54 protein-coding genes, 3 pseudogenes and 1 riboswitch (2 of these 58 cut by a window edge) are annotated in these 55,587 nt (G+C 59.8%); of the genes and pseudogenes, 27 read left to right on the top strand and 30 right to left on the bottom strand.

Going from position 1 to position 55,587, the window contains the following annotated elements; all coding sequences use genetic code 11:
- On the top strand, positions 1-1,055 hold the 3' portion of the coding sequence (locus IPI80_RS12015) for an ATP-binding protein (protein ID WP_413860429.1). It extends 265 nt beyond the left edge of the window; the window shows 1,055 of its 1,320 coding nt (coding positions 266-1,320); the start codon falls outside the window, past its left edge; it ends in the stop codon at positions 1,053-1,055.
- A gap of 47 nt (positions 1,056-1,102) precedes the next feature.
- Here the strand turns inward: IPI80_RS12015 and IPI80_RS12010 are convergent, their stop codons facing one another.
- The 10 genes from IPI80_RS12010 to IPI80_RS11965 all read right to left on the bottom strand — a co-directional run bounded on the left by IPI80_RS12010 (position 1,103) and on the right by IPI80_RS11965 (position 8,830).
- Entirely contained in the window at positions 1,103-1,393 is a 291-nt protein-coding gene (locus IPI80_RS12010; protein WP_413860341.1) for an antibiotic biosynthesis monooxygenase family protein, read from the bottom strand.
- 84 nt (positions 1,394-1,477) lie between these two features.
- Positions 1,478-1,957, bottom strand: coding sequence for a hypothetical protein (locus tag IPI80_RS12005; RefSeq protein WP_413860339.1), 480 nt, complete (start codon positions 1,955-1,957; stop codon positions 1,478-1,480).
- Between the two features lie 122 nt (positions 1,958-2,079).
- Positions 2,080-2,553: a Spy/CpxP family protein refolding chaperone gene (locus IPI80_RS12000; RefSeq protein ID WP_413860337.1), complete on the bottom strand. Its 474-nt coding sequence runs from the start codon at positions 2,551-2,553 to the stop codon at positions 2,080-2,082.
- Positions 2,550-3,002: an anti-sigma factor family protein gene (locus IPI80_RS11995; protein WP_413860335.1), complete on the bottom strand. Its 453-nt coding sequence runs from the start codon at positions 3,000-3,002 to the stop codon at positions 2,550-2,552. Before IPI80_RS11995 ends, IPI80_RS12000 begins: the two co-directional genes overlap by 4 nt.
- 14 nt (positions 3,003-3,016) lie before the next feature.
- On the bottom strand, positions 3,017-3,571 hold the full coding sequence (locus IPI80_RS11990) for a sigma-70 family RNA polymerase sigma factor (RefSeq protein WP_413860333.1): 555 nt from the start codon (positions 3,569-3,571) through the stop codon (positions 3,017-3,019).
- Positions 3,572-4,112: 541 nt separating this feature from the next.
- On the bottom strand, positions 4,113-6,515 hold the full coding sequence (locus tag IPI80_RS11985; RefSeq protein WP_413860331.1) for an ATP-dependent DNA helicase: 2,403 nt from the start codon (positions 6,513-6,515) through the stop codon (positions 4,113-4,115).
- The gene (locus IPI80_RS11980; protein WP_413860329.1) at positions 6,508-7,317 is read right to left on the bottom strand and encodes a hypothetical protein; all 810 of its coding nucleotides are present in this window, start codon (positions 7,315-7,317) and stop codon (positions 6,508-6,510) included. The genes IPI80_RS11985 and IPI80_RS11980 overlap by 8 nt, the downstream gene beginning before the upstream one ends.
- A gap of 68 nt (positions 7,318-7,385) precedes the next feature.
- Positions 7,386-7,475, bottom strand: a complete 90-nt coding sequence (locus IPI80_RS11975; protein ID WP_413860327.1) for a DUF4113 domain-containing protein — start codon at positions 7,473-7,475, stop codon at positions 7,386-7,388.
- Positions 7,476-7,811: 336 nt separating this feature from the next.
- Complete coding sequence (locus tag IPI80_RS11970; protein WP_413860325.1) at positions 7,812-8,303, bottom strand: low molecular weight protein-tyrosine-phosphatase; 492 nt, start codon at positions 8,301-8,303, stop codon at positions 7,812-7,814.
- On the bottom strand, positions 8,300-8,830 hold the full coding sequence (locus IPI80_RS11965) for an SOS response-associated peptidase family protein (RefSeq protein WP_413860323.1): 531 nt from the start codon (positions 8,828-8,830) through the stop codon (positions 8,300-8,302). The genes IPI80_RS11970 and IPI80_RS11965 overlap by 4 nt, the downstream gene beginning before the upstream one ends.
- A 227-nt stretch (positions 8,831-9,057) precedes the next feature.
- On the opposite strand from IPI80_RS11965, the gene IPI80_RS11960 reads away from it, so the two are divergent.
- Positions 9,058-9,249 carry a hypothetical protein gene (locus IPI80_RS11960; RefSeq protein ID WP_413860321.1) on the top strand — a complete coding sequence of 64 codons (192 nt, stop codon included), beginning with the start codon at positions 9,058-9,060 and terminating at the stop codon, positions 9,247-9,249.
- Positions 9,250-9,268: 19 nt separating this feature from the next.
- Positions 9,269-9,472, top strand: coding sequence for a hypothetical protein (locus tag IPI80_RS11955; RefSeq protein ID WP_413860319.1), 204 nt, complete (start codon positions 9,269-9,271; stop codon positions 9,470-9,472).
- On the opposite strand, the gene IPI80_RS11950 is transcribed toward IPI80_RS11955, so the two are convergent.
- The 3 genes from IPI80_RS11950 to IPI80_RS11940 all read right to left on the bottom strand — a co-directional run bounded on the left by IPI80_RS11950 (position 9,423) and on the right by IPI80_RS11940 (position 10,784).
- Positions 9,423-9,911: a recombinase family protein gene (locus IPI80_RS11950; protein WP_413860427.1), complete on the bottom strand. Its 489-nt coding sequence runs from the start codon at positions 9,909-9,911 to the stop codon at positions 9,423-9,425. The genes IPI80_RS11955 and IPI80_RS11950 overlap by 50 nt on opposite strands.
- Before the next feature lie 313 nt (positions 9,912-10,224).
- On the bottom strand, positions 10,225-10,560 hold the full coding sequence (locus IPI80_RS11945; RefSeq protein ID WP_413860317.1) for a cell division protein ZapA: 336 nt from the start codon (positions 10,558-10,560) through the stop codon (positions 10,225-10,227).
- Complete coding sequence (locus IPI80_RS11940; protein ID WP_413860315.1) at positions 10,557-10,784, bottom strand: DUF904 domain-containing protein; 228 nt, start codon at positions 10,782-10,784, stop codon at positions 10,557-10,559. Before IPI80_RS11940 ends, IPI80_RS11945 begins: the two co-directional genes overlap by 4 nt.
- Positions 10,785-10,819: 35 nt before the next feature.
- Positions 10,820-11,057, top strand: a riboswitch (cobalamin riboswitch).
- 74 nt (positions 11,058-11,131) lie between these two features.
- Here IPI80_RS11940 and IPI80_RS11935 point away from each other — a divergent pair.
- The 13 genes and pseudogenes from IPI80_RS11935 (at position 11,132) to IPI80_RS11875 (ending at position 23,482) form a co-directional block, all read left to right on the top strand.
- The gene (locus tag IPI80_RS11935; RefSeq protein ID WP_413860313.1) at positions 11,132-13,003 is read left to right on the top strand and encodes a TonB-dependent receptor domain-containing protein; all 1,872 of its coding nucleotides are present in this window, start codon (positions 11,132-11,134) and stop codon (positions 13,001-13,003) included.
- Complete coding sequence (locus IPI80_RS11930; RefSeq protein WP_413860311.1) at positions 13,004-13,801, top strand: cobalamin-binding protein; 798 nt, start codon at positions 13,004-13,006, stop codon at positions 13,799-13,801.
- Positions 13,798-14,475 carry a bifunctional adenosylcobinamide kinase/adenosylcobinamide-phosphate guanylyltransferase gene (locus IPI80_RS11925; protein WP_413860309.1) on the top strand — a complete coding sequence of 226 codons (678 nt, stop codon included), beginning with the start codon at positions 13,798-13,800 and terminating at the stop codon, positions 14,473-14,475. Before IPI80_RS11930 ends, IPI80_RS11925 begins: the two co-directional genes overlap by 4 nt.
- Positions 14,472-15,383 (top strand): ABC transporter substrate-binding protein, encoded by a 912-nt coding sequence (locus IPI80_RS11920; RefSeq protein ID WP_413860307.1) that lies wholly within the window; start codon positions 14,472-14,474, stop codon positions 15,381-15,383. Before IPI80_RS11925 ends, IPI80_RS11920 begins: the two co-directional genes overlap by 4 nt.
- Positions 15,380-16,381 (top strand): FecCD family ABC transporter permease, encoded by a 1,002-nt coding sequence (locus IPI80_RS11915; RefSeq protein ID WP_413860305.1) that lies wholly within the window; start codon positions 15,380-15,382, stop codon positions 16,379-16,381. The genes IPI80_RS11920 and IPI80_RS11915 overlap by 4 nt, the downstream gene beginning before the upstream one ends.
- On the top strand, positions 16,381-17,145 hold the full coding sequence (locus IPI80_RS11910; protein ID WP_413860303.1) for an ABC transporter ATP-binding protein: 765 nt from the start codon (positions 16,381-16,383) through the stop codon (positions 17,143-17,145). Before IPI80_RS11915 ends, IPI80_RS11910 begins: the two co-directional genes overlap by 1 nt.
- Positions 17,146-17,159: 14 nt before the next feature.
- Positions 17,160-17,729, top strand: coding sequence for a cob(I)yrinic acid a,c-diamide adenosyltransferase (cobO, locus tag IPI80_RS11905; RefSeq protein WP_413860301.1), 570 nt, complete (start codon positions 17,160-17,162; stop codon positions 17,727-17,729).
- 10 nt (positions 17,730-17,739) lie between these two features.
- Positions 17,740-18,741 (top strand): adenosylcobinamide-phosphate synthase CbiB, encoded by a 1,002-nt coding sequence (gene cbiB / locus IPI80_RS11900; RefSeq protein WP_413860425.1) that lies wholly within the window; start codon positions 17,740-17,742, stop codon positions 18,739-18,741.
- Complete coding sequence (locus IPI80_RS11895) at positions 18,738-19,862, top strand: aminotransferase class I/II-fold pyridoxal phosphate-dependent enzyme (RefSeq protein WP_413860299.1); 1,125 nt, start codon at positions 18,738-18,740, stop codon at positions 19,860-19,862. The genes cbiB and IPI80_RS11895 overlap by 4 nt, the downstream gene beginning before the upstream one ends.
- Positions 19,859-21,108: pseudogene (locus tag IPI80_RS11890) on the top strand (cobyric acid synthase); the annotation flags it as partial. The gene IPI80_RS11895 and the pseudogene IPI80_RS11890, both read left to right, overlap by 4 nt.
- 114 nt (positions 21,109-21,222) lie before the next feature.
- Positions 21,223-21,540: pseudogene (locus IPI80_RS11885) on the top strand (cobyric acid synthase CobQ); the annotation flags it as partial.
- Positions 21,541-21,556: 16 nt separating this feature from the next.
- Positions 21,557-22,636, top strand: a complete 1,080-nt coding sequence (gene cobT / locus IPI80_RS11880) for a nicotinate-nucleotide--dimethylbenzimidazole phosphoribosyltransferase (protein WP_413860297.1) — start codon at positions 21,557-21,559, stop codon at positions 22,634-22,636.
- A 3-nt stretch (positions 22,637-22,639) separates the two neighbouring features.
- Positions 22,640-23,482: an adenosylcobinamide-GDP ribazoletransferase gene (locus IPI80_RS11875; RefSeq protein ID WP_413860295.1), complete on the top strand. Its 843-nt coding sequence runs from the start codon at positions 22,640-22,642 to the stop codon at positions 23,480-23,482.
- Positions 23,483-23,570: 88 nt separating this feature from the next.
- Here the strand turns inward: IPI80_RS11875 and IPI80_RS11870 are convergent, their stop codons facing one another.
- Positions 23,571-24,275, bottom strand: a complete 705-nt coding sequence (locus tag IPI80_RS11870; protein WP_413860293.1) for a carbonic anhydrase — start codon at positions 24,273-24,275, stop codon at positions 23,571-23,573.
- A gap of 118 nt (positions 24,276-24,393) precedes the next feature.
- Between IPI80_RS11870 and IPI80_RS11865 the strand changes: the two genes are divergently transcribed.
- The gene (locus IPI80_RS11865) at positions 24,394-24,978 is read left to right on the top strand and encodes a histidine phosphatase family protein (protein WP_413860291.1); all 585 of its coding nucleotides are present in this window, start codon (positions 24,394-24,396) and stop codon (positions 24,976-24,978) included.
- Here the strand turns inward: IPI80_RS11865 and IPI80_RS11860 are convergent, their stop codons facing one another.
- Positions 24,979-27,021, bottom strand: coding sequence for a prolyl oligopeptidase family serine peptidase (locus IPI80_RS11860; RefSeq protein WP_413860289.1), 2,043 nt, complete (start codon positions 27,019-27,021; stop codon positions 24,979-24,981). It lies immediately after the preceding gene.
- A 185-nt stretch (positions 27,022-27,206) separates the two neighbouring features.
- On the opposite strand from IPI80_RS11860, the gene IPI80_RS11855 reads away from it, so the two are divergent.
- A complete protein-coding gene (locus tag IPI80_RS11855) occupies positions 27,207-28,913 on the top strand; it encodes a PAS-domain containing protein (protein WP_413860287.1) in 1,707 nt (568 codons plus the stop codon).
- 16 nt (positions 28,914-28,929) lie between these two features.
- On the opposite strand, the gene IPI80_RS11850 is transcribed toward IPI80_RS11855, so the two are convergent.
- From IPI80_RS11850 to nth, 3 genes are read right to left on the bottom strand one after another with little or no spacing between them, the layout of a single operon-like run.
- A complete protein-coding gene (locus IPI80_RS11850) occupies positions 28,930-29,736 on the bottom strand; it encodes a Yip1 family protein (RefSeq protein ID WP_413860285.1) in 807 nt (268 codons plus the stop codon).
- Between the two features lie 29 nt (positions 29,737-29,765).
- The gene (locus IPI80_RS11845; RefSeq protein WP_413860283.1) at positions 29,766-31,097 is read right to left on the bottom strand and encodes a TAXI family TRAP transporter solute-binding subunit; all 1,332 of its coding nucleotides are present in this window, start codon (positions 31,095-31,097) and stop codon (positions 29,766-29,768) included.
- 40 nt (positions 31,098-31,137) lie between these two features.
- Positions 31,138-31,782: an endonuclease III gene (gene nth / locus IPI80_RS11840; protein WP_413860281.1), complete on the bottom strand. Its 645-nt coding sequence runs from the start codon at positions 31,780-31,782 to the stop codon at positions 31,138-31,140.
- A 668-nt stretch (positions 31,783-32,450) separates the two neighbouring features.
- Here nth and IPI80_RS11835 point away from each other — a divergent pair.
- The 5 genes from IPI80_RS11835 (at position 32,451) to IPI80_RS11815 (ending at position 36,170) form a co-directional block, all read left to right on the top strand.
- Positions 32,451-32,861, top strand: coding sequence for a hypothetical protein (locus IPI80_RS11835; protein ID WP_413860279.1), 411 nt, complete (start codon positions 32,451-32,453; stop codon positions 32,859-32,861).
- On the top strand, positions 32,746-33,255 hold the full coding sequence (locus tag IPI80_RS11830) for a tyrosine-type recombinase/integrase (protein WP_413860277.1): 510 nt from the start codon (positions 32,746-32,748) through the stop codon (positions 33,253-33,255). The genes IPI80_RS11835 and IPI80_RS11830 overlap by 116 nt, the downstream gene beginning before the upstream one ends.
- A gap of 132 nt (positions 33,256-33,387) precedes the next feature.
- Positions 33,388-34,392, top strand: coding sequence for a transposase zinc-binding domain-containing protein (locus tag IPI80_RS11825; RefSeq protein ID WP_413860423.1), 1,005 nt, complete (start codon positions 33,388-33,390; stop codon positions 34,390-34,392).
- 20 nt (positions 34,393-34,412) lie between these two features.
- The gene (locus IPI80_RS11820) at positions 34,413-35,171 is read left to right on the top strand and encodes a DUF4062 domain-containing protein (RefSeq protein ID WP_413860275.1); all 759 of its coding nucleotides are present in this window, start codon (positions 34,413-34,415) and stop codon (positions 35,169-35,171) included.
- Positions 35,172-35,321: 150 nt separating this feature from the next.
- Positions 35,322-36,170, top strand: a complete 849-nt coding sequence (locus IPI80_RS11815) for an HNH endonuclease (RefSeq protein ID WP_413860273.1) — start codon at positions 35,322-35,324, stop codon at positions 36,168-36,170.
- A gap of 307 nt (positions 36,171-36,477) precedes the next feature.
- Here the strand turns inward: IPI80_RS11815 and IPI80_RS11810 are convergent, their stop codons facing one another.
- Positions 36,478-37,560, bottom strand: coding sequence for an IS110 family transposase (locus IPI80_RS11810; RefSeq protein ID WP_413860271.1), 1,083 nt, complete (start codon positions 37,558-37,560; stop codon positions 36,478-36,480).
- Between the two features lie 144 nt (positions 37,561-37,704).
- Here IPI80_RS11810 and IPI80_RS11805 point away from each other — a divergent pair, with 144 nt between their 5' ends.
- Entirely contained in the window at positions 37,705-38,379 is a 675-nt protein-coding gene (locus IPI80_RS11805; RefSeq protein WP_413860269.1) for a hypothetical protein, read from the top strand.
- Between the two features lie 209 nt (positions 38,380-38,588).
- Here the strand turns inward: IPI80_RS11805 and IPI80_RS11800 are convergent, their stop codons facing one another.
- Positions 38,589-43,349: an NAD-glutamate dehydrogenase gene (locus IPI80_RS11800; protein WP_413860267.1), complete on the bottom strand. Its 4,761-nt coding sequence runs from the start codon at positions 43,347-43,349 to the stop codon at positions 38,589-38,591.
- A gap of 154 nt (positions 43,350-43,503) precedes the next feature.
- Between IPI80_RS11800 and IPI80_RS11795 the strand changes: the two genes are divergently transcribed.
- Genes IPI80_RS11795 through IPI80_RS11785 form a run of 3 tightly spaced genes read left to right on the top strand, consistent with a single transcriptional unit; the run spans position 43,504 to position 47,019 of the window.
- Positions 43,504-44,706 carry a PLP-dependent aminotransferase family protein gene (locus tag IPI80_RS11795; protein WP_413860265.1) on the top strand — a complete coding sequence of 401 codons (1,203 nt, stop codon included), beginning with the start codon at positions 43,504-43,506 and terminating at the stop codon, positions 44,704-44,706.
- Positions 44,703-45,821: a glycosyltransferase family 2 protein gene (locus IPI80_RS11790; protein ID WP_413860263.1), complete on the top strand. Its 1,119-nt coding sequence runs from the start codon at positions 44,703-44,705 to the stop codon at positions 45,819-45,821. The genes IPI80_RS11795 and IPI80_RS11790 overlap by 4 nt, the downstream gene beginning before the upstream one ends.
- A gap of 40 nt (positions 45,822-45,861) precedes the next feature.
- Positions 45,862-47,019, top strand: a complete 1,158-nt coding sequence (locus IPI80_RS11785) for an NAD(P)/FAD-dependent oxidoreductase (RefSeq protein WP_413860261.1) — start codon at positions 45,862-45,864, stop codon at positions 47,017-47,019.
- Between the two features lie 19 nt (positions 47,020-47,038).
- Here IPI80_RS11785 and IPI80_RS11780 read toward each other — a convergent pair whose 3' ends face one another.
- From IPI80_RS11780 to IPI80_RS11735, 10 genes and pseudogenes are all read right to left on the bottom strand, one after another.
- Entirely contained in the window at positions 47,039-47,446 is a 408-nt protein-coding gene (locus IPI80_RS11780; RefSeq protein ID WP_413860259.1) for a hypothetical protein, read from the bottom strand.
- Positions 47,447-47,506: 60 nt separating this feature from the next.
- Positions 47,507-48,218: pseudogene (locus IPI80_RS11775) on the bottom strand (ABC transporter ATP-binding protein).
- Between the two features lies 1 nt (position 48,219).
- A complete protein-coding gene (locus tag IPI80_RS11770) occupies positions 48,220-49,431 on the bottom strand; it encodes an ABC transporter permease (protein ID WP_413860257.1) in 1,212 nt (403 codons plus the stop codon).
- Positions 49,428-50,579, bottom strand: a complete 1,152-nt coding sequence (locus tag IPI80_RS11765; RefSeq protein WP_413860255.1) for an efflux RND transporter periplasmic adaptor subunit — start codon at positions 50,577-50,579, stop codon at positions 49,428-49,430. The genes IPI80_RS11770 and IPI80_RS11765 overlap by 4 nt, the downstream gene beginning before the upstream one ends.
- On the bottom strand, positions 50,576-51,184 hold the full coding sequence (locus IPI80_RS11760; RefSeq protein WP_413860253.1) for a TetR/AcrR family transcriptional regulator: 609 nt from the start codon (positions 51,182-51,184) through the stop codon (positions 50,576-50,578). The genes IPI80_RS11765 and IPI80_RS11760 overlap by 4 nt, the downstream gene beginning before the upstream one ends.
- A gap of 269 nt (positions 51,185-51,453) precedes the next feature.
- Complete coding sequence (locus IPI80_RS11755) at positions 51,454-52,875, bottom strand: patatin-like phospholipase family protein (protein WP_413860251.1); 1,422 nt, start codon at positions 52,873-52,875, stop codon at positions 51,454-51,456.
- Complete coding sequence (locus IPI80_RS11750) at positions 52,872-54,125, bottom strand: tetratricopeptide repeat protein (RefSeq protein ID WP_413860249.1); 1,254 nt, start codon at positions 54,123-54,125, stop codon at positions 52,872-52,874. The genes IPI80_RS11755 and IPI80_RS11750 overlap by 4 nt, the downstream gene beginning before the upstream one ends.
- 17 nt (positions 54,126-54,142) lie before the next feature.
- On the bottom strand, positions 54,143-54,628 hold the full coding sequence (locus IPI80_RS11745; RefSeq protein ID WP_413860247.1) for a hypothetical protein: 486 nt from the start codon (positions 54,626-54,628) through the stop codon (positions 54,143-54,145).
- A 225-nt stretch (positions 54,629-54,853) separates the two neighbouring features.
- Positions 54,854-55,276 carry a DUF6691 family protein gene (locus tag IPI80_RS11740; RefSeq protein WP_413860245.1) on the bottom strand — a complete coding sequence of 141 codons (423 nt, stop codon included), beginning with the start codon at positions 55,274-55,276 and terminating at the stop codon, positions 54,854-54,856.
- Positions 55,273-55,587, bottom strand: partial view of a YeeE/YedE family protein gene (locus IPI80_RS11735; RefSeq protein WP_413860243.1) — the 3' portion only. The gene runs 159 nt beyond the window's last position; only the last 315 of its 474 coding nucleotides appear in the window; its start codon lies off the right edge, out of view; the stop codon is at positions 55,273-55,275. The genes IPI80_RS11740 and IPI80_RS11735 overlap by 4 nt, the downstream gene beginning before the upstream one ends.

The following is a 55,587-nucleotide window of genomic DNA, read 5'->3' as shown; positions in this document are numbered from 1 at the left end:
AGGTGCTCCGCTTGCCCGTAGTGCCTACGTCCTATCCTGCCAGCGGCTACAGCGCCTTGCCGCTACACGACGCCCAGGGCCACGAACTGCTGGCCGTGGCACGTCCGCTGCAACTGCCCGAGGATGACGCGCCATTGCTGCGTCTGGTAGTGGCGGGTGACAAGGCGCTACTGGCAGAACCGCTGCAGCGCTTCACCCAGATGCTGCTCATGGCACTTGGCATGCTGGCACTCGGCTTGGCCTTGGCAGTGGCTGTGCAACTGCAATTGGCGATGCGGCCGCTCAAGCTCCTACGCGCGCGCCTTGCTGGCGTGCGCAGCGGGGCTGCCGCTCAACTCGAAGGTAGCTTTCCGCAAGAGCTGCAGCCACTGGTCAACGAGTTCAACCACGTGCTGCAGGAAAACGCCGACATGGTGCAACGCGCCCGCACCCAGGCCGGTAACCTTGCCCATGCAGTGCACACGCCGCTGTCTATCCTAGCCAATGCCGCTGCGCCAGAGCACACCCCGCTGGCGCTGCTCGTGCAAGAACAGGTGGCGATCGCAAGCCGCCAAGTGGACTACCACCTCGCCCGTGCCCGCGCCGCAGCCGCCGTGCGCGCCACGGGGCTACGCACCCCAGTGCTGCCGCCGCTGCTGGAACTGCTGCACACCATGCAGCGCCTGCATGCAGCGCGCGACCTGTCATTTGAACTCGCGCCCCAGGCGCAGGACGTAGCGTTCCGAGGGGAGGAGCAGGACTTGTATGAACTGCTGGGCAACCTGATCGACAACGCGGGCAAATCGGCGCGCCAACGTGTCGTGGTCGATGTGCAGTTGTCGGAAGGTCAGTTGTGCTTCACCGTCGATGACGACGGCCCAGGCATTCCCGAGGCAGAGCGCGAGCACATGTTTGAGCGCGGCGTGCAGCTTGACGAGCAGCGCCCCGGCTCTGGTTTGGGCTTGGACATCGTGCGCGCGCTGGCTGAGACCTACGGCGGCAGCGTACAGGCTCAGGCCTCGCCCCTGGGTGGCGCACGCCTGCGACTGCTCCTGCCGGCGGCAAATGGAGTGTGATGACCACCAGCGCCGTGGTGGACCACTCGTGAAATGAAGAGCGGTTTTCAGCCAATGATCACATCGTAAAACTGAGGGCTCCGGCGGCCATCAAACAGAGGTGCGACACGCTCGCTGGCTTGGGCATGCGCGGGCGTATCGTGCATTTTCATGAAGGTTTCCTGGCTCTTATGCTCCACGATGGCAGCATAGTCTCCGCCCTTGATGGGGTTCAAAAGCCGTCGGCTGATAAACCCTTCATGCTTTCCAAACTCCTCATTGGTCTGGACAAACCACTCACGAAACTCACTATCCTTGCCTGGCTGGATCGGTGGGAAATTAATAATAACAATGAACATGACAGTTACCTCATTTGGGGGAAACAAAAATTTCATCTGACCGAAAACGCAAATTTCGGCACTCTTTCAAGTGCCGTCTTTCACTCAGTGGGGCAGCTTGATAGTCTTCCAGCCGGCGTGGTCGAAGTGCTTGCCATACGCATTGGCTGCCTGAGCAACCTTGACGACGCCCGAAGCGCGCTTCTTCTCGCCTTGCTTGCCCTCGGCCGCTTCTACCCCACTCATCATGTCGGCCACGATGATGTGAAGTTGCTCATCGGCCGCGGGTTCGAGTTTGCAGTTCTCTACGATGTAGGTGATCTGCGCCGTGATGCCCTTGCCAAATGCATCGTATTCGGCCGGTGTTGCCTTTCCCGAATGAGCCTTGGGCAACGTCTGCGAGACCGATGCCTGGATGGTCGACATGGCCTGGCGCAGCGCGTCGTCGGTACCCCACTTCTTGCCTGCATTCAGTTCGAGCTTGTGGGGGGCAGGCTTGCCATGGTCGTGGGCATCGGCGGCGGCCAGCGCAGCCAGAGGTAACGACAGGGCAATGGCCAGCAGTAGGACGAGGGGTGATTTCATGAAGAGACTCCAGTAGGGTTTGAACAACGATGGGGCCGCCTTGTCGCGGTGACCTTACTGACTTCAACGAATCGCGATGCGAAATGTTCCTTCTTTTTTATCATTCATTCCTGCCAGCTGAATTAGTCGCGATGCAACAGTTCTTCTTCCGTGGTTTCTTGGGAGTAGCGGCTCAGCAGCAGGTCCATCAGGCGCTTGCGTTGTTGCTCATCCAGCAAATTGCGCTCGGCCAGCAATTGTGCAATTACGCGCTGCTGCTGCGCCCCCTGCAAGGCTGCAATCGCGGCCTGTTCCGCATCGATTGCCGTACGGTTTGGCGTGGTGGCAAAGATCTGCTGTACAAGGGCCTCGCGGTGCTGGCGAATTCCTTGCCAATTGACGGCCAATTCGTGCAGGAAGGCCGGCTCCAGCTGCTGCCATTTGGTACGCTGTTCGACGCTCAGTTCCAGATAGTCTTGCAAATTCAGGTGGGGAGGCTGCACTGCAATGGCTACCGATCTGGGAGGCGATGGGCGAATGGCGATGGCTACGACGATTCCCAGGTTCAGGGCCAAGGATGCGGCGAGCAGGAATCGGGTCCAGGTGGTGCGGTTCATGACATTCCTTTCGACAGGCGGCAAAGTTCTGCGGCGGCACACAGCCCACCCGGTGGAACCGGGTCGAATACGCGCACCATGTTGGCGCGTGGGACTGCTACAGCAGTGCCACCACCCAGCAGCAGGCCACCGAGCCAGATACCCGAGACCAGCGCCACGCTGGCGGTCAACCCAGTGGACATCCAGCCTGATCCGCCCCACAGCGCAGGCCACGGCCGATGACGGCGCTGTGCCTGATGCCGCAGGCGGTCTTCCAGACGGGATGCGAGGTCGAAACCCAGAGTGGGGGAAGGCAAGGCCCGTAGGCCCTGCCGCAGTACCTGCAGGTCTTCGAGTTGCAGCTGGCAGATCGGGCACGCCTGCAGGTGCTGGTCGAAGCGGGCGCGCTCACCCGGCTTCATTACCAGATCAGCATAGGCGGAGAGCTCATCGTGTCGGGGGCATTTCATGGTGTTTTCTCCTGTCAACGGGGCATTTTTTCCAGCAGCCCGGCACGGGCACGGGCAATACGCGACTTCACGGTGCCCAGGCTGATGTCGAGCACGTCAGCGATATCGTCGTACGACATTTCCTCAATTTCCCGCAGCAGCAGGATTTCGCGGTGTTCAGTGGGCAGCCGCGCAAGCGCCCGATCGAGTTCACGGAGCCGTTGCACGGTCGCCAACGCCCCCTCGGGGGTCGGTGCAGGGTCAGCGATGCCGATATCCTGCTCGTCGTCCAGTGCTACGAACTCAACGCGCTTGTTGCGCCGCAGCCAGTCAAAGGCCTGATTACGCGCAATACGGAACAGCCAGGTTGAGAAGCGCGCATCGGGTCGCCAGCGCGCCAGTGCCTGGTAGGCGCTGAGAAAAGTTTCTTGGGTCAGCTCCAACGCATCGTCTTGCGAACGCGTGAGCCGCACCAGAAAGCGGTAAATGCGATCCTGGTAGCGTGCCACCAACTCTGAAAACGCCGCCCCATCGCCCCGCTGCGCACGGGCGATGCATTCGTCGTCTTCCAGGTGGTGGAGGGCTCTCATAGTGGTCGTTATCGTCAACGAATGGGGAGGACAAAAGTTCCATTTCTTTTGTGCACGCGTGACGAAATGTTTCCGTCATACCCGTAAAACTCAAACCGTCAAACCCTATCGAAGTTCTACACCATTCTGGATCGCCAGAAGCGGCGATAGTACGAGAATCGATTGACGGTGTATGGAATTGTGCGCAGTGGTGCCTGGTAGCAGAGACAGAAACAAGCTGTTGAGTTTGAGCCCGAGTTGCCACCGCAGCAACGCACCCAACGTGGCACCTAGGAAAATTGCGAGAACTGGTTTCCACAGAACAAGATTCAATTTAGTTGCATCTTAGCCAGTTGATCTGACGGTTTTTCGGCATGACCTTGTAATCCCCGTGGTAACCATGAGGCCGCTTCACGTTCAACTGCAGCCACTCAACGTAGCTAGTGTCAAACTTAGCCTTGGGTACTTCGTGTAATTGATGGCGCTGAGACAGCGTCAACGATCACGTTAAAACAGGCGGCCACAACCGTTGAAATGCGCACCATGCTGATACCGGTCATTCTCAGCAGTCAATGCCAATTCGCCACCATGCCGGCAGCAATTTGCGATACCTATATTCTTGGTACCGATCATCCAACAGCATGACGGTTCCTGTGTCCGACTGCGTGCGAATCACCCGACCCGCCGCTTGGACGACTTTCTGGATTCCAGGGAACAGGTAGGTGTAGTCGTACCCACTGCCAAATCGTGTCTGCATCCGCTCACAAATCACCTTGTTAACCGCATCAAATTGTGGCAATCCCAGTGTCGCAACGAAAGCACCAATCAATCGGCGACCGGGCAGGTCGACGCCCTCACCAAAGACCCCGCCGAGCACCGCAAATCCAATGCCCTGACTTTCGACTTCAAACTTCTGCAGGTACGCATGTCGACTGGACTCCGACATTTCGCGGTTTTGCACCCACACGCGAACATGAGGGTAAAGCGCCTCCAGTCGGCGCTGCGCCATTGCCATGTATTCAAAGCTGCCGAAGAATGCCAAGTAGTTGCCGGGTTGGTCTGTGTATTGGTTTGCCATGGCCACAACGAGGTCGTCCAATGAATCCAGTCTGTCATCCCTGCGCGTCGAAATGGGTTTGACAATAACCCTGAGCTGCTCAGGTTCAAACGGGCAAGGTATATCCAGGATCCAAGTCTCTTGCGGCAATCCCAACAGGTTGATGTAGTAGTCCGCAGGATTCAGCGTGGCAGAGAACATCACCAGGGAATCTGCGGCAGTGATCCTTTTGGTGATAAAGGGCGCCGGAACAATATTGCGCAGCGTAAGCGAACCTGCCACGTCATCGTCATATGGCTCGCTCTGCATCAAGGCAAGTTGACGCGAACTCTGTTCAATTGCCACGATGGGTGTGTCATTGCTGGCGCTTGGCAATAGTCCGGCCAACGCATCTCGGTCCAGCTCACACAAGGAATGTTCCCCAAACGCCCCTGCCAGTTCTGCAAACCCCACCGTCTGGAAATATAAGTTCAAAAACTCGCCGTGCGCTTCACCGGGTCGCTCGTTGATGTATTCGCCAACCACGCCATTGAAGTTCTGCATGGAGCGCAACCAGCTTTCAGGCACTTCTGCAAGCAACTTCCAATGCGCGTCAACTTGATCGCGCTCTGACCCTTCCAGCAAAAGCTGCCACTGGCTGAGCAACCCGTCCAGGGCACCCCGCAAAGGCGGTGGAATTTTCGGTCTCAGGTCAATGGCTTGAGCTTGAGTCAGCGTTTCGCTGTACATGCTGCAGGCCCTCGCATACAGGTTGTGCGCCTCGTCCACCAAAACGCTGACGCGCCAGCCACCCTCTAGCATGAGGGCATAGAGGATGGCACTGCGGTCAAAGTAGTAGTTGTAGTCCCCCACTACGACGTCTGCCCAGCGCACCATTTCATGACCCAGATAATATGGACAGATGTTGTGCGCCAGTGCCACCTGACGTAGATGGGCTTGATCCAGCCAAAGCGTCTGGGCAGCAAATCTCCTGGCCGCTGGTAGTCGGTCATAAAAGCCACTGGCCAGCGGACAGGATTGACCATGACAGACCAAGTGCCGATGTTCGCAAGACTTGTCCTTAGCCACCAATTCGACCACCCGCAGCGGGAAGTCATGTCGATGGCCCTTAACTCTTTCGAGGGCTTCCAACGCCACTTGGCGACCCGGTGTCTTGGCCGTGAGATAGAAGATTTTGTCAATGCCACGCTCGGGCATGGCACGCAGCGCCGGGTACACGACGCCGATCGTTTTACCAATACCGGTGGGCGCCTGCACCAGAAGGGTTTTGGATCGCAACGCAGCCCGGTAGACACAGCTGGCCAAGTCACGTTGACCTGGTCTAAAGGGACGCTGCGGGAATTCCGTTTCCCTCAGTGCTGTATCCCGGCTATTGCGATGCGCCATTTCCGTACGGGCCCAGCCAAGGAAGTTGTCGCAAAGGGTGTTGTAGAAAGCCTCCAGCTCCTGCGCATCAAACTCTTCGTAAATAGGGTGCTCAGTCTGATCCATGACATCGAAGTACACCAGGGCCAAGGTAATGCGCTCTAACTCCCGGTCCCGGCACATCAACCATCCATAAACTTTGAGTTGAGCCCAGTGCAACCCACTGTGGTTGGGGGCAATGGCTTCAATCCGACCTCGGAAAGTCTTCACTTCCTCCAGAACATTGGATGACGGGTCATAGCCATCGGCTCGGCCACGAATCCTCAGTTCCCGATAACTAGCGCAGAGTGAAACCTCGGTTTCATGACCCTCAGCCCTGCGGCTGGCCACCAATTGGTGGCCTTCCCGTCCCTCCTTGGCTGTGGGGGTAGGTTTGAAGCGCAGATCCAGATCGCCAGTTTTCGCAGCAAACTCGCACAGGTTGCGCACCGACACCGAGTAGGTGGCGTCCAAAGACAATAGAGTCGTCTGAACGTCACTCATCGCCGCTTAGCTTTGTGATTTGGCTTGGCTCGGTTGGCGGTGCGTTTTCCAGCAGCACCGATTGGCTGGGATCTTCCGACGAAAGTGCGTTGGCCGACGGCATTGGTGTCGCTTTGGCAAGCGCCATCCACATGGCAAATGGCAAATCGGGGATGGATCGCTTGGGAGCATTGCGCGCCACGCGCAGACGATCACCTTCGGCAATCATGACGCCGCACGCCTGTGGAATCTCATGTTCTTCCCCGATAGGGCGACCTTTGGCGTCGCACCCCAGCACATACCAGCATTGGCCGCCTGCATCCAGATAGGCCGCGCGCTTGTCCTCAGACTTGAGGTCGCCGAGCAAGTCTGAGCGGTTGACTTTGATCTCGTGGACGATGGGCTCCAGGTAGGCTGCCACCGTCGTATTGCGGATGGAGAAGACATCGGGCATGCACATCTTCCAACGGTTGGGCGCGTCGGGCTCGGTCGGCAACCTGGCGCGCAGACTCAAGCCCGTCCAAACAATGCGGCCATCGCGCTGCATGGCCTGGGCCACCAACTCTACCAGGGCTTCATGGCGGGATCGGGCCTGGCGGTTCTTATGAAAGGCCTGGGCCAGGTAGGCGATACCTTGATCGGTCAGTCGCACCGTATGGTGGCCACTGGGCTCGGTCATCCGCTCCAGCAGGCCCGCCGCCAGGAGCTCAACTTCCACGCTGTCTTGGCTGGGCCATCCCGCCGAGCGATAAAGATCGCGCAATCGCCGGGCATGGTGTCGACCCAACGCCATGCCGTTGATCATCGATGGCGTGGGGGTCATGATCTGGCCACCGGTATGTCGGCAATACAGGTGGCGTAGGCAGGCGTGCGGCGCAACTGCTTCATAGACTAAATTCTGCGATCGCCTGAGAGGCCGGCACTGGCCATTTTCATAGTCGCGCGACCGTAACGCAGGTTGATACCGTCCAGCGCAGTCATCAAGTGAATTACCTCAGCTGTGTCCTCAGCTTCCAGATCCAGCTGTCGGCCTTGGGAACAATGGCAGAGGGTGTCAGATTGGCCCCCTTGAGCTGGATAGGCTGCGTCCCCAAGTCTTCGGCCGGCGAGGGAAAGCCGGCGTTGATGCGGTTTCGCAGGATCAGGGCCGGCAGCGGCACCTCCAAAATGGCGACAAGTCACGGGCATAAATCAATACTGTTCATACGTACAGTATATTAGAAGACTGCAAATTGTTCAAATGCGCTCCGGTTGCCATGTCCTCAAAGTACAAATGCTTGTTGGCGCCAATCGAATATGCCCCAGAACTCAGGCTCTTCAGATGTCGTTTTTTGGGTAGCTTCGCCTTACATGCTCAATCAAGCCATCGCACGCATCCTCTACCAAATCAAGTACCTGTTCGAACCCATGGTCCCCGCCGTAGTACGGATCCGGGACTACGGCACTGGTGTTCGTCACACAGAACTCCGTCAATCGCCTCACCTTGCCTAGGTACTGTGGCGGGCACTGTTCCTGGATCAACGCCAGGTTGTCCCAGTCCATCGCAAGGATTAGATCGAATGTTTCAAAGTCAGCGTCCTGGATCTGGCGGGCTCTGAGGTCCGTCAGGTCATAGCCCCGTTTGGCTGCATGTTCCTGGGATCGGGGGTCTGCTGGGCTATCGGGGTGGTAGTTGTGGGTTGCCGCAGAGTCGACCTGCACCCAGTCCTGCCAGCCTTGTTGGTGCACCCTATGGCGAAACACCCCGTGGGCGGTCGGGCTTCTGCAAATATTGCCCATGCACACGAACAGAATTGAATAGGTTTTCATGCCAGCAGTGTGCCTTGCACGGGTACCGGCACCGTTGCATGCAAGCGTTCAGCCGGATACGGCACCAGGAAGTTGTTGATATCGCTCGTCAAACCAAGCCAGTCCTGGTAGCGATCTGGGGGCAGGATCAGGGGGGCACCATCGTTCGATTCGATTCTCGTTGAAACTGCCTTGCCACTTCTCCAGTCTGGCTCAAAGATGGCATCGGCCGGTACGATGCAGCGTTGGCCCCGCTGGTAGGCATCCCGGAAACTGGGCTTGTGCGCGGCGGTCTCGCTTCGGGCGTTGTAGGTGCTCTTGGTGATCGTTGTGTCGGTGGCCCAGTGCGGCACCAAACCAAACAAGCCATTGATGGCTTCTGCTGCAGGGACCGCCTCGTCTCCTACACCCGCTTGGGGGTGCGCACGGATCATGGTACCCACATAGCCAGGCCACAGGTCGTAGCAACCTGGCTCTAGCGCGGGCTCAACCCCAAAGTGACGCCAGTAGCGGTCTTGTTCCTTGAGTGATTGGTAGTGGCTGCACATTGGGATTTATCTTAAACCCAAGTGCTGAGGGCCAGATTGGCAAGATGGATACCGATGCCTATGGATGGTCCATGCGGTTTTTTCCTCAGCGGTCAAACCGCTTATCGCAGTATTTGCCGTACGTGTCACACCCAATCGCAGTTCATCACATAGCGCGTGCGTTGCAAGACTTGCTGAAATACATTCTCTTCAACGGGCTGCAGTGGTCCGAATTTGGAGAGATCAAAATGTACACAGCCTCAAATCGCACAACCCGCTTGGTCAGTTTCAGCTTTGCCGTGTTGATGGCGGTTGCAGTCAACGGCAGCATGCTCATGAAGTTCGACAGCGTTGCCAAAGAAGCGGCCTTGACGCACAGTACCCAAGCTCTCAATGTGGCAGTCTTGGAAACGGTCACCATCGTCGGTCGTCGCATCTAAGGTTTTGGGAGAAGCGGCGATGAAAGTACTTCTGATTCTGGTGGCCTGGTCCATTTTGTTGACCGTGAGTTGGCCACTTGCGCTGTTGGCCTTGGTGCTGTGGCCTTTGGTCTGGCTCATCTCACTCCCACTGATTTTGGTGGGTTTAGCCATGGGAGCCGCTTTTGCACTCATCAAAGCAATTCTCTTCTTGCCGGCCAGAATTTTCGGATACAGGCTCTGATGCCTTTTAGGCAATGGCACACCCGTAAAGGCCGTAGGCCGTAGTCCATAGAATGCTGTTGCCGTCTTGGCCAACCGCGTGTGTACGACGTCATTTGCGCGGAACAGCGCATTGCCGTTTGTCTGCTTGTCCCAAGCGCCTTTGGTAGAGATGCAATGGAAGTGCCGGAGGCAAGGCGTTGTTGAACCGCCAGCGTTTGCAACTGGTTCAACGTTCTGGGTCTCCCGAATGCCTTGCCGTCGGACCTAGCGCGCGCAAGTCCAGCTTGGGTCCGTTCAATCAGCAAGTCGCGCTCGAACTCTGCCACGGCCGCGATGACGCTCATGGTCATCTTTCCGGTCTGGCTGGTACCGTCGTGAGTTATTGAGAGCAAGTGCACTACTGTCGATCTGGATGATGTGGTGGGCGTGCGTGACGGCGCGCTGCATCCGTTGTGCATTTTTGTGCAGCGAACAATTGCCCCATAGCTACGGGTTGTGCAACAAATTAATGCGAAGATTCGCTTGGTTGTTGACTTCATTGAAAAGTGTCTGCAAGTACCACCGGACCGGCATCCTGAACCGGGGTTCAGGTGGGCGAGGTCAGCGCAAGCTTTGGGTTCATCTAACGCGAGATGATCACGCTAGCAGGGCAATATTCCAAGCCCGGGCTCAATGAGCATTGGTTCAAGAAATATAAAGCCCGGCAGTCTTGCAGACAAGGAAGATTGTAGACCTTCCACCAGTGGTGTTTCACCGCAGAATGTGTAAAGCCTACAGCAGGCGGCCGTCTTCACCCAAAGCCTGGTCCAAGCGCTCCAGCAAGGAGACCAACAGCACGTTGGAGTCGGTCGAGTGTTCGGCGGCGGTGCCGTCTGCGGATGGGGCTGACGCACTGGAAGCGGTATTGGCGCGATCGGGCACATCAAAGGCCAGGTTCAGCGCTGCCAGCACCGCAATGCGGTCGCGGGCACGAACCTTGCCGGCGTCGCGGATCTTGCACATGGCTGTGTCCACGCGTTCCACCGCTTCGAGCAGGCGGGAATCGCCACCTTCTGGGCAACCCAGCAAATAGGTTTGCCCCATGATTTGGACTTCAAGCTGTTTCATGATGGATCTTTTTGCACTGCGGCATCCGTTTGCGGAAGTCGGTCCAGCAGGGCGTCCACCCGGGCGCGCGCTGCGTTGAGGCGGGATTTAAGGGAGTCGCGCTCATGCGTTAAAGCCTCCACCTGGTCGGTGAGCAGGGCGTTGGTACGCTGCAGTTCACCGTAACGCACCAGCAGGCGTTCAACGCGCTCGGCAATTTGATCGATGTGGTTCTGGTTCGCCATAGACTGTCCATTGTAGGGTTTGTGCCAACAAACTGACGTAAAATCGCGCCGTTGGTTCTCGCGGCGTGGTTCACACGCCGCAGTTCAACGGGAAGCAGGAGGGTGCGCTGGCCTTGGCAAACCTAACCTGCGCTGCCCCCGCAACGGTAAGTGGACGAATCCCCTGCGATTCCGCTCCCATCAACAGCCACTGGACGCCTTGAACAAGCGTCTGGGAAGGCGATGGGAGTTGCTCCACCAGCCCGGATACCGGCCAACACGGTGGCTGCACGCCTGGCGTGCAGCCGTTACGCCCATGCGCTGTCGGGGAAGACGGTGAGGGCACTCTTGTTGATGGTCTCCTTTATATGAAAAACTGCACTTCACGTGCGCGCTTTGCCACGCTGTCACTGGCGCTGGGCACTGCGCTGTCCGCCCACGCCCAACTGCAACTGCAGGATCAGGTGATTACCGCCTCCCGCGTGGCCACTCCGGTGACCGATGTCATTGCCGATGTCTCCATCATTGACCGCGCCACACTGGATCTGGCTGGCCAGTCTTCGCTGCGCGATGTGCTGGCCCAACAGGCTGGTGTTCAGATCGTGTCCAGCGGCAGCTACCGCTCTAATACCAGCATCTTCCTGCGCGGTGCCGTCACCTCCCAGACCATTGTGTTGGTGGATGGTGTGCGGGTGGGATCGGCCACCTCGGGTGGCGCATCCCTTGAGAACATGCCGCTGGATCGCATTGAGCGTATTGAAATTTTGCGTGGTGCCGCGTCGGCCCTTTATGGCCCTGATGCCGTGGGTGGTGTGATCCAGATTTTTACCCGCCAGGCCAGTCAAGGCTTGGAGGCCTCTACCAACATCGGTGTGGGCACGGACGGTCAGCAGCAAGCCGGTGCGTCCGTGCGTGGCACCAGCGGCGCCTTGGGCTACAGCCTGGGTGTTTCCCGCGAGAAGGCCAGCGGCATCAGCGCGGTGTCTATCCCCGCTTCTGGCAGCTACAACCCCGATGACGACGGCTTTGAGGCCACCAGTGTGGACGCCAAGCTCACTGCGCGCATCAACCGCGAGCACGCGCTCTCATTGAGCGTGCTGCACAGCGATACCAACTACCTGCTCGACTCCACACCCTTCCCCAACCCCTTGAACCTGAGCAAGTTCACCACCGATGCACGCGCCAAGTCGGGCCTGAACCATGCCACCCTGCAGTGGAATGCGCAGTGGATGCAGAACTGGCGCTCCACCGTGACCTTGGGCAATAGTGTGGACCAGTCGCTGGGCGATTACTTTCGCATCAGCGACGGAGCAGCGGGTGGCTCCACCCAGTTCAACACCAGCCGGCGCCAGGCCACATGGCAGAACGACATCACGCTGGGCAAGGATTTGCTGTCGCTGATGCTGGAAAACCGCAACGAAACGGTGGACAGCAACACCGCCTACACCGTAACCAGCCGCGACCTGCGCAGCGCCCTGGCGTCCTACGCCCTCAATCGTACAGAGTGGAACGCACTGGTGGTGGCCCGCAATGACGACAACTCGCAGTTTGGCAACTTCAACAACTGGGCGCTCTCGGGCGGGTACCGCGTAACCGACGCGCTGCGCGCCGTGGCCAGTGTGGGCACCAGTTTTCAGGCGCCCACTTTTAACCAGTTGTACTACCCCGGCTTTGGCAACCCGGCGCTGCAGCCGCAGCGCAACCGTGCCTCCGAGCTGGGCCTCAAGTACCGCCAGGGCAATGTGTCCCTGGGCGCTGTGGTCTACAACAACGACATCCACGGTTTCATTGTTCCCACCACCAATGTGCAGAGTTCGTTGGCGGTGTTGCGCGGCGTCACCCTGAGTGCTGACGTGCAGTCGGGCGACACCAGTTATTCGCTGTCGTACGACTACGCCGATCCGCGTTCGTACTCCACCAGCGCTGCCTCGAACGACCTGCGCTTGGTGCGCATTGCGCGCAACATGCTCAACGCCCGCGTCACCCAGCGTTTGGGTGATGTGAGCGTGTTTGGCGAGTTGCGCCTCTCGGGTGACCGCGAGGACAACAACCTGTCCTTCAGTGGCCGCGACCTGTTGCCAGGCTACACCCTGCTCAACATCGGCGCCAACTGGAAACTGCGTAAAGACCTGTCGGTGCTGGCACGGGCCAACAACCTGACGGATGCCCAGTACATGCTGGCAAATGGCTTCTCCATGCCGGGGCGTAACGTGTTTGTGTCCTTGAACTGGAGCCTGTAATTGGAGTTGGGCCCACAACGCATCGTTTGCCTCACAGAGGAAACCACCGAGTGGCTCTATCTGTTGGGGCAGTCCGAGCGCATTGTGGGCATTTCCGGCTACACGGTGCGCCCGGCGCAGGCGCGTGCCGAGAAGCCGCGCGTGAGCGCCTACCTGAGTGCCAAGATCGACAAGATCTTGGCACTGCAGCCGGACTGTGTGTTTGGTTTTTCCGATTTACAGGCCGATATTGCCGCCGAGCTGATTCGCAAAGGCGTGCAGGTCTGTGTGTTCAACCAACGCAGCGTGGCCGAGATTTACTCCATGATGTTTCAAGTGGCGGCATTGGTGGGGCAGGGCGATGCGGCCCAACAGTGGATTGCAGCCAACCAGCAGCGCTTGCAGGCCTTGGTAGATGCGGCGCAGCGTCTCCCCCGGCGACCGCGCGTGTATTTTGAAGAATGGGACGAGCCCAACATCAGCGCCATTCGCTGGGTGTCCGAACTGGTGGGCATTGCCGGTGGTGACGATTGCTTCCCCGAACTGGCACGCGAGCCCATGGGCAAGCACCGCATCATTGCCGACCCGGCCGAGATCGTGCGCCGCAACCCCGACATCATCTTTGGCTCGTGGTGTGGCAAGAAGTTTCGGCCCGAAAAAGTGGCGGCGCGCCCAGGCTGGCACGACGTTAACGCTGTCAAAAACGGCCAGTTGTTCGATATCAAATCCTGTGACATTCTGCAGCCCGGCCCCGCCGCGTTGACCGATGGGGTGGAGCAGTTGCATCGCATCATCATGGCGTGGGGAGCAAAACAATGAACATGCCTGTCTGCCGCAGCGAATTGATTCTGGGTGGCCAAAAGAGCGGCAAGTCGCGCCGCGCGGAAATGCTGGCGCGCCAGTGGTTGGACGCTTCCCCCACGCACCGTGCCGTGTTGATCGCCACCGCCCAACCCTGGGATGCCGAGATGCGCCAGCGCATCGCCCGCCACCAGCAAGACCGTGCAGAGCGCGTGCCTAGCATGCTCACCGTGGAAGAGCCCATGGCACTGGCCGAGGCGATTGCGCAGCACAGCCGCCCTGACACCCTGGTGGTGGTGGACTGCCTGACCTTGTGGCTTACCAATTTGCGCATGCAAATGGGCGCGCAAAAAGTCGACTCCACAGGAGGCTGTGCGGCTGGGTGTTCTGCGCAGGTAAAGGAGGAGCCCGCGCAGCGGGCGGGGGACACGGAGCAGAGCATCCAGTCGCACAGCGTTCTAGCCCTCGTCGAACATTCACAGACAGCTATGCTTTTAGGAGCAATCGACACCGCACCCGGCCCCTTGGTACTGGTCGGCAACGAAATCGGGTTGGGCGTCATTCCTATGGGCGCCGAAGTGCGCGCCTTTGTCGATGCGCTGGGCCGTTTGAACCAGGACGTGGCGCAACACTGCCAGCGCGTCACCCTCATGGCAGCAGGTTTGCCATTGACTTTGAAAGACTCCGTATGAACAAGTCCTCTTTTATGACCATGCGGCGTGCGGCTGGGTTGCTGGGTTGGGCTCTGGGCCTGACGCTGTGGCTGGGTCTGCACAGTGCCGCCCAAGCCCTGCAAATCACGGACGACCGTGGCACCACGGTCACCCTGGCGCAGCCGCCGCAGCGCATCGTCAGCCTGCTGCCCTCGCTGACCGAGATGGTGTGTGCGCTGGACCAGTGCCAGCGCCTGGTGGGGGTGGACCGCTACTCCAACTTTCCGGCCAGCGTGCGTGCCTTGCCCCAGGTGGGTGGCGGGCTAGACCCCAACATCGAGGCCGTCGTGGCTTTGAAGCCCGACGTGGTGTTGATGGCCACCAGCTCACGCGCCAGCGAACGCTTGCAGGCACTGGGTATCAAGGTGGTGGCCCTGGAGCCCAAAACCCATGCCGATGTACGCCGCGTGCTGGAAAAAATCGGTGCCCTGCTGGGCGTGAACGATGCCCAGCGCGTCTGGCGCGTGATTGACGCCAGCGTCTCGGCCGCCGCCCAGTCACTACCAGCGGCCGCACGTTCCACGCGGGTGTATTTTGAGGTTAGTGGCGGGCCGTATGGGGCAGGGGAGTCGTCCTTCATTGGCGAGACGCTGACCCGCCTGGGCGTGAAGAATATTCTGCCCGCCAGTCTGGGCCCGTTCCCCAAACTCAACCCCGAATTTGTCGTGCGCGCCGACCCTGACCTGATCATGGTGGGCGACACCAACTACATCGGCATGGAGCAACGGCCCGGCTGGGGCAACATGCGCGCCATGCGCAACAAACGCGTCTGCGTGTTCAACCGCGATGAGGCTGACATGCTGGTGCGCCCAGGGCCCCGCATGGTCGACGGCGCCCGCCTGATGGCGCGCTGCATTGCCGACAAAATGGCGCCGCACACACCATGATGAACCAGCGTGCCAGCGCCATTGCCCTTGTGCTGCTGCTGATTGCGGTGGCACTGGTGGCGGTGGGCGTGGGCGTGGGCAGCACCGGGTTTGAGAGCATTCTGCACGCCGTGGATGACCCCGTGGCCTGGCAAATTGTGTGGGACATCCGCCTGCCGCGCACCTTGGGTGCCTGGGTGGCCGGGGCACTGCTGGGCCTGGCCGGTGCGGTGGCACAGGGGCTGTTTCGCAACCCGCTGGCCGATCCGTATTTGCTGGGCAGCGCCTCTGGGGCCTCGCTGGGTGTGGCGCTGAGCTTGGTGTTGTTTGGTGTCTCGCCCTTTGCCACCCAGTGGTTGATGCGTCTGGGCCTGACCGCTGGTGCCTTTGCCGGCGCAGTGGCGGGTGTGCTCTTGACCTTGTTGCTGGCCAAAGGCGTGCAGCACACGCTGCGTCTGTTGCTGGCCGGTGTGATTGTGGGTGTGGTGCTGGGCGCGGCCAAAGAACTCATCATGCTGGCCCGGCCTGATTTTCTGCAGTCCATGCAGTCCTTCATGCTGGGCAGCACCGGCTATGTGGGTTGGAGCGCTTTCAACATCATGCTGCTGACCTGGCTGCTGTGCATGGGTGCAGCCTGGCTTCTGAGCCCAGTGCTGGACGGCTTGGCCCTGGGCGAGGCTACTGCTGCCAGCTTGGGCCTACCGCTGGCGCGCCTGCGCCGCGCCCTGGTGGCGGTGCTGGCGCTGGCCACGGGCGCAGCTGTGGCGCAGACCGGCTTGGTGGCTTTTGTGGGGTTGGCCGCGCCGCACTTGGTGCGCTCGGTTGTCAAAACCAGCCATGGCCGTTTGATTGGGTTGAGCAGCCTGGCAGGCGGCGTATTGCTGATGGCCGCCGACATTCTGGCGCGCTGGGTAATTGCGCCGCAAGAGCTGCCCGTGGGCGTGTTGACTGCGCTCTTGGGTGGCGGCTATCTGCTGTGGCTGATGCACCAGCGTGGGCTGTCACGGGGGGTGATGTGATGTCTATAGCGCTGTCTGCCCAATCCATACGGGCCAGCCTGGGCGATGTCGAGGTATTGCACGGCATTGACCTGTCGCTGGTGGCCGGGCGCTGGACCAGCATCGTCGGCCCCAATGGCGCGGGTAAGTCGACCCTGCTCAAGGTATTGGCCGGCCTGTTGCCCCACAGCGGCACGGTCACGTTGCTGGGCCAGCCGCTGTCCAGTTTGCCGGGGCGCGTGCGTGCGCAGCAGTTGGCCTGGCTGGGCCAGAACGAATCCAGCGCCGACGACTTGACCGTGTGGGACGTGGCCATGCTGGGGCGCTTGCCGCACCAGCCCTGGTTGTCGTCCCCCAGCGCCGCCGACCACGCCGCCGTGGAGCAAGCCCTGCGCGCCACCCAAGCTTGGGATTGGCGCGCCCGCGCTCTGGGCCAGCTTTCGGGCGGAGAGCGCCAACGCGTGCTGTTGGCCCGTGCCCTGGCGGTGCAAGCCCAGGTGCTGTTGATGGACGAACCACTGGCCAACCTGGACCCACCGCACCAGACCGATTGGATGGGCATCGTGCGCGCGCTGGTAACGCAGGGCACAACGGTGGTCAGCGTGCTGCACGAAGTGTCCATTGCCCTGCAGGCCGATGACGTGGTCGTCATGGCCAACGGGTGCGTGCTGCACCACGGCGCTGCCCACCACCCCGATACCCACACCGCTGTTGAACAGGTGTTTGACGGGCGCATCTCTATCCACGCCGTGGCCGACCAGTGGGTCGTGTTGCCACGACTTTAACTTTGGACCATTCCATGCAAATCGAAACCCCACCCAGCGCCAAACCCTACGAGAAACCCGAGGGCGAGCGCCGTGGCATCGTCATCGTCAACACCGGCGACGGCAAAGGTAAAAGTACTGCCGCATTTGGCCTGACCTTGCGTGCGCATGGCCGGGGTAAAGCGGTCAAGATTTTTCAGTTTATGAAGGTACCCAGCGCACGCTTTGGCGAGCACCGCATGTTTGAGCAAATTGGTATCCCGATCGAGGGACTCGGCGACGGCTTTAGCTGGAAGAGCCAGGACCTGGAGCACTCGGCGCAGTTGGCGCGTGATGGTTGGCAAAAGGCCAAGGCGGCGATTCTGGGCGGCGACTACTTCCTGGTGGTTCTGGACGAAATCACCTACCCGCTGATCTACGGTTGGCTCCCTTTGCAGGACGTACTGGACACGCTCAAGACCCGCCCCAGCCACGTGCATGTGGTGCTCACGGGCCGTCGCTGCCCGCCTGAGATCATCGCCCTGGCCGACACCGTGACCGAGATGCAAATGGTCAAGCATGCGTTCAAGGCGGGCATACCGGCGCAACGCGGTATTGAGGACTAAGGCTGTGCAACTGGGGTACGCACCGTTTGGGCTATACCTGCCTTCAGAGGCGGCGATTGCGTTGGCGATTTTGGTGGCTTTAGCGGTAGACCGCTGGGCGGGTGAGCCGCCTGTGCGCTGGCACCCGGTGGTGTGGATGGGGCACTACCTGGGTCGCACCGGTGCCTGGGTGCAGCGCGGCGCGCTGCAAGACCCGTCCCGCCGTGACCTCAAGGCTTTTTGGCTGGGAGCCCTCGTTTGGATTACGGGTGCAGCTATTGTTTTTGTAGTAAGTTGGTGGTTGCAGGGGTTGCTTGCACATCAAGCTTGGTGGCTTGCGGGCTTGGCACTGGGCCTGTTGCTCAAACCCCTGCTGGCCTGGTCGCTGCTGCGCAGCGAAGTGCAGGCGGTGGAAGCGGCGCTGGGGCAAGGCTTGCCGGCCGGGCGCGAACGCCTGCGCTGGCTGGTCAGCCGCGACGTCAGCGAACTGAGCGAAACCCAGGTGCGCGAGAGCGCCATCGAGACCCTGGCCGAAAACCTCAACGACTCGGTGGTGGCACCCTTGTTCTGGTTTGTGCTGCTGGGCTTGCCGGGTGCGGCGCTCTTCCGTTTTGCCAACACGGCCGACGCTATGTGGGGCTACCCCGGCCTTTACCCCAATGCTGGCCACGGGGCCAACTGGCAGTGGGCCGGCAAGTGGGCCGCGCGCGCCGACGATGTGTTGGGCTTGGTGCCGGCGCGCATTACCGCGTTGCTGTTGGTGGTGGCCGCTGGCGGCCTGTCGTTGCATCGGCTGCGCCGTGAGGCTGGCCGCACGCCATCGCCCAACAGCGGCTGGCCCATGGCCGCCATGGCGCTGGGCGTGGGTGTGCGCCTGGGCAAACCGGGCGGCTATGTGCTGCACGCCGCCGGGCGCGCCGCCTGTGGGCGGGACACGGCTTGCGCCATTTCCTATTCATCAAAAGCACTGCTAGCCCTCGTGGTTCTTACACAGGCAGCTCTTATTGTTGTAGCAATGGTGGGTCAGGTATGAGTGCAACCGAGCCTATGCTGCAGCCCATCCACGGCGGCCCTGACGCGCAGGGTGTGCCGCGTTTTGACTTCTCCACCAACAGCAACGCCTGCGGCCCATGTCCACAGGCGCTGGCCGCCGTGCAGCAGGCGGACGCTACGCGCTACCCCGATCCAGCATACGCCTTGCTGCGCCAAGCGCTGGCGGCGTTTCATGGTGTCAACCCAGAGCGGGTGCTGTTGGCGGCCAGTGCCAGTGAATGCATCCACCGTATCAGCGCCTTGGTGGCGCGCCAAGGTGGGCGCGGAGTGCGTCTGCCCGCACACCACTATGGCGACTATGCCCATGCTGCGCAGGTGTGGGGTTTGCAGCCGGTGCAGTCACCGCAGCAGGCTGCGCTGCTGTGGGCCTGTGAGCCGTCCAGCCCGCTGGGGCAAGCCGATGCCGGTTTGTCCGATAGCGTGCAAGCCTTGCAGCCCAACCAAACCCTGGTGCTGGACTGCGCCTATGCGCCCTTGCGTTTGGGTGGTGAACCGTCGCTGAGCGCGAGCCAACGTGATCAGGTCTGGCAGCTGTTCACCCCCAACAAAGCGCTGGGCTTAACCGGTGTGCGTGCTGCATATGTGATAGCGCCTTACGTAGCATTGACGAGAGCTACAGGCCAAATGTCTTCCAACGTATCGGCGTTTTCGGCACTGTCGTCATCGTGGCCGGTGGGTGCGCACGGCGTGGCCCTGTTGCAAGCCTGGGTGCAGCCCAATGTGCAGCAATGGCTGTGCGATAGTCTGCAGGTTTTGCGCGGCTGGAAGGCGCGGCAGATGAACCTGCTGCAAAGCCTGGGGTGGGTTTGCCAGCCTAGCGATGCCAACTTCTTTTGTGCGAAACCGGTCTTGTCTGACGGGGTTGGCATATCGCAATGGCTGGCTGACTTGCGTGGGCAGGGCATCAAGCTGCGCGATGCCACGTCGTTTGGCTTGCCGGGTTGGGTGCGGCTGGGTGTACTGGAGCCAGCGGCGCAGGATGCGTTGGCGCAGGCATTGCAAGGTCTTGATTCCCGTCAAGCTCAATCGCCGCGCTACCATGCTTCGGTCAACGTCTCGCAAACCCATTTGATCAACGTACCTGAGAATTCATTTTCGTGACCGCCCACTGCATCATGGTCCTTGGCACCACCAGCGGTGCCGGCAAGAGCTGGCTCACCACGGCGCTGTGCCGCTACTACGCGCGCCAGGGCCTTAAGGTGGCGCCCTTCAAGGCGCAGAACATGAGCAACAACGCTAGAGTTGTTGGCCCCCACGCTCCGCCGCTGCGCGGATCGCTGCCCCCTGATGGGGCGAATTCCCCTTGGGGCGGCCCGGCGGGGAATTGTGTTGCTGCCGGCGAAATCGGCTCTGCCCAGTACTTTCAGGCGCTGGCCGCCAATGCCGTACCCGATGTGCGCATGAACCCGCTGCTCTTGAAGCCAGAGCGCGACACGCACAGCCAGGTGGTGTTGATGGGGCAGGTGAGCGAAGAACTGAGCGCCATGCCCTGGCGCGGCCGCAGTGCCAGCGTCTGGCCGGTGATTGCGCAAGCGCTGGATGCACTGCGCGCCGAAAACGATTTGGTGGTGATTGAGGGTGCCGGCTCGCCTGCTGAGATCAACCTGCACAGCAGCGATATCGTCAACATGCGCGTGGCCTTGCATTGCAATGCGCAGTGCTTGCTGGTGACCGATATTGACCGAGGCGGCGCGTTTGCCCACCTGTATGGCACTTGGGCCTTGCTGCCAGAAGACGAGCGCCAGTTGATAAAGGGATTTGTGCTGAACAAGTTTCGGGGTGACGCTGCGCTGTTGGCCCCGGCGCCGCAGATGTTGCAGGAGCTGACGGGCATCCCCACCGTGGCCACGTTGCCGATGTGGTGGCAGCATGGGCTACCGGAAGAAGATGGTGTGTTTGATGACCGATCGGTGCGTGCTGTGGCCGTCAAGCGCACGGTGGCCGTTATTGCCTACCCGCGCATCAGCAATCTGGACGAATTTCAACCGTTGAAGAACATGCCGGGTGTGCGTTTGCAGTGGGTGCGTTCGCCGTCAGAGTTGGCGGGTTTGCAGCCGTCGGACTGGATCATTCTGCCGGGCTCCAAGGCCACCACTTCCGATTTGGCTTGGTTGCGTGCGCAAGGTCTGGACCGCGCCGTGGCTGAGCATGCGGGGCGGGGCGGGGCGGTGCTGGGTATTTGCGGTGGCTTGCAGATGCTGGGCGAGGCGCTGATTGATACGGCTGGTATTGATGGCAATGGGCCGGGGCTGGGGTTGCTGCCGTTGGTGACGGTGTTTGATCCTTTGAAGACGGTGCGGCATACAACGAGTTGCTTTTCTGAGGATCTGTGCGCGCTGGCGGCGCAAGGCGAAGCCGGGGCCTCATGCTGCCAAATGCGCAGAAATCGGCCCCCGACTCCGCCTTGCGCCACCCGGTTCCTGTGGATGCCAGCGTTGAGGGTTCTGGGGTCTCATCGCCTTGGGCTTTGCTTGCTGGCGTTTCGGTTACCGGCTACGAGATTCACCATGGACAGACGGCGCAGCATCCGGCCATGGCCAAGGCAGGTGACGTGGCGCGTGTGGTGTTGCCCGATGGGCTTGGCTGGTGCAACGGTGCGGGTAACGTGCTGGGTGTGTACCTGCATGGTTTGTTTGAAGACCCTGCTGTTTTGCAGGCCCTGTTTGGTGCCAACGCGCCGACGCTGGACTCGGTGTTTGACGGTCTGGCCGACTATATTTCCCAACACTTCGAGGCCGGTGTTTTGGCCTCTCTGATCGCCTCATCCAACCCCTCTTGAAAGTCGATACTGCGCCATGTACTCTCAATTGCCTCTGTTGTCCGACATCACCGATCCGCTGCTCACCCAGTCCCTGCAACACAAGCTCAACAACAAGACCAAACCGTTGGGGTCATTGGGGCGCATTGAAGACCTGGCGCTTACGCTGGGCCAGATTCTGGGTACCGAGAACCCGGTGCTGGACCAGCCGCAGATGGTGGTGTTCGCGGCAGACCACGGGCTGGCGGCGCGTGGCGTGTCGGCCTATCCCAGTGATGTGACCTGGCAAATGGTCGAAAACTTTTTGGCCGGTGGCGCGGCGGTGAGCGTGCTGGCGCGCCAACACGGCTTGGCGTTGACGGTGGTGGACTGCGGCGTGATGCACAACTTTTTGATGGATATGCCAGCCGGTGCCACGCGGGCTGGTTTGCAGGTGCGCAAGGTGGCTTGGGGCGCGGGCGACTCCAGCAAGGGCCCGGCCATGACCAAGGCCGAGTGCGCGAAAGCCGTGGCCCAAGGGCAGGCCTTGGTCAAAGAGCTGCCGGGCAATGCGCTGTTGTTGGGCGAGATGGGCATTGGCAATACGTCGGCAGCCTCCTTGCTGCTGTCCAAGTTGACGGGGCTGGACATTGCCCAGTGCACGGGCGCCGGTACGGGCCTGGACGCGCATGCCGTGCTGCGCAAGACCGACGTACTGCGCACAGTACTGGCCCGCCATGCGCGGGTCACTGCACCCATGGATGTGCTGGCTGTTATGGGCGGGCTGGAAATTGCCACCATGGTCGGTGCCGTGCTGCAGGCCGCAGACGAGCGCCGCGTGGTGGTGGTGGATGGTTTTATTGCCACCAGCGCGGTGCTGGTGGCGCACGCCGTGCAGCCACTGGTGCTGCAACGTTGCGTGTTTGCCCACCGCTCGGGCGAGCGGGGCCACGAGTTCATGTTGCAGCACCTGGGCGTGCAGGCGCTGCTGGACCTGGGCTTGCGCCTGGGCGAGGGCTCGGGTGCCGCGCTGGCCTGGCCGCTGCTGCAATCGGCCTGCGCCATTCTGCGTGAGATGGCCAGTTTTGAGTCCGCTGGAGTGTCCGAGAAGGCAGACAACGGCGAATCCGTAGCCTGACGCATGGCCCGGGCGCTGCGCCACTTTTTGCTGGCTATCCAGTTTTTCAGTCGTATTCCGGTGACGGGCAAGCTGGCCGACTGGGTCGGATTCAGTCCTGCCATGCTGCGTGCCAGTGCGGCGCATTTTCCGGGGGTGGGTGTGGTGGTGGGGGGCTTGGTGGCGGGTTTTACCGCGTTGCTGCTGGCCGTGTTACCCCATAGCGCCTTTGCGCCTTTGGTGGCGGCGGTACTGGGCACGGTTTTGAGCGTGCTGGTGACCGGCGCTTTCCATGAAGACGGTCTGGCTGATGTGGCCGATGGACTGGGTGGCAGTTCCGACCGCGATCGCGCGCTGGTCATCATGAAGGATTCGCGCGTTGGCGCCTTTGGCGTGCTGGCGGTGGTGCTGGCGCTTCTGGCCAAGGTTGCGTTGCTGGCACTCATCGGCTCGGTCAGCCCGCGTTGGATGGTGTTGGGGCTTTTTGCGGCGCATGTGGTGTCGCGCACCTGGCCGCTGCTGCTGATTCGGCTCATGGCGCATGTGGGTGACGCAGCTGGCTCCAAATCCAAGCCCTTGGCAGACCAGATCAGTGTTGCTGGTCTGTTGGTAGGTGGTTTGTGGTGTTTTGGGGCTCTAGCCCTCGTCGCCGCTGCACAGGCCGCTACGTTTTCAGGAGTGTTCTCGTTGCCAACGCTGGCTGGTTTGTGTCCCTTGCTGGCGGGCGTATTGGCCTCAACCTTGGCCTGGGCCTATATGGGGCGCCTGCTGTGGCGCCGCCTGCAAGGTTTTACGGGTGATGGTCTGGGCGCCACCCAGCAGGTGTGCGAGATCGCCTTCTACCTGGGCTTGGCGTTGGCGCTCTGAGTGCGAATATTCACATGCGGGTAAGAACAGACGGTCGCCAGTGGCAGCTTGCCGACCCTTGGCTGCCCTTGCATGTCGTTGGGTGATATCAGGCGAACCAGGTAATCTTGCCGGTTGAAATGTCATGCATTGCACCGACGACCTTGACTTTGCCCAGCGCCACCAGGTTCTTGATGACAGCGCTCTTTTGCGTCACTTTCGCAACCGCATCCTTGGCGTTTTGATCAGCGAGTCTTTGCACCAGCTCTTTGTCCTTGGAACTGGGAACGCCCTGGTAATTGAGCTTCTTGAGCGATGGACGAATATTCTCCAGCATGGCCGTCAGGTTGCCCAGTTTGGCGTTGTCCGCCGCACCCTTGATGGCGCCACATTCCGTATGGCCCAGCACCACAATCAGCTTGGCGCCGGCGAGTTGCGTGGCAAATTCCAGGCTGCCCAGAATGTCAGTGTTGACAAAGTTACCCGCGATCCGCGCGGCAAAGATGTCGCCCAAACGCTGGTCAAAAACCAGCTCGGGGGGAACACGGCTGTCGATGCAGCCGACGACCACAGCAAACGGCGATTGCTGTTTGGCGGTGTCCTTCAATTGCTTGAGCATGTCGCAATTGCGGGTTGTTCCCGCAACGAAGCGATCGTTGCCAGCTTTGAGAAGTTGCAGCGCCGCATCCGGTGTTGTAGCCCCTTGTGTGGCGGATGTAAACACTTCACAACTTTGCTCGGCATTGGCTCTACTGGCGAAAGCGGCGACCGACAAAGTGCTGAGTGACTGCACAGCGAGACGTCTTGATACCATGGTGCTGCCCTTTCCGGGATTGGGTTAATCTGAAAAATCGCGTGGAACAGAAGTAGCGTACTTCAGACAGGAACTTTCTGCTTACCTATGTTTGAACTCGTTTTTTTGATTATTCAAAATGAGCACTAGCCAAGGCGTTGATCAACCGCTGGCCCCAGCCATCGCGCTCTGGCTGGTGCGCCATGCCCAACCGCTGGTGGAGCCCGGTGTTTGCTATGGCGCGATGGATGTGGCTGCCGACCCCCACGCCACGCAATTGGCCGCGCAGGCACTGGCTGACGCGTTGCCCCTTGGCCTGGCGTTGGTTTCGTCACCGCTACAAAGATGTGAGCAGCTTACGAAGGTTCTACGAGGGCTACGGCCCGATTTGACTTGTACTTTTGACGCCAGGCTGACAGAAATGGATTTTGGCCGCTGGGAAGGCCAGCGCTGGGACGCCATTGACCGAGCCGAACTGGAGAGCTGGACCCAAGCCTTTGCCACCTGGCGTTGTGGTGGCGGCGAATGTGTGCAGGGTTTCATGGACCGCGTTGGCGCCGCGTGGGATGCAACCCGGGCCAGCGGGCAGCCCACCGTGTGGATTGCCCATGCTGGCGTTATTCGCGCCGCCCAGTTGCTGGCCCAGGGCCAGCGCCAAACCGACCGAGCCGAACAATGGCCGAAGGCGGCACCGGCCTTTGGGCAGTGGTGGGTGCAAACCTGACTAGTTTCTCTTCAGCGTATCCCACAAGAAGGAAAACTCCAGCGCCAGCAACTCGGCACGTTGGGTGTTGTCTGCTGCGCCGCCGTGGCCGCCTTCGATGTTTTCGTAATACAGCACCTGGTGGCCTTGCTCCAACATGCGCGCCGCCATCTTGCGGGCATGGGCGGGGTGCACACGGTCGTCGCGGGTGGACGTGGTGAATAGCACTTTGGGGTACTTCACGCCGGCTTTCACGTTTTGGTAGGGGCTGTATTGGCTGATCCAGGCCCATTCTTCGGCCTTGTCAGGGTCACCGTACTCTGCCATCCAGCTGTTGCCGGCCAGCAGCTTGTGGTAGCGCTTCATATCCAACAGCGGCACGCTGCACAGCACTGCGCCAAATAGCTCGGGGCGTTGCACCATGACCGCGCCCACCAGCAGTCCACCGTTGCTGCCGCCCCAAATGCCAAGATGCGGCGCGCTGGTGATCTTGGTGGCAATCAGGTCTTCAGCCACTGCCGCAAAGTCGTCGTAACTGCGTTGCTTGTGCGCCTTGGTGGCCGATGTGTGCCATACCGGGCCAAACTCGCCACCACCGCGGATGTTGGCAATCACCAAAACACCCCCCCGCTTGAACCAGCCATTGCCGTAGGCGCCACTGTAGGAAGGTTGGAGGGAAATTTGATAGCCGCCGTAGCCATACAGGATAGTGGGGTTGCTGCCATCGGGCTTGGTGCCTTGGGGCCAAATCACAAAGTAGGGAATTTGCGTGCCGTCTTTGCTGGTGGCAAAGCGTTGCTCCACCCGCATGCCGGTGGCGTCATATTGCTTGGGGCGGCTCTTGAATAGCTCGCGCTTGTCACTACCCACCTGGCCCAGGTACAAGCTGTCGGGTGTCAGAAAGTCGGCGTAGTTCAGCCAGTAGTGGTTGGCGTAGCGGTCATTGGGTACAGACGCGTCGTGCAAACCCTTGGCACTCAAGGTACCGGGGAACGGGGCATCCACCACCCGGTGCACCCAGGTGCCGTTGGCATAGCTCACTTCTTCCAGGCGGCCTGCCACGTTGTCCAGAATATTCAGCAGCAAGTGGTCGCGCGTCATGCCTTTGCCTGCCAGCGACCGCGTGGCGGTAGGGGTAAACAACACGTCGAAGTCACGCTCGCCGCGCAGCAGCGCGTCCCAGCGAATCGCCAACAGCGAACCCGGCGCGAATTCATTCTTGGGGGTTTTCAGCGCGCTCTTCAGCTCAACAAACACCCATTCCCTGCGCCAGCTTATGGACGCGTCGGTGGGCAGGTCCAGGCGCACCAATTTGTCGCCTTGGCGCAAGAAGTTTTCACTGTTGTAGAAATCGGTGGAGCGCCCTACAACCACGCGCTCGAACCCGGGTGTGTGGTCCACATTCGCAAAGGCGGACACATCAGACTCTGCGCCTGCAAACAACTGGGTTGCAGCAGACAGAGGTGTACCGCGCTGCCAGACTTTGATGATTCGCGCATAGCCGCTCTTGGTCATGCTGCCCGGGCCAAAATCAGTGCCCACCAACAGGGTGTTGGCATCGAGCCAGTCCACCTGCGATTTGGCCTCGGGCAGGGTGAAGCCGTCCTTCATAAATTCGCGCTTTGCCAGGTCGTATTCCCGCACTACGCGGGCATCGGCCCCGCCACGCGACAGGGAGATCAGGCAGCGGTTGTAGTCAGGCTCCAAGCACGTGGCGCCAGCCCAGACCCAGTTTTCATTTTCCGCTTTGGCCAGTGCGTCCAGGTCGATCAGGGTCTCCCATTGGGGCTCGGGCTTGCGGTATTCCTCCAGCGTGGTGCGCCTCCAAATACCGCGGACGTGATTGGCATCGCGCCAGAAGTTTTCAAAGTAGCCGCCGACTCGGCTTACATACGGTATCTGGGCCTTGTCGTTGAGGACGTCCAGCAGTTTGGCCTTGGTGGCGGCAAAGCCGGGCACGGCCTCCAGCACAGCCTGCGACTGGCCATTGCGCTCGCGGGCCCAGTTCAGGGCGCGATCGCTTTGCACTTCTTCCAGCCAGAGGTAGGGGTCAGTTGGGGTCATGGTTTGGGCTTTCAGTGGCATGACTGCGCTGACTCCCACGCAGAGTAAGAAGAGAGCAGTTTTTAAGTGGCACGTTCTCAAGCGTAACTCCATCATTTAGGGTAAAACTGTGCATTCCGAATGTCACTACCGAAACGCAAAAACCGTAGACTGTAACGCCTTGTGAAAACCGCACTGGAGCACGCATGACGATTGAGCTGGGAGAGGGCGCCAAGCTGGCATTGCTGGCACAGGGATTGGACCAGCTCGACATCGGTTTTACCGTATTTGACGGCGATTTGGTCTTGGTGGCCGCCAACAGCCGGTTTCAGCAGATGCTGAACTTCCCGGATGCCTTGTGCCAACCGGGAATCACGATGCAAGAGGCCTTGCGCTACAACGCGACACAAGGCGAATATGGCCCCGGTGATATTGACACCCAGGTGCGCGAGCGTCTGGCGCTGGCGCAGCAGTTTTTGCCCCACCGTTTTGAGCGGACCCGTCCCGACGGCAGCATCATCGAAGTGTGTGGCACCCCGTTGGCTAATGGCGGCATGGTCACCACCTATACCGATGTGACGGTCCCGCGTCAACGCGAGCACGCTTTGCAGGCGCTGAGTGCGGAGTTGGAGCAACGTGTACAAGACCGTACTGCAGAGCTACAGCGCCGCGAGGCAGAACTGGCGAACAAAGCCGCGCTGCTGGAGCTGGTGGTGAGCAACGTGAACCAGGGCATCAGCTACACCAATGCAGATCTGGTGATTGAGCTGTGTAACGACAAGTTCCGTGAATTGCTGGATCTGCCAGCCGAACTGTGCCAACCCGGCGTATCCTTTGTTGACCTGGCGCGTTTCAACGCCTTACGTGGGGAATATGGACCCGGAGACCCGGACACACTGGTGCAACAGCGCGTCGATGTTGCCATGCGCCATTTACCTTACTATTTTGAACGTATACGCCCAGGTGGTGACACCACGCTGGAGATTCTTGGTACGCCAACGCCAGATGGCGGCATGGTGACCACTTACATGGATATCAGTGAGCGCAAAGAAGCAGAAAACCGCATTCTGAAACTCAATGAAACACTGGAGCAGCGCGTGGCAGAGCGTTCCGTCGAGTTGCAGGCCACGCTGGAAACCCTGCAAACCTCACAAGAAGCTTTGGCACGCAGTGCTGCCAAAGCCACGCTCAGCACGCTGGTGGCCAGCGTCACGCATGAACTCAACACGCCCTTGGGCAATAGCCTGATTGCCGCCAGTACCTGTGGTGATTTGGCGCACCGGTTTGCGCAGCAGCTTGACATTGGCGCACTCAAACGTAGCGAATTAATTGACTTTGTAGCCCAGATGCGCGATGGCAGCCGCCTGGTGGAGCGCAGTCTGCACCGTGCAGTTGAGTTGGTCAAAAACTTCAAGCAAGTGGCCGCAGACCAGGCCAGCGAGCAACGGCGCAGCTTTGATTTAATGGCCATGGTTACCGAGGTGGTTGAAACACTGTCCCCCAGTTTGAAGCGCTACCCCCAAGAACTGGTGGTGCAAGTGCCAGAGGGCATTGTTTTGGACAGCTACCCCGGTGCGCTGGGCCAGGTGCTCATCAATTTGATCAACAACGCCTACCTGCACGCCTTTGAAGGCCGTGGTGATGGACGTGTGGAAATTGCCGCGATAGATCTGGGTGAGCAAGTCGAAATACGTGTTTCCGACAACGGACTCGGGATGTCGCAAGCTAATCTGGCGCAGATGTTTGAGCCGTTTTTCAGCACCAAAATTGGACATGGTGGCACCGGATTGGGCACCACGATTGTGGAAAATTTGGTGAATGGTACGTTGGGCGGCAGTTTGCAGGTGGAGTCTGCAGTGGGAGCCGGCACGCGCTTCAAGATCCGATTACCCAAACAGGTACCGTCAACTTGACGGCCCCCACCCGTGCTTACTTCTGCTGGGCAGCCTTGGCCTTTTCCTTTTCCGCCGCCATGGCCTCCAGGCGCTTGACCATATCTTGTAAGCCTTCGGCCACAACCTTGACTTCGCCATCAGGTGTCTTGACGGTTACCAGGGTGTCGGACGGCGCATCTCCTTTGCTGGGTGCGGTGCTCGCCGGTACGTCACCCTGGGGCGTGCTGATTGAAGTGCTGGGGCTGCCCTTTGCGCCCTGTGTGCCGACCTCGGATGCGGGCATGAACAACGAACTCAGCATACTCAACATCAGGCTGCCGACAATGCCCGTCACCATGGCCATGGCCATGTAAGTGATCGATTTTCCAGGTGGATTCTTCATCAGCACGGGTAGGCCCTGGTACACCAGATACAGGGCATACAGACCGCCCACCAGGCTTAGAAAGCCCAGGCCGGGCATGGCGCCAAAGACACCCGCCAGCATGGCTGGTGTGCTGGCATACACCGTCAGCTTGAGGCCATTGATCAGGTTACTCTGGCCGCCAAAACTGGGGGCCAGCAGGTTGATGAACCAGCCCCACGCAAAAATCATGACCAGGGTCAGCACATATTGGCTGACCATCAAGCCCAGGCCGCTGAGCACCGGCAGGCGCACGACGTCACCAAAACTGCCAAAGCCCAACACGCTCCAGCCAATAAAGCTGGCCACCGCCGGAATCAGGGCCAACGTGGCCAGGTAGGGGAAGAACAGCTTCGGCCAATCGGTTTTTTCTTGTTCAATGATAGGCCAGGTGGGGCCGGGGTTGAGAACCATTGCGCGTGCGCGCTCAATCAAATCCATGGCAAAACTCGCTGTTGTAAAAGAAGAAATTAGTGGGTGCCCGTGCGCTGGAGCTTCTTGCGCACCAACTGGATATTGTTACGCAAGGCGTAGAGCTCTTCGGTGTAGGACAGCGGCACGCTGATTTTCTCGGCATGGCGGTCCAGCAGGTTGAGTTCTTCCAGTAGCGGTGCCGTATCGGTAGTGTCTTCGGCCCGGTTCTCCAGTTCGCGCAATTGCGCGTACCAGCGGAAGATGCGCGAGCGCACCCGAAAGGCATACAGCGGTGGAATCACCCGTGACAGCGGCAGCAGAACAGCCAGGATGATACCCATGGCCAGCCACATACGTTCCACCAAATTGGCCATCCAGAACGACAGGTAGCGTTGCAGCAATGGGGCTCCGCCCTGGATGCTGCGTTCAGCCTCTTGGGCCAGCGGCAGCTCGTTATTTTTGATGTTGGGAAACTCCCGTGCGTGCTTGAACCAGCCGGCGCCACCGTGGATGGTGTTGCCCGCCAGGGCAAACAATTGCACCAGGGCTGGGTGTGTCTCGGTACGTGCCAGCAGCGTGGTGGTGGGTGCCACCAGGCGCACGTTGTGCGGTGGAATATTGGCTGCAAGGTCCACCACGCCGCGCGGCAGCACAGCCGGGCTTAAGAAGGAGAAGCGCCGTGAATAGGCCTCGCTCATGGCAAAGTCCATGAGCTTGATGCCCGGCGTCTGCAACAGCATCTGCACCAGGCTGGATTCGGGAGCAGACGCAAACACAATGGCATCCAGCTCACCTGCCAGCAGGGCTACGGTGGCGGGCGTCTGCCCCAGCTCGGATAGGGTGAGCTGCGCCGCGTCAATGTGGTTGCTGTCGAGCAGCTTGGCCATGAGATTGGGGATGCCACTGCCGGGGGTGCCGACATTGACGCGCAGGCCTTGCAATTGTGTGAGCGACTCCAGGGTTTGCGGTGGCGTGGTGTCGGCCGGCGCGGCGGCTTCGCGGTAAAAAAGCCATACGGGTTCCAAAAAAAGGCTACCCAGCGATTCCAGGCCGGCATCGGCTGGATCGTCGGCTTGTGTAGTGCCACCGCGCACAAAGCCCAGGTCGGCCTTGCCTTCGCGCAACAAGCGCAGGTTGTCGGCAGAGCCCTCAGAGGGCAGCAGTTTCACGGTGATACCGTCTTTGGCCAAGAGCTCCGCGTAGCGCTGGCCAAAAGCCTCGTAGGCGCTTTGTTCTGGCCCAGTGGCCAACGTGACATGCTTGGGCGGGTTGGGGTCCAACCACCAATAAGCTAGCCCCAGCAGGGACACGGCCAGGACGACAAAGGGGCCAACGGAAACCAGCAGGTCCCGCAGCGACAACAGGGTGTAACGAATAGTTTGACTCACGGCGCGACCTTAGCACGCCTGTGGTGGCGCGGCGCCGTGTTCAGTGTGTGGGGGCGGGTGTTTTGTCGGGAAAATCGCAGACCGCGCTGACGCCACATTGCCAGCACTGCGGTTTGCGTGCCTGGCAGACGTAGCGGCCATGCAGGATTAGCCAGTGGTGGGCATCCACCAAGAAGCGTGCAGGAATACGGCGCAGCAATTGCTGTTCTACCACCAGCGGTGTCTTGCCCGGGGCTAGCCCCGTGCGGTTGGAGACGCGAAAGATATGCGTATCCACCGCCATGGTGGGCTCGCCAAAGGCCACGTTGAGCACCACGTTGGCAGTCTTGCGGCCCACGCCCGGCAGGGCCTCCAGCGCATCGCGCGTGCGCGGCACCTGGCCACCATGCAGATCCACAAGCATGCGGCAGGTCTGCATCAGGTGTTTGGCCTTGCTGTGGTACAGGCCGATGGTCTTGATATACGACTCCAGGCCATCCAGACCCAAGTCGAGGATGGCCTGCGGCGTGTTGGCCACCGGGTAGAGCTTGCGCGTAGCTTTGTTGACGCCGACATCGGTGGCCTGTGCGCTGAGTAACACGGCGCACAGTAACTCGAAAACGCTGGTGTACTCCAACTCGGTCACCGGCGCCGGGTTGGCCGCCTGAAGCGTGGCAAAGAAGATTTCGATCTGGGGCGCTTGCATGGGGCTTCTGTGGGTCCGGACTGTAAAAGCCTATTGTCGGGCTCAAGTTGAGTAGAGCACACTGCTGGCCACTCTGGCCGGGTTGCCAGTCAAATTGCTATAGTAATAGTAGCTATACCCGTATATTTCACGAGGGCTACAGTCATTTTTGCCACCCCTTCATTCGTTAAGGTTCGGGAAACGAATGGAACTGTGAACCGACGGCAGGAGTTTTGAGAGCAAAGGCCAGCGGCTCCTCCATAACAGCCATGGGCTGTGGTTAGCCAGGATATCCGACCGGTTTGTAGAATGGATGCCATGCAAAAGTCCAACGCAACGTTGACAAGAATTGAGCGCTCATGCAGCTTAACCGGTTGCCACTGGCACCGTTCAAACCTGACCGGCAGGTTATTTCGTCGCCTAGCTTGGAAATGCCAAGATAGGCGCTCGGCTAAATTAAGTTGAACTAAACCGCTACGCGGTGGCTAGTGCACGGTGCGCCGCCACTGCATTTGTGTTTCGGGGCTACTTGCAAGACGGGCCTGAGGTAAAGCCTTGGAGTTGGGGAATGTTCCCCGGCTTTGAGGAGAAACCGCATGACACCCCTTACGTCAACGCATGCTCGACGCCATGACCGTGCGCGGCCTGGCTGAACGGACCAGGAGTGCTACACCGATGCCGTCGCCCGAATGGCACGCCACTACCACCGCAGTCCCGACTTGTTGAGCCCGCCTGAGATCGAGGCCTACCTGCTGCACCTGGTCAAGGACCGCAAGCCTCCTACAGCAGCGTCAACCACGCTGCCAGCGCCAGCCGCTTCCTGTTTGAGACCGTGCTGGGGCGCGCCAGCGGCATCGTCCACCTGCGCCCGCCCATGGCCCGTGTGCCACAGAAGCAGCCCGAGTTGCTCGCGCGCCAAGAGGTCACGCACCTGTTTGCCTGCTGCTCGCATCCGGTTTACCGAACCGTGTTGCAAAACCATCTATGCGGCCGGTCTGCGTATCTCCGAAGCCTGCGCACTGCGCGTGGATGACATCGACAGCGCGCCAGATCGCATGTGCGTGCGGGTTACGGCCGGCAAAGGCGGTGCCGACCGCTAGGCATCCTCAGTCCAAGCCTGTTGGCGTTGCTGCGCCAATACAGCCAAACCTATGCTCCGCAGCAACCCCAGGTCGCTGGCTGTTTGCCAACGCCAATGGCACGACGTGCGTCAACATCGAAGCCGTGCAACGCGCCTACCAAGCGGCCCGACACTGCGCCGGCATCGTCAAGCATGGTGGCACCCATACCCTGCGCCACTGCTTTGCCACCCACTTGCTCGAAGGTGGCGTGGACCTGTACACCATCAGCCGCCTCTTGGGCCACGGCCACATCAGCACCACCAGCCGTTATCTGCACCTCATCAGCCCGCAGTTCAAAACCACCCAAAGACGTGGCCCCATTGGACCTGCTGGCGGGCCTGCCCAAGACCTGAAACGATCACGGCAAGGCTGAGCGCGTGGCCACCCTGGCCGATGTGCTGCGCCAGCATGCGGCACATCTGGTAAAGCACCCTGTCCACACCCCAGGCCAAGGCCTGGCGCGGCATCGTCGCGTGCAGGACGGCACTGGGGGCCAGCAGCCGGCCTGGAGACTTGCCCAGCCACTGGCAATACCACCTCCTGCCGCAATCGACACTGCCCGCAGTGCGGATCGCGTGCCAAGGACGCCTGGCTGCAGGGGCGTCTAGCGGATGTGTTGAATGGCCCTATGCCCACGTGTGTTCACGCTGCCGCACAGCCTCAATGCCCTGTACCAGTACCACCCGCGCTGGGTCATCGACACCGTTTGCCAGCACCGCCCAAACACTGTCTGAGTTCGCGGCCAATGCGCGTTGGATGGGGTTGGTGGTGGCACCCCCGGCCTTCAGCCCCGGTACTGCACACCTGGACCCAGGACTTGCGGTTGCACATCCATGTGCATGCGGTGATGGCCTGCGGTGTGCTGGTGCAAGATGATCAGGGTCAAGGCCGCTGGCACACGCCGATCCGAAAGCCCGACTTTCGTTCCCGGTGCAGGCCCTGTCCAAGGTGTTTCGGGGCAAGTTTCGGCGGCCTTGGGCCGGGCCCATCAAAGTACAGACATCGCCACGATCCGCAGGGCGGTGCCCGGACAACGCCAAAGAGATCTATACCGCCACGACTGGGTGGTGTATGCCAAGACGCCGTTGGGTGGTCCAGCACAAACGCTGGAGTACCTCAGCCGCCACACACCGCACGGCCAGTGGCAACGAGCGCATCAAGGCGCTCACGCACAGTGAAGTGGTTTTTACCGTCAGGGGTGACCAAGGGGGGGGGGGGGGGGGGGGCGGGGGGGGGGCGGCGGGGGGGCGGCGGGCCGGGCGGGGGGGGGGGGGGGGGGGGGGGGGGGGCGGCCGCCCGCCCGGGCACGCGGGGGGGCCCGGGGAGGCGCCAGGGCCGGAACCAGGGAGCGCGCCCCTGGCTGGCAACTGCGTGCCCCCGGACCCCCGCCCGGACAAGCCCCCCCCCCCCCCCCCCCCCGGTTGGCAACCCCTATTGCCCAGACCCGCCGCCGCTGCGGCAGTGCCGCGGTCCTCGCTTGCCAGTTTGTGGGGTAAACGCTGATTGTTAAGCCTCACAAGAGAAACCGATATGAGCTACTCCGCCATCGTCTACAAAGTCATGATCGCGTCGCCCAGCGACGTATCCGCCGAACGCAGCATCGTGCGAGAGGTTCTGTCCGAATGGAACGTGGTCAGCTCTGACGCACGATGCCAAGTTCTCCTTCCGATTGGATGGGAAACACACTCCGTGCCAGAGATGGGCGACCGGCCTCAAGCACTGATTAACAAGCAAATACTGCACGACTGCGATCTTCTCGTCGGCGTCTTCTGGACCCGAATTGGCACTGCTACAGGTGAGTACGCAAGCGGCACGGTCGAAGAGATCGAGGAACACATCAAGACGGGTCGCCCAACGATGCTCTACTTTTCAAGCGCACCCGTGTTGCCGGATAGCGTTGACGCGGATCAGTATCGTCGCCTGAAAGAGTTCAAATTGAGTTGTCAGTCACGAGGCTTATATGAACCATATGGCGATGTCCAAGACTTCCGTACAAAGCTGTATCGCCAACTTCAGCTAAAGGTCAACAGAGACGCTTACTTTCAAACAGCTGCTGAGCCAGCTGGCTCACCCACCATTCTTGAGCTTGAACCTGGGCCAACTCTGTCAAAGGGCCCGTTTTGCTCAAGGAATGCGTCGCTGATCCGGCGGGGCAGGTGCTACACCTCTCTCACCTCAGCGGCTATGTCTTGCAGGTCCGAGGGAAGAACCTCATTGAAGACAATAACGATCGCTCACGAGCAATCTGGACTTCCGCTCTTGAAGAGCTTGAGAATGATGGCCTGCTAGCCGCGGTCGGCTCGAAGCGCAACATCTTCAAAGTCACTCGCAAGGGGTACGAAATTGTCGACCAATTGCCGTAAGGCCTAACCCGGCATTGCAGTGGATCGGCTTCGCCGCCCACTGAATTTCAACGTTAGCCGTCAGAAGGAGACCCCTGTGCTCATCTACCGCCCAAAGGCCGAACTTACGGGAAAGCGCCTTTCCGCTCATACCATCGCCAGCTTCATGGCGGCGCAAGGCAGCAATAGGCCCGAGGCCGTAGCCTCGGACGTTTCAATGCGCGAGGACCTACTACGCTTCCTACTTCGGGAACGGACAATTACCTACTGGAAAGCCAACGGTTGGCTCAAAGCGGATCCCTTCGGGACCGAACTGCGATTGACTACGGACGGACGCCGAAAGGTTGAAGGTCGACTTGCGGGGGAACCGAAGGCCCAAGCTGTGACCGCGCCGCAGGTACCCGAGGCACTACAGGTCATTTCAGGCGCGTTGCGCGAAGAGCCGCTCGATTCATTCCGATTACAAATCACACAACCGGATCGTCTGACGGATGCCCCACGAACACCAGAGATTGAAACTGCCTCAGTCGAAGTCACGCCTACGGACGAACGGCTACTGCAAGCAATATGGACCCGTCGCGGCCAGGCGGACTTCAGAGCGAAATTGTTGCTCGCGTATGGCGTGCGCTGCGCAATCACAGACTGCGGTGCTGAGGAAGCGCTGGAAGCCGCACACGTATTTCCGTTCGCCGAAGATCGGAACTACGAACTGTCAAATGGTATTCTCATGCGCGCCGACATGCACACTCTATTCGATCTGTTCCTCCTTTCGATTGAACCAAAGACGACGGCAGTGTGGCTCGCTCCAGGACTATTACCGCACTACGGTGAACTCCATAGTCGAATTGTCAAATTCCCCAAAGACCCCTCGCTTAGGCCAGATGCTGCGCGGCTCGAACATCACTTTGAACAATGGAAAATTCGCTGGCAACCGGCCAAAAGCTGACTGCTAGCCCTTCGTATATGGACTCCCCCACAAGTTCAAGAAACTAATCGATAGTTTGGCAGTCTGGGAAGCGCCTGCTTCTCGTTTTCCGGCATCTGGTGTGGACTCTGCTTTGGTCCGTGCCGACATGGAATCTGCGTCACCGATGCGCCAATCGGTACAAACGGCTGCAAATGAGCCGGAAGAGTTATCGGCGACTATCGGTGTGGGGTGAACCCGGTTGGCCATGATGGTCGATCAATCTCGTCGCAACGCGTGATGGGTGTTCAGTTTCTTCTTGGTGACGGCTGTTTCGAATGCTTGCAGTTCAAGCTGACATCACAAAACTCTCCCTATTGATCTTCTTGTTCAGCCTGGCACTCTCGCCAAACGGCTCCTTGTCCCGCAGCGTGGCGTAACAAATTCGTGCCAGCTTGTTGGCCAGTGCACAAGCCGCCTTGTTGTGGTTGCTTCGACTCTGCACATCCAATGCCCAGCGGCGCACGCCACACACCTCGCGCCCGGCGTCCTGCGCCACCTTGGACGCACGCAGCACGCTCCTGGCCCCGTGGGTCAGCAACATGCGCAAGTAGCGATCCCCCTTCTTGGAGATACGCCCCAGATGGCGGCTACTGCCCGAGCTGTACTCCTTGGGCGTCAGACCAAACCAGCTGGAAAAATGCCGCGCATCCTTGAAATGGCTCACATCGCCAGAAGTCGCTGCCACCAAGGCAGTGGCCGTGAGCAGCCCGATACCCGGAATCGACAGCAACGTCGTGCAAGCCGGACTGAGCTTGGCAATGGCAGCCAGTTCACGCTCCAGCTGCGCAATGCGGGCTTCGAGCAGTCGAATTTCTTCAATCAGCAGTTTGGCTGTGCCACGAATCAAATCCGGCACTGCCGTATTGGGGTCAGCCAGCACGCGGCTGATTGCTTCCACGCCCGTGCGTGCACCCACAGGGATGGCAATGCCAAACTCACGGCAGAAGCCGCGCAATGCATTGATGCGGGAAGTGCGTGTGCCCATCCACAAGGAACGAATGCGGTGCATACCTTGCAGCGCTTGTTGTTCGACGGACTTCACCCGCACGGGACGCATGTCAGACGCACGCGCCGCTTCCAGAAGTGCGGCAGCATCGGCCGCGTCGGTCTTGTTGCGCTTGACGTAGGCGCGGATGTACTGGGCGGGCAGCAGGCGAACCTCGATACCCAGGCTATTGAGCCAGCGCGCCCAGTGGTGGGCTGAGCCGCAGGCTTCCATGATGACCAGGTTTACTTCCCGGTTGAGAAACCAACGCTCGAACTGGGTGCGCGTCAGGCGCTGGGTTTCAATAATCTTCCAGTGTTCATCAGCCACAGCAAGTTGAAAGACAGACTTTGCAAGATCGACGGCAACAGTAGTAGCATTCATGTCGGACTCCTTACGATTGAAAGACCTGATCCCCATGCCTATGACGACCAGAGCGCCACTGTTGCGCAAAAAGACGGGGGAGTCCATCCCATCATTCAAGCGGACTGGCCTACGGCCAGCCGCTTAAGTCAAGCATGAGAGATCATGACGGCACCCTACAAGAGCGAAGTCGATGGGTTCATTGCTCACGTCGAGGGCGTGATGGAGTCTGTCGGGGGTGTGGCCTCGCCTTTGCATCGAAAGATTCTGTACGCGACGGCGCTCGATCCTTTAGCTAGGGCGGCCTATGGCTACAAAGGCAACAGAGATCGGCTAACGCAGTTGATTCGCGACCTCTCAAAATGGACGGATTCTGAACGCGTCAGTCTTCCGCAACTGCAATTGAAACTCCGGTTGGCCGGCCTATTCCGACGAAAGCTGTACCGACATGTGTCACTGGAGTTGCAATCGTGGGGTGAAGGTGTGCGGGTCGGACTTCAGCACTCACCCCATGTTCACGAGCTTGCCTCGCTAGCTGACACCGCAGAGATGAAACTCGTTGAAGGCGCGCGCTATTCAGAACTCTTCTACACATACCGCAATAACCTTGTACACGAGTTCAGGGAGCCAGGCTATGGATGGGATGTATCTGGCACGGCCAAACGGCCGTTCTACATGTCTTACCTCGGTAGGGAGGGGCAATGGGAACTGACGTTTCCGGTCCACTTCTTCCGCGATTTAGTGACTGGCTCCATAGAGAGTTTGAAGGTCCATCTGTTGGCCAAGAAAATTGATCCTTACAAGCAGTTCAACTTCGGCTCAATCTGGAGGGGCAAATGATCTCTAACAGGCCGCTGCATCCGACCGCCTACGGCGTCGGCTGAGCGGCAGCGTAAAAGCGGGGCTAGTCGCAGCCAATCGAACGACTGCCGCCGTTTCTGGGCTACGTCGGCATCCGCAGCGTTCCAGTCCTAGAGTCAGCTGCCGCAAGCACCCTGCCGCAGGCAAAGGCGGTAGTGACGCTCGCGGATGAACGTGGGGCGAACCATTCAGGCCAGGTGGCGTAGTTCCCGCAGGGCCACGGATACCGGGGCCAGGTCTGCCGCTTGTGTGCTGATGGTGGTCAGCAAACTGTGAAGGCGTTCGATGGCCTGGCTGTGTTGCGTGTGCCATGTGGCCACATCTTCCTTGCGGGAGAGCTGGCCCAGCGTGATCTGGCGGGCAATGGAATACACATCATCACGCGCGCTGCCACGAGCCTGGGTTTGCCACAGGGTGTCGGTTGGCAGGCGGTTGATCTGGGTGCGCCATTCGGTCAGGCCCAGTTCTGCGTCGATGGCAAAGTAGGCGCGTGCAGCCTGCTCCAGACTGGTGTTGGCGCTTTGGGCCAGGTCTACCAGATCCAGTGCCGGGAAGATGAATTCCAGCGCTGTCAGGTTCTGCGCCAGTTCGGCTTCGACTCCGGCCGTGACCAGTACATCAGTCGCTTGCTGCCAGGCAGCCTGCGCGGTGGCGGGTAACCAGACGGCCAGGTTCTGGCGCATTTCGCGTGCTGCCGGCTGGTAGCGCTGGATCAGTGTGGGCAAGTCAGTTCCCTCGGCGCGGATGCGCAGCATCCAGCGTGAGGCACGTTGCGCTATGGCAATCAACTTGGTCAGCAGGTCGAGTTGCAGGCTGGCGTCCACCTTGTAGTCCAGCGCATCGATCTGGTCCCACAGGGCTTCGAGGTCAAAGATTTCACGGGCCAGGGTGAAGGCGCGAATCACGTCGGGTGTGTTCGCGCCAGCTTCGGTCGCGATGAAGTTGACAAAGGTCGCCCCGGTGCGGTTGAGCACGGTGTTGGTGATGAAGGTGGCGATGATTTCGCGCTTCAAGGGGTGGGCGGCTATGGCAGGGCCAAACTTCTGCGTCAACACCTGCGGGAAATAGGCCTTGAGCGCGCGGCTGAAGAATGGATCATCCGGCAGGTTGCTGGCCACCAATTCGTCATACACGGACATCTTGGCATAGGCCAGTACCACGGCGTTTTCAGGACGAGTCAGGCCTACCTTGCGGGCGCGGCGCTTGGCGATTTCGTCATCGGTTGGCAGGAACTCAATGGCGCGGTTGAGGCGTTTGCTGCCTTCAAGCCAGTGCATCAGGCGCTGCTGGCCGTCCAGTACATACATCGGACGGTGTGTGGCAATGTCCAATGCCTGAGGCTGGTAATAGTTGTCTTGCAGTACCAGGTGGCCCACCTCGTCGGTCATGGACGCCAGCAAGTCGTTGCGTTGTTTCAGGGTCAGGTCGCCGGCTTCCACCACGCCGCCCAGCAGGATCTTGATATTGACTTCGTGGTCGGAGCAGTCCACACCGGCCGAGTTGTCAATGGCGTCGGTGTTGATGAGTCCGCCTTTTTGTGCGTACTCAATGCGACCGTTTTGCGTGCAACCCAGGTTGCCACCTTCGGCCAGAACCTTGCAACGCAACTCGGCACCATTGACGCGGAACGCGTCTCCGGCCTTGTCACCCACTTGCGCATGGGTCTCAAAGCTGGCTTTCACATAGGTGCCGATGCCACCGTTGTACAGCAGGTCGACAGGTGCTTGGAGAATGGCCTTGAGCAGCTCGACCGGTGGCAGTTCTTCGGCGTCGATACCGATAACGGCACGGGCTTCTGGGCTGAGCTTGATGGACTTGGCGCCGCGTGGGAAAACGCCGCCGCCTTGCGAAATCAGGCTCTTGTCGTAATCGTCCCAACTTGAGCGCGGCAAATTGAACAGACGTTTGCGCTCGGCAAACGAGCGCGCTACATCGGGTGTCGGGTCGATAAAGATATGGCGATGGTCAAAGGCCAGCACCAACTTGATGTGTTCGGACAGCAGCATGCCGTTGCCAAACACGTCGCCCGACATGTCACCGATACCCGCCACCGTGAAGGGCGTTGTTTGTGTGTTGTGGCCCAGGCTGCGGAAATGGCGCTTGACAGACTCCCAGGCGCCACGGGCGGTTATGCCCATCTTCTTGTGGTCGTAACCAACCGAGCCGCCTGAGGCAAATGCATCGCCCAGCCAGAAACCGTAGTCGGCGGACACGCCATTGGCAATGTCGGAGAAGCTGGCCGTGCCTTTGTCGGCGGCTACCACCAGGTAGGGGTCGTCCACGTCATGGCGCACTACGTGCAGTGGTGGCACCACGGTGCCCTTGACGATGTTGTCGGTAATGTCCAAAAGACCCGAGAGGAACAATTTGTAGCAGGCAATGCCCTCGGCCATGAAGGCGTCGCGGTCGCTCGCTGGGGGGGCATTTTTGAGCACAAAACCGCCCTTGGAACCCACCGGCACGATGACCGTATTTTTGACCTGCTGGGCCTTGACCAAGCCCAGAACTTCGGTACGAAAGTCTTCGCGTCGATCGGACCAGCGCAGGCCGCCACGGGCCACCTTGCCGCCGCGCAGGTGCACGCCTTCGACTCTGGGTGAATACACCCAAATTTCAAACAGGGGTTTGGGCTCGGGAACACCGGGTACTTCGCGCGGATTGAGCTTGAAGCTGAGGTAAGGTTTGGCGCTGCCTGTAGATGTGGTCTGCCACAGGTTGGTGCGCAAGGTGGCCTGCACGGTGGCGACAAATTGGCGCAGGATACGGTCTTCGTCCAGGCTGGCAACCTGACCCAAGGCAGTGTCTATGCGCTGCTTGATTTGCTGTTGCGCCGCAGTGCGATCCCCGGTTTGCGCAGGGTCGAAGCGGGCCATGAACAGTTCGACGATGGACTGCGCAATGCTGGCGTTCTTGGCCAAAGTTGCTTCGATGTAGCTTTGGCTGAAGGCAAAGCCCAATTGTTTGAAGTAACGGGTGTAGGCGCGCAGGACCGATATGGCACGTGCGTCCAGGGTGGTGACCAGTACCAGTCGGTTCAGGTCATCGCTTTCCACCTCACCGCGCCAGGCTTTGGCAAATACGGATTCGAAGCGATCTTTGACGGTGGCGAGATCGGTGTTGGGCGGCAGTTGCAGGCCCAGGTCGTGGATCCACAGCGTCTGGTCATTGTTGCCAATGCGGTAGGGGTGCTCGTCCAGCACGCGTGCGCCCATTCGTTCGAGCACTGGCAGGGAGTCGGACAAGGCCACTTTGGCCGTGTTGTAGATTTTGAAGCGCAGTGTGCCCGGGACGGCGTCCAGTGGGCGGTATAGCTTGACGGCCAGAGGCGCGTCGGCAGACAGGGCCGCCAACATGTCGGCGTCTTCGGCGGCGACCTGGGCCGAGAAGTCTTCGCGGTAGGCCGTGGGGAAGGCTTCGGCAAAACGGTGTGCCATGGCCAGGCCGGGGCCTTCGCCATGGGCTCGCAACAGTTCGGTGGTGCAATCGTCTTCCCAGCGCTGGGTCAGGCGGGCGATGCGGGCTTCCAGGGCAGCCAGACTGACGTTCTGGGGTGCGTGGTCTTTGGCGCGCACCAGGTAGTGAATACGGGCCTGTGGACTGTCGGTCAGCATGGGTGTGAATTCGATGGACTGTCCATCGAGCGCTGCCATCAGTTCATTGCCGATCTTGACACGCAATTCAGTATTGAAGCGTTCGCGTGGCACAAACACCAAGGCCGAGGTAAAGCGCCCAAACGGGTCGCGGCGCAGGAATAGGCGGGTGCGTTGGCGCTCCTGCAGGCGCAGAATGCCAATGGCATGGTCGCTCAGGGTGGCGGTATCTATCTGGAACAGCTCGTCACGCGGGTACACATCCAAAATGGATTGCAGGGATTTGGCTGCATGGCTTTCGGGCACCACGCCAGCGGCTGCCATTACGGCGGCAACACGGCTGCGTACCTGGGGAATCTCGCCCACGGGCGCCGAGTAGGCGGCGGCGGTGTACAGACCCAGGAAGCGCGCCTCACCAATCACCTGGCCGCCTGCGTCAAAGCGCTTCACGGCAACATAGTCCAACCAGGCCGGGCGGTGTACCGTGGCCCGCGTCATGGCTTTGGTCACCAGCACCAGTTCGTTGGATTCCAGCAGGGCCACGGCTTCAGCCGGCAGATGGGTCTCCAGGGTGTGAACCGGGCCGCGCAAAATGCCCAGACCGGTTTCGGGCTTGGCTACCAGACTGACCCTATCGCCTTCGCGCTTGAGTTCATAGTCACGGGCGCCCAGGAAGGTGAAGTGGCGGTCTTCCAGCCAGCGCAGAAAATCGACGCCTTCCTGACGGTCGGTGGGCGACAGTGAAGAACTGGTTGCCTCAGCGGCCATGGCCTGCGCGCGCTCCAGCATGGCGCGCCAGTCTTGCACAGCGGCGCGCACGTCACTCAACACTTGTTCTAGCTCATCAACCAGGGCCTTTTGTTCGTCGGCGCTCACAATCCGGTCGCATTCCACCTGAATGAGGGACTCCACTGGGTCAGTGCGCCCGGCAGCACTAGCGGCAGCAGCGCTGCTGACGGTGAGTACTTTGCCCGTGGCATCGCGTGTGATGCTGAGCAAGGGGTGAACAATCCAGTGGGCTGTGCGGTTGTTGCGGTTGATGGCCATGGTGACCGAATCCACCAGAAAGGGCATGTTGTCGTTGACGATCTGTACCACCGTGTGATCGCTGACAAAACCGTCTTCAGCCAGTGTGGGGTTGAAGACCCGGATGCGCGCTGTATTAGCAGCGCGGGGTGCATCCAGCAGACGCCAATGTGCGTTGGCAATGGCAAACAAAGTGACGGGGCCACGGGCTTGCAGTTCGTCGGGGTCGGTGTTTTCGAAATAGGCAGCGACGAAATCGGTGATTCGACTGGAAGCCGGACCTGCGTGTTCCCGGGTATAGGACAGCAGCTCGGCGAGCGCGGTAATGGTCATTGTGTGCTCCTGGATATCTTTTGGATGTGGCGGATTCTAGGCCTGCACCCGGTGCTTGAGTCGGTCTTTCTACTGGCAGTCATGGACTTATGCAAGAGTCGCATTACGCTCAAGCGGTACCATCGCTGCATTGCCATTTCATTCAACCCACGCCATGCCACTTCAATTCGCAACCCGTCTGAACAATGTAGAAACGTCCGCCATCCGCGAGCTATTCAAGCTGCTGGGCAAGCCCGGCATCATCAGCTTTGCTGGCGGCTTTCCCGACCCGGCCATGTTTGATGTGGACGGTATCCGCGAGGCCGTCAACGCCGCGCTAAGCACCGAGCCCGGTGCAACTTTGCAATACGGCGCCACTGAAGGGCACTCCCCGTTGCGTGAACAACTGGCAGCCTTTATGGCGAGCAAGGGGTGTAACGACGTAACGGCCGAGGACCTGATCGTTACCACTGGCAGCCAGCAGGCGCTGGACCTTCTGGGCAAGACCATGATCAGCCCCGGCGACAAGGTGATTGTGGAAGGCCCCACTTTTTTGGCCACGATTCAGTGCTTCCGTCTGTATGGCGCAGAGCTGATCAGTGCCCCGATAGACGCCCATGGCGTGCAAACCGACACACTGGAAGCCTTGATCGCCGAACACAAGCCCAAATTTGTCTACCTGATCCCCACCTTCGGCAACCCCAGCGGTGCCATGTTGAGCCTGGAGCGCCGGAAAAAAGTGCTGGAACTGGCGGTGAAGTACCAGACCCTGATTGTGGAAGACGACCCCTATGGCGATTTGTACTTCAACGCCGCACCACCGCCCAGTCTGTTGGCACTGAGCGCCGATGTGCCCGGCAGCCGCGCGTTGCTGGCCCACTGCGGCTCCTTGAGCAAGGTGCTGAGCCCTGGGCTGCGTGTTGGCTGGATGATTGCCCCGCCCGAGCTGCTGGCCAAAGCCACTATGTGCAAGCAGTTCAGCGATGCCCACACCAGCACCTTCGCGCAGGCTACCGCCGCGCAATACCTCAAGGCTGGGCGCATGCCAGACACGCTGGCCCATGTTCGGAAGGTATACGCCGAACGTGCTCTGGCCATGGGCAGCGCGCTGCGCAGAGAGCTGGGTGATGCGATTGATTTTGTCCAACCGCAAGGCGGCCTGTTTGTGTGGGCACGTTTGACCGGGGCCGGTGGCAAGCTGATTGACGGCGGCGAGTTGGCCAAGAGGGCGATTGAGAAGGGCGTGGCCTTTGTACCGGGTGCCCCGTTTTATGCGTCCAACCCCGATCTGTCGACCCTGCGCCTGAGCTTCGCGACGGCATCGGTCGAAAAGATTGAAGAGGGCGTCGGGCGTTTGGGTGCGGCGCTGGTCGCATGAAGCACAGCGTAGAACGCGGCAAGTTCGTGCTACATCGGTGGATGAAGACACTGCTCGGCCAAACTCCTTGGCCTAGTGGACTGCCCGTGGTGACCCAGGGCTTTGCCGGCGAAGCCATCAACGAGCCTGGGCCCAACCCTGAGACTCCTTTGGTTTCGGTGGTCATGCCGGTTTACAACGCGTGCCGTGTCAATAAACAGTTTCTGATCAAGGCGCTGGACAGCATCGCCAACCAGACCTACAAAAACGTCGAGTTGGTCATTGTTGACGATGGCTCTACCGACGAAACCCATGCGGTCTGCCAGGACTATCTGAAGGCCCACCCAGAGCTGCGGGTGCAGTACCTCAGGAAGGCCAATGGCGGGCAGTCCTGCGCGAGGAACTTTGGTGCACGGGCCAGTCAAGGAGACTACATCGGTTTCCTGGATCAGGACGACGAATGGTATGAGAACAAGCTGGAAAAAGTAATTCCCTGGCTGGCCAATAAGACCATAGACGTGCTGTACACCGACGCGGACAACATCGATGGCGACGACAACGTGACTTTTGGACGCATCCATGGCCAGTACCACTGTGGCTGGCCACATCCCAAGTCGTCATTGGAGGATATTCTTTTCAAAGACATCTTTGTGATGCCTGGCCTGATGACTATCAAGAAGTCTGCTTTTGATGCGGTGGGTGGGTTTGACGAAAAGTTGTCGGGCTACGAGGACGATGACCTGTTTCTGCGGCTCTACGAGCGATTCAAGTTTTTCTACCTACCCATCCCCACATTGCGCTGGCGCATGTATGGTGACAACTACAGTTTCTCCCACCGCATGCTTGCCAGTCGCGTGTACTACTGGAACAAGCTCATCGCAAACTACACCCGTCAGGGGAAGGATCGTTACCGCGTGCACATGATCTCACTGCGTTTCTTCTGGCAATTCATGGGGCAGGCCAAGATGCAGTACCAAATGGACAATGAGATGTGCTGGGATAGCTACAAGGGTGCCAAGGGCATCTTGCCCCACCTGCCGTGGCTGCCGCGCGCCATTTTTTCACTGGTATTTCTCTTTCCAGATCGGCGTATGCTGCCGCTCATGTCCCGGACGCGGGCCGTTTTTGGGCAGTAGACTTGGCAGGTTCACACAGGCCTTTTAGCAAAGGAATACCATGGCATCATCCCAACCCGTTGCTTCAGAATCCAGCGACTTTCTCATTGTGGGTGCCGGTATCGCCGGTGCATCGGTGGCGTACTATTTGGCACCACATGGTCAGGTTACTCTGCTGGAGCGCGAATCCCAGCCTGGATACCATTCCACCGGCCGTTCTGCCGCGCTGTTCATGGCCAGTTATGGTGGGCCGCAGGTGCGGGCTTTGTCGCTGGCCAGCCTGCCGTTCTATGCCAACCCACCAGAAGGTTTTTCCGAACATCCCCTGATTAGCCCGCGTGGCGCGATGATGGTGGCATCTGCTGAGCAAACGGAGGCGTTGGATGCCCACTGGCAGGTGCTCCAGCAGTTGTCGCCTTTGGCGCGGCGCCTAACGACGCAAGAGGCCCAGGTGCTCGTTCCGGTTTTGCGGTCCGATGTGGTTGTCGGCGCCAACTATGAGCCCGATGCCACCGACATGGACGTGCACGCTATCCATCAGGGTTTCCTCAAAGGCATGCGCCGCCAGGGTGGCACGCTGGCCTGTGATGCCGAGGTGGTTGGCCTGCGCTACGATGGAACCGTGTGGCATGTGCAGGCAGCTGATGGGCGCACCTGGACGGCGAAAGTGGTGATCAACGCTGCTGGCGCCTGGGCAGATGAACTGGGGCGTCTGGCCGGTGCCCAATCGATTGGCCTGCAACCTTGCAGACGTTCGGCCTTTGTGTTTGCACCGCCTGAAGGGGTGTCAGTAGAAAAGTGGCCCATGACCTACAGCGCGGGAGAAGATTGGTACATCAAACCCGATGCCAGCATGTTGCTGGGTTCGCCCGCCAATGCAGACCCTGTTCCACCACAGGACGTTCAACCCGAAGAACTGGATATTGCCATGGCCATGCACGCCATCGGTGAAATGACCACGCTGGAAATACGCCGCCCGCAACGCACCTGGGCCGGCTTGCGCTCCTTTGTGGCTGATGGCGGGCTGGTGGGCGGCATGGACGCCAAGGCGCCAGCATTCCTCTGGGTGGCCGCGCAGGGCGGCTACGGTATCCAGACGGCGCCCGCCATGGGCGAAGCCTGCGCCGCGTTGGCGCGCCGTCTGCCTTTGCCGACGCACATTGCGGCCCAGGGGCTGACGGCTGAAATGCTGGGGCCGCAGCGACTGAGCAAAACTTGAATCCAATTGCCGGGCTGGGTCAAATAACACGACGCCGCAACAACTGGCGCCAGGCGACGGCGGCAATCACGGCCCAGACCAACGTGCGCAGGCTCATGGCGATCACCGTACGCGGCTCGTAGGCGCCACCAAAATACACGTGCACGCCAAAGGCTGCGAAAGTGAGCGCTGTTGCAGCGACAATGGCGACGGCCAGTAACGCAGCCCAACGCTGCTGCATCCATAGCCCAGCGCCGGCGATGACATACGCAAAACCTGCTACGAAGTTGAACCAGAGAACAAATGGCACATAATTTCCGGCAGAGGCGCGTGCAGCCTCGCCACCGAACAGGACCGTTCCGCCTTCTTTGATGGTCAGCAGGCCAAATCCAACAGCGACTAGGGAAATCACCCGGACCCAGACGCTGCGCTGCTTATGTGTCGTCATGCGTATTCCTCTCAGTTCATTTAGTAGTTCTGGATATTCCCAGACCGCCCGTCCCAGCGATCATTCAAACCCCCGTCCTTCACCCGCTTCCTCATGGGTCACTCCGTCGCGGATGTGGTAGATGCGTTTGAAGGTCGGGATAATTTTCTCGTCATGCGTGACGACAATGATGGCGGTTTCGTATTTGCGCGCCATATCGTTGAGGATTCGGATGACGGCCATGGCGCGTTCTGAATCCAATGGTGCGGTGGGTTCATCAGCCAGGATTACCGGTGGACGATTGACCAAGCCGCGCGCAATGGCAACGCGTTGTTGTTCGCCACCCGAAAGCTGCGAAGGCATGGCTTTTGCCCGGTGTTGCACGTCCAGAGCAGTGAGCAGATCCAGCGCACGCTTGCGCGCCTCGCCGTTGGGCACGCCCGCGAGCATCGGTAGCAACGCCACGTTGTCCGTGACATCAAGAAATGGAATCAAATAGGGGGGCCTGAAACACGAAGCCGATCTTGTCGCGCCGCAAGGCTCGCAGGTCGCGCACTTTCCAACCCTCATCGTAGATCACTTCATCACCCAGCGTCATACGCCCGGCAGTAGGGTCGATCACTGCGCCCAAACATTTGAGCAAAGTGCTTTTGCCTGAGCCGGAAGGGCCAATCAACCCAACCACCTCGCCGGGTGCTACTACCATGTCCACGCCCTTCAGGGCGTCGACGGCTGTGTCACCCTCACCATAGCGCTTCTTTATTCCTTCGATGCGAATGCCTTTACCCATCATCTCACCCTCCAATCGCTTCGGCCGGATCGACCTTGAGTGCCATGCGAATGGCGACGAGGCTGGCCAGAACACAAATCACGAGTACGGTGAAAAAACCGGCGATGGTGTCGAACGGTATCAACAGCACATACTTTGGGAAGAGCGGTGCTGCAAACGTCGCAGTGATCTTGCCGACCACAAAGCCGATCACGCCCAAGGCGAGAGCCTGTTGAAGGATCATTGCGGCGATGGTCCGGTTGCGGGTGCCGATGAGCTTTAACACCGCGATCTCACGGATCTTGTCCATTGTTAGCGAATAGATGATGAACGCCACAATGGCGGCGCTGACAATGGCCAAAATGGCCAGGAACATGCCGATCTGCTTGGCCGAGGTGGCGATCAATTTGCCGACGAGGATGTCCTCCATCTGCGCCCGGGTGTAGACCGTCAAACGCTTCCAGCGCCGGATGGATTCGGCCACCTCGTCTGGTGCGTGGCCGGGTTTGAGTGTGACCAATACGGCATTGACAAAAGCATTGGTGCTTTGCGAAGCAATTACCGCATCGAGTAGACCGGGAACGCCTGCTTGATTAAAGGCGGGGTTGGCTTCGGTGCGCCGTCGGCTTTGCCAAATCGCATCGTTGTCTTTGAGGAATTGCGCCTCCTGGGCGTCCTTGAGCGGGATAAATAGCATCGGGTCGCCACTGGAGGACACCATGCGCCGGGTCAAACCCACGATGGTGTAGTGGTTGCGCCGGATGGCAATGCGATCTCCGAGTTTGAAGCCGGATGCGATGTCTGCCACCGCCTCATAGTGACCGCGGGTAAGCTGGCGTCCGGCGATAAGATACGGCGGCCAACCGGGTGTGACTCCCAATTCGCCCGGCGCGATGCCGACGATCATGGCACGTACATCGCTCTTGCCTTCGTCTTTGCGCACCTGCATGGTCAGGTAGGTAATGTTCGAAGCCCGGGCGACGCCCGGCATGGCCAGGATGGTGCGATATGTGCCGTCGTTGATGCTGGATGACTCCGCATAGGGGCCTAGCGTGTCGCGTTGCACTACCCACAAGTCAGCGCCACTGTTGTCCAGCAATGCTTTGCCGTCATCCACCATGCCCCGATACACGCCCGCCATGACCAGGGTGACACCAATCAGCAGACCCAGGCCGACACCGGTGAAGACGAACTTTCCCCAGGAATGGAGAATGTCGCGTCCGGCCAGGCTAATCATCGAGACACTCCCGGAATCCGGTCGACGGTGTGGATGCGGCTCTTCTGCGTCAGCTTCTTTTCGCTATAGGTGACAATTTGGTCGCCCACATTGAGTCCGTCGCGGACCTGTACGAAACCATTCAGGTCCGAAACGCCGAGTTTGATTGGGGAAAAACGCAGGTCGCCGTCGACGATTTGCCAGACACCGACCTTGTCGCCTTCGCGCTGGACGGCAGCATTGGAGATGGTTGGCGCCGCTGCAAGCGCCGGCAGATCGACCGTAACCTCGGCCAGTTCACCCATCGGCGGCAGCGGTTGTGGGATGGTATCGAAGACCACTTTAGCCAGCATTTCCTCTGTTATTGCATCTGCCTTGGGCTCTACGCGCAGCACCCGGCCCTTCAATGTCTGGCCGCTGCGGGAACGCAAAACGATGCGTGCCGGTAGTTCTCCGGTCAGCCCTGATGCGCTAATCTGGTCGAAGCGTACGTTGACCCACAGGCTTTTGGTGTCGATGATTTCTACCACCGCCTGGCCAGCAACGATGGTCGTGCCAGGGTCGGCATCCCGCACGGCGACCACGCCATCGACCGGCGCGATCAGGCGCAGATTGCTCCTCTGCGCGACCAGCCCTTCGCGGTCTGAGCGTGTGCGGGCACTGTCTTCCCGAGCGGCAGATACTGCTGCATCGGCAATCTGCAGTTCCTGGCGCTTGGTGGTTACCATTTCCTCGCTCACTGAGCGCACTGCAAACAGTTGCTCGTAGCGGCGTGCCTGGGTTTGTGCGTAGATTTGCCGAGCCTCTGCCTCGCGCAAAGCCGCCTCTGAACGCTTGAAAGAAGAGTTTTGTGAGCGAACCCGGTCATCGAGATCAACCGGCTCCATCTCACCAAGCATCTGTCCGGCCTTGACCTGATCTCCCACATGCACATCCAGGCTCTTGACACGCCCGGCGAATGTGGGCCCGATCTTGTAGGTGTAGCGCGCCTCTACCGTGCCGATGCCAAACAACGCTGGCGTGACCGCCCTTGACTCAACGGTTGCAAGCGTGACTGCAACCGGTGCGAGCGGTCCAGATCGCAGACCCACATAGATGAAGACCACGAGCAAGAAAACGATGACGGCCAGCAGTGCCAGTGTGCGACTTTGCAAAGGTAATTTTTTCATTGTGTACTCCTGATACCACGTCGGTAGATTGCAAATACTCTTGGCGCATCGCGCTGCATTTTTGTCACATCACCAGCGAGCAGTGACTGCATGATCAATCCCTGAATCGTGCCAATGAACAGCGTCGCTGCAGCCTCGCTATCCAGTGAGAAAGACAACTCACCGTTTGCCTTGCCTTGCTCAACGAGACGAAGCAGACGCTCGCTGTAACGTTGAATCAAGGTCTGCACCATGCGCTTGGCCGGCGTCGATTCGGCACGTTGAAGCTCGCCAAACATCATCCTGGGCACACCGGGGTGCTCCGCCACAAATTCGATATGACTCATGAACATGGCCTCCATGGCGGCCAAGGGTGACTCGATCCCTTGAGTCGAACGATCAATTCGTGTCAGAAGTCGTTCGGCCACCCACTCCATGACCGCCTGCCAAATGGCTTCTTTGCTCGGGAAGTGCCGAAACAGCGCGCCTTGGGTCAGGTTCATGTGTTTGGCAATCGCTGCAGTGGTGATCTCGCTAGGATTTTGTATGCCGGCAAGTTCGACGACGGATTCGACGGTCATTGCACGTCGTTCATGTGCCGGAAGGTTCTTTGTAGGGGTATCCACGGAGGAAGATCCTTGTAAAAGGTAGTAATTAATTACTATCTTATCACCAAGAATTGAAGTCTACAAGAAAAGCGGAAGCGCCTCTCGAACGCGCCCTACGAGAGTCGACGTTCCTTTGGCTGAATCAAACTATTGACCTATTGGTTTAATTGGAGTGATGTGAACTGAGCCAATCCATAGTCAGTCCAATCGAAAAATGCTATTAATAGTATAGCTACCAAGTAAATTTACACGAGGGCTAGAGGCCAATTTGACCGATGGTAATTTTGCTACTGAAGGTCTTTCACCAACCGTTGAAACTCAGGGGCCTGGTCCAGTAAATCCCCGCCGACACTGACCAGTGCGCGCACCTGCTCAGGCGCTAATTTGAAGGTCGTAGGCACTGCCATCATCCGGTCGCGCTGGGTTTTGTCGGCAATGTCTTGTAGGCTTGTTTCGATCAGGTAAAACTCGGGCACGCCGTCGTAGGGGCTGTCTGGCTGGCGGGATAGCTCCAGTGCTTCCTGGCGCCAGTAATGGAAGCTGGTTCGGAGCCAAGTTTTCGTTTCGAACGAAATATTGTTCATCAATGCATCCAACACGGCAGAAGCCATCTGACGGATGCTGGGTGGCTCGCCCGTTTGGTCAATGCCTGAGTCCGGTAGTACCTCGGCGCTTACCACCAGAAAAACCACCTTGCGCACTCCGCTCACACCCATGCGTTTGAGCAACGGCCCGAAGCCACCTCGCACCACGCTGGATTCCAGTGGCCCGCGCAGACCCAGGTTGTCCGACACGCCACCGTCGATCAGGTGAATCCAAGGGCGGCCATCGGTTTCGCTGGAATTCAGGTACGAGTCAAAGTCGGCGGCATGGCGTTGTGCGCGCAAGGCCCAGGACTCGTCCTGTGTACCCCCGGTTGCTTGCTGCACCCAGTGGGGCTGCTTGTAGCCGCAATGCCCACCGTGGTTTTTCAAGGTCACCGGTCCAAACAGAATGGGCACTGCACTGGAAGCAGCTACCGCGCGCGAAATCGGCAGGGTGGATAGGTCAGTGCACAGCGGGTCGAACTGGTCCTGGGTGAACTGAAAGTCGGCGCCGCGGTTCAAATCGGTGGCGTGGATCACTATCAAGGGGCGTTGCCGACGGGCCAGCAGGTCGGCATAGGTTTTGCCAGTGAACAGGCGCCGCTCGATGATGGCGCTGAGCAAATCTACCCGGTCGTTGTTGGACCAGCCCAGCACTTGGGCCATGCCGTTGACAGACACGTAGTGGTCCCATAGCTCGGTCTGAAAGTCGGCATAGAGAAAGCGCTCAGGAAATTCCGAGAAGAAGGCGTCGCCATGCAATCCGAAGTACGCCGCAGCATAACTGCCACCCGAGACCGAGTTGATGACGTCAATCTCATCGAGCAAGCGCCGTGGCTTGCCATTCCAGTGGATGGGAGTGTCACGCAGTTTTTGCAGCACGCCGTAGGCTAGCGCTGCTGATCGCGTGCCGCCTCCCGAGATGGACAACACCACAAAAAGACCATCACTATTGTCCGGTCCGGGCGATAGGTTGGAGAAACGGTAGCCGTATTGGGGGCTGACGGTGTCCAGTAGCGCGGCCGGTTTGGGTGGCAGTATCAGCGTGGTACAGCCGCCCAGCAATACGAACAGGCCTAGCAATACCAGGCCCACCCATCTCCGCCAGCCAGTGAAATGGCTCAAGGCTTGCGAACAGCCCAGGTCCAATAGCGCACCAAGTCGTCCAGGCCTTCAGGGCCGGAAACCGTGGCAAATGTTTGCAGAGCCTTGTCGTTCTGACCGGCCTGGGCATAGGCAACCGCCAGGTGCAGGCGGGCATCTTCTGGGTGCTTGGGGATGCCCTTGGCAATGCCTTTTTCCATCAACTCCAGCCCTTTGTCGAACTGCTGCATGCCCACCTGGTTGAAGCCCAGGTTGAACAGGGCAAAGCCGTCGGGCTTCTTCAATGCACTGATGGTGTCAGCTGCCAGAGTCTTGCGGTCTTGTTCGACCTCGTGGGCCAGCTTGGTGCGCAGCTTCTTGTGGGCGTCGGTGTTTCCCAATAGTCCTTCGGCCGCACCTCGCTCATAAGCGCTCAGGCCTTCAGCGGAATAGCCCGCCTTTTGGGCCAGTTCAATGTAGTCCGTATAGTCCACCGCATCTTCTAGGGCGCGGGTGAAAAAAGCCAGCCGCAAAGTGTCAAGTTGCAGGCGGATGGACAGGTCGGAGCGGTTCAGCAGACGGTTGATCAGCGAGCGCCAATGTTCCTTTGTGGGGTAGTACTTAACCAGCTTCTCCAGCGCCCGGGTCGAGGCGGCCGTGTCCTTGAGGTTCGTGCGGGCCTGTGCCAGCATCGTCAGGTGGGCTTGCGAAGGGTTCTTTTTGGCCTTTTCGTCCAGTGCGATTTCTTCATCAATGAGATCACTGCCACGGGCCAGATTACCTGCAAGCAACAACGATTGAATACGCACATCTTTGACGGCTTGCTCGGTTCCGCCGGCCTGGATATTGCGATCCATCCATGCAGCGGCCTTGGTGTAGTCCTTGGCGCGGTAGTGAACAATGCCAACCGCCTGCATTAACCGCAGCGATTCGTCCCCCTTGAGCCATGCACCTGCCTTGTCCAATTGCAGGATTTGCTCAAGCAATTTGGTTGCACCAGCGGCGTCTTCTTCGCCTATGGCAATACTCAATGCCAATCGGTCGATGATGTAGGACTCGTAGGGGGTCTTGTCTGCTACTGCCTGGGCGATCTGGAGTTTTTCTTTGGCGGCAGCAAACTTGTTCTCTTTGATGAGATTCTGCGCATCCAGTAGCGGTGCGCTCAAATTGGCGCGAACACCCGGTGCAGTGGGTGCCGAAGCAGCCGCAGCAGGGGTTGCGGCGGTTTGGGCATTCACGAGGCCAATGGCCAGTACACAGGCCAATAGGGTGCTTGCTTGAATAATACGCATGGTCATTTGGTCTTTCATTACTTGCCAGAACCGGGGTTGCACAGCGCATGTTGCCCCAATTGCACAACGATATCTTGCGCTTTCTTTACTTCGGCCACGGTGGCCACCGCGGCGATGTTGGAGACCAGGCTGCCCAAGTATTTGCCGGTGCCATCGGTCAACGATTTGAGCGCGATGCAGCGGTTGGCCAGATGCTTCTTGACGATGGTCAGGTCGGCGGCGTCACGCACTTCTGCAGCCACCACGCCCAACGCCAGTACGCCGTCGTTGGTGGCGTCCACCAGAGCAAGTTGCTGGGTTACCAGCTTGAGCATGTCCTTGTCATTGGGAGATGCCGTTTTGGTGCGCTTGGTCAGGTCAGCCAGGCTGGCGGCCAAACTTCCAGAGAGCTTCAAAAATTCAGAAGCGGATTTACCGATGGCGGCCTTGTTTTGTGCGAATGCGGGTTGCGTCAGCAGTGCAACAGCCAGCAGAGAAGAATACAGAATGCGAATGGTGGGCATAGGAATAAAACCTTGTGGGTTGAACGTGGGCGAAACTGTACACCGGTTCTGGGGCGGGTTGCAGAGAATGGCGCAAACATCCATTGTGTCCTGTGCGAATGCCCGAACGTGAACGATGACATTCGCACTGTCTCGATCATGACTGGAATGGGCTTTGGGCGCTATGACCGAAGCATTGGCCCCACTCTGCCGGTCGCTGCAATTCGACACCGCATTGGTGCTGTGTCAGGCCTTGGTGCGTTGGTCTGCCAGCCAACCCTGCACATAGGCGCCCACCGCGATACCCCCCAGTGCTACCAGCAGCGCCATATTTCCCGTGCCCAGCCCGGCAATCGCAGGCCCAGGGCATACGCCGCACAAGCCCCAGCCCGCGCCAAAAATGGCGGCGCCAACGAGGGTGTCGCGGTCCATCACTGAAGGGCGGTGTGCAAAATGGTCGCCCAGCATCGGGCGACGCATCACGCGCGGAGCCCACTGGTAGGTGATGACGGTCACGCACACCGCACCACCCATAACCAGCATCAGGCCAAAGTCCTGAAAGCGCAAAAAGCTCAGAACCACTTCGGGCGACACCATGGTGGAAACCGCCAGGCCAAAGCCAAACAGGGCGCCACTGGCCAATACGGCGAGGAATTGTTTTGACGTCATCCGTGTGCTCCCAGGTACAGAACGGCGTTGGCTGTGGCGAAACCCGTGGCCATAAAGGTCAGAACCGCCACCAGGGAAGGCCACTGTAACGAGCCCAGGCCGCAGATGCCGTGGCCTGACGTGCAACCGTTCGACAACCGGGCTCCAAAACCCACCAGCACGCCTCCGACACCGAGTTGCCACAGCGGAATGCCCGTGTGCAACGGCGGGCTGGGCCCCAGAGTGATCCACCAGATGGCAGCACCCACGATCAATCCGGCGGCAAACACCAGACGCCAGGCACGTGTGTCCGTAAAACGGGCCTGCTGGAA

This window comes from Candidatus Aalborgicola defluviihabitans (assembly GCF_016705985.1).
Taxonomy (GTDB): Bacteria; Pseudomonadota; Gammaproteobacteria; order Burkholderiales; family Burkholderiaceae_C; genus Allorhodoferax; species Allorhodoferax defluviihabitans.
Note: the sequence above shows the minus strand (reverse complement) of the source record. Positions and strands in the feature narration are given on the sequence as shown.

What these genes read in the sequence shown, in the direction of transcription:
- IPI80_RS12010 (WP_413860341.1), bottom strand. Translation starts at nt 1,393, where the DNA reads ATGTTCATTGTTATTATTAATTTCCCACCGATCCAGCCAGGCAAGGAT.
- IPI80_RS12005 (WP_413860339.1), bottom strand. Translation starts at nt 1,957, where the DNA reads ATGAAATCACCCCTCGTCCTACTGCTGGCCATTGCCCTGTCGTTACCT.
- IPI80_RS12000 (WP_413860337.1), bottom strand. Translation starts at nt 2,553, where the DNA reads ATGAACCGCACCACCTGGACCCGATTCCTGCTCGCCGCATCCTTGGCC.
- IPI80_RS11995 (WP_413860335.1), bottom strand. Translation starts at nt 3,002, where the DNA reads ATGAAATGCCCCCGACACGATGAGCTCTCCGCCTATGCTGATCTGGTA.
- IPI80_RS11990 (WP_413860333.1), bottom strand. Translation starts at nt 3,571, where the DNA reads ATGAGAGCCCTCCACCACCTGGAAGACGACGAATGCATCGCCCGTGCG.
- IPI80_RS11985 (WP_413860331.1), bottom strand. Translation starts at nt 6,515, where the DNA reads ATGAGTGACGTTCAGACGACTCTATTGTCTTTGGACGCCACCTACTCG.
- IPI80_RS11980 (WP_413860329.1), bottom strand. Translation starts at nt 7,317, where the DNA reads ATGACCCCCACGCCATCGATGATCAACGGCATGGCGTTGGGTCGACAC.
- IPI80_RS11975 (WP_413860327.1), bottom strand. Translation starts at nt 7,475, where the DNA reads ATGACTGCGCTGGACGGTATCAACCTGCGTTACGGTCGCGCGACTATG.
- IPI80_RS11970 (WP_413860325.1), bottom strand. Translation starts at nt 8,303, where the DNA reads ATGAAAACCTATTCAATTCTGTTCGTGTGCATGGGCAATATTTGCAGA.
- IPI80_RS11965 (WP_413860323.1), bottom strand. Translation starts at nt 8,830, where the DNA reads ATGTGCAGCCACTACCAATCACTCAAGGAACAAGACCGCTACTGGCGT.
- IPI80_RS11960 (WP_413860321.1), top strand. Translation starts at nt 9,058, where the DNA reads ATGTACACAGCCTCAAATCGCACAACCCGCTTGGTCAGTTTCAGCTTT.
- IPI80_RS11955 (WP_413860319.1), top strand. Translation starts at nt 9,269, where the DNA reads ATGAAAGTACTTCTGATTCTGGTGGCCTGGTCCATTTTGTTGACCGTG.
- IPI80_RS11950 (WP_413860427.1), bottom strand. Translation starts at nt 9,911, where the DNA reads ATGCACAACGGATGCAGCGCGCCGTCACGCACGCCCACCACATCATCC.
- IPI80_RS11945 (WP_413860317.1), bottom strand. Translation starts at nt 10,560, where the DNA reads ATGAAACAGCTTGAAGTCCAAATCATGGGGCAAACCTATTTGCTGGGT.
- IPI80_RS11940 (WP_413860315.1), bottom strand. Translation starts at nt 10,784, where the DNA reads ATGGCGAACCAGAACCACATCGATCAAATTGCCGAGCGCGTTGAACGC.
- IPI80_RS11935 (WP_413860313.1), top strand. Translation starts at nt 11,132, where the DNA reads ATGAAAAACTGCACTTCACGTGCGCGCTTTGCCACGCTGTCACTGGCG.
- IPI80_RS11925 (WP_413860309.1), top strand. Translation starts at nt 13,798, where the DNA reads ATGAACATGCCTGTCTGCCGCAGCGAATTGATTCTGGGTGGCCAAAAG.
- IPI80_RS11920 (WP_413860307.1), top strand. Translation starts at nt 14,472, where the DNA reads ATGAACAAGTCCTCTTTTATGACCATGCGGCGTGCGGCTGGGTTGCTG.
- IPI80_RS11915 (WP_413860305.1), top strand. Translation starts at nt 15,380, where the DNA reads ATGATGAACCAGCGTGCCAGCGCCATTGCCCTTGTGCTGCTGCTGATT.
- IPI80_RS11910 (WP_413860303.1), top strand. Translation starts at nt 16,381, where the DNA reads ATGTCTATAGCGCTGTCTGCCCAATCCATACGGGCCAGCCTGGGCGAT.
- cobO (WP_413860301.1), top strand. Translation starts at nt 17,160, where the DNA reads ATGCAAATCGAAACCCCACCCAGCGCCAAACCCTACGAGAAACCCGAG.
- IPI80_RS11895 (WP_413860299.1), top strand. Translation starts at nt 18,738, where the DNA reads ATGAGTGCAACCGAGCCTATGCTGCAGCCCATCCACGGCGGCCCTGAC.
- cobT (WP_413860297.1), top strand. Translation starts at nt 21,557, where the DNA reads ATGTACTCTCAATTGCCTCTGTTGTCCGACATCACCGATCCGCTGCTC.
- IPI80_RS11875 (WP_413860295.1), top strand. Translation starts at nt 22,640, where the DNA reads ATGGCCCGGGCGCTGCGCCACTTTTTGCTGGCTATCCAGTTTTTCAGT.
- IPI80_RS11870 (WP_413860293.1), bottom strand. Translation starts at nt 24,275, where the DNA reads ATGGTATCAAGACGTCTCGCTGTGCAGTCACTCAGCACTTTGTCGGTC.
- IPI80_RS11865 (WP_413860291.1), top strand. Translation starts at nt 24,394, where the DNA reads ATGAGCACTAGCCAAGGCGTTGATCAACCGCTGGCCCCAGCCATCGCG.
- IPI80_RS11860 (WP_413860289.1), bottom strand. Translation starts at nt 27,021, where the DNA reads ATGACCCCAACTGACCCCTACCTCTGGCTGGAAGAAGTGCAAAGCGAT.
- IPI80_RS11855 (WP_413860287.1), top strand. Translation starts at nt 27,207, where the DNA reads ATGACGATTGAGCTGGGAGAGGGCGCCAAGCTGGCATTGCTGGCACAG.
- IPI80_RS11850 (WP_413860285.1), bottom strand. Translation starts at nt 29,736, where the DNA reads ATGGATTTGATTGAGCGCGCACGCGCAATGGTTCTCAACCCCGGCCCC.
- nth (WP_413860281.1), bottom strand. Translation starts at nt 31,782, where the DNA reads ATGCAAGCGCCCCAGATCGAAATCTTCTTTGCCACGCTTCAGGCGGCC.
- IPI80_RS11835 (WP_413860279.1), top strand. Translation starts at nt 32,451, where the DNA reads ATGGCACGCCACTACCACCGCAGTCCCGACTTGTTGAGCCCGCCTGAG.
- IPI80_RS11830 (WP_413860277.1), top strand. Translation starts at nt 32,746, where the DNA reads ATGCGGCCGGTCTGCGTATCTCCGAAGCCTGCGCACTGCGCGTGGATG.
- IPI80_RS11820 (WP_413860275.1), top strand. Translation starts at nt 34,413, where the DNA reads ATGAGCTACTCCGCCATCGTCTACAAAGTCATGATCGCGTCGCCCAGC.
- IPI80_RS11810 (WP_413860271.1), bottom strand. Translation starts at nt 37,560, where the DNA reads ATGAATGCTACTACTGTTGCCGTCGATCTTGCAAAGTCTGTCTTTCAA.
- IPI80_RS11805 (WP_413860269.1), top strand. Translation starts at nt 37,705, where the DNA reads ATGACGGCACCCTACAAGAGCGAAGTCGATGGGTTCATTGCTCACGTC.
- IPI80_RS11800 (WP_413860267.1), bottom strand. Translation starts at nt 43,349, where the DNA reads ATGACCATTACCGCGCTCGCCGAGCTGCTGTCCTATACCCGGGAACAC.
- IPI80_RS11795 (WP_413860265.1), top strand. Translation starts at nt 43,504, where the DNA reads ATGCCACTTCAATTCGCAACCCGTCTGAACAATGTAGAAACGTCCGCC.
- IPI80_RS11790 (WP_413860263.1), top strand. Translation starts at nt 44,703, where the DNA reads ATGAAGCACAGCGTAGAACGCGGCAAGTTCGTGCTACATCGGTGGATG.
- IPI80_RS11785 (WP_413860261.1), top strand. Translation starts at nt 45,862, where the DNA reads ATGGCATCATCCCAACCCGTTGCTTCAGAATCCAGCGACTTTCTCATT.
- IPI80_RS11780 (WP_413860259.1), bottom strand. Translation starts at nt 47,446, where the DNA reads ATGACGACACATAAGCAGCGCAGCGTCTGGGTCCGGGTGATTTCCCTA.
- IPI80_RS11770 (WP_413860257.1), bottom strand. Translation starts at nt 49,431, where the DNA reads ATGATTAGCCTGGCCGGACGCGACATTCTCCATTCCTGGGGAAAGTTC.
- IPI80_RS11765 (WP_413860255.1), bottom strand. Translation starts at nt 50,579, where the DNA reads ATGAAAAAATTACCTTTGCAAAGTCGCACACTGGCACTGCTGGCCGTC.
- IPI80_RS11750 (WP_413860249.1), bottom strand. Translation starts at nt 54,125, where the DNA reads ATGCGTATTATTCAAGCAAGCACCCTATTGGCCTGTGTACTGGCCATT.
- IPI80_RS11745 (WP_413860247.1), bottom strand. Translation starts at nt 54,628, where the DNA reads ATGCCCACCATTCGCATTCTGTATTCTTCTCTGCTGGCTGTTGCACTG.
- IPI80_RS11740 (WP_413860245.1), bottom strand. Translation starts at nt 55,276, where the DNA reads ATGACGTCAAAACAATTCCTCGCCGTATTGGCCAGTGGCGCCCTGTTT.